The following is a 56483-nucleotide window of genomic DNA, read 5'->3' as shown; positions in this document are numbered from 1 at the left end:
CTCGATGCCCATGCCGTTGATCATGCCGATGATGTCTTCGATCTGCTCCGCATCGACGAGGTCGTCGGGCAGGTGATCGTTGACTTCGGCGTAGGTCAGGTAGCCCTGTTCCAGGCCCTTGCTGATGAGCTGCTTGATGTCGGACTGAGGCGCCGGACGTTCGTTGGCCATGGAGTGGACACCGGGAGGGGTACTAAGGGAACCAAGCATTATACCAGCGGAAGCGGGTACTGCCCGGTCAGAAACGCCTGGTCCCTGCAAGTCGCCGCGCGCCGCCCGGCTCGCAGCATCAGGAGTCGGCGGCGCCTCGGACCCATCGGCTTCGGCTTACGCCTTGAGCAGGAAAGTCACGGGGCCGTCGTTGACCAGGCTGATCACCATATGGGCGCCGAACCGCCCGGTTTCCACCCCGGGTGCGTGCTTTTGCCGACACGTTGACAGCAGCCGGTTGAACACGGGTTCAGCCAGCCCGGGCTCCGCCGCGGTGGAGAAGCCCGGACGCATGCCGCTCGCGGTATCGGCGGCGAGGGTGAACTGGCTGACCAGCAGCAGGCCGCCACCGGTCTCGGCCAGGCCGAGGTTCATCCGCCCCTGGGCGTCGGCGAAGACGCGGTAGCCGAGCAGGCGGTCGGCCATGCGCGCGACCTGCGCATCGCCGTCGCCAGGCTCGACCCCCACCAGGGCCAGCAGGCCGGGACCAATGGCGCCGACGATTTCACCGTCGACGGTGACACGGGCTTCGGTGACGCGCTGGATCAGGGCAAGCATGGGCGGAGATCGCGAATGGGATCCGGGAATCGTACGGGCTAAGCGCGGGCTTCCCGATCGCGCTCCCCAAAATCGCGCTCCCCAAATACGGCACGGGTGGATCGCCGCGAGTGGATCGCCACGGGTTGATCGCGCGGAGCGGCGGCTACACTGAATGCGATGGCCGACTTCCTCGCCCGCTTCCTCTACTTCTGCGCCGCGCTCCTCGCCCGCCTGCCCTGGCCCTGGCTGATGCGCCTGGGCGACGGCGTCGCGACGCTCATGCTGCGCCGGGATTCGCGCGAGGCGCGGGTGGCACGCCGCAACCTCGAACTCATCGAGCCGGGCCTGCTTCCGGCGCAACGCGAGGAACTGCAGCAACGCATCGTGCGCACCACCGCACGCCAGGCGATCGAGACGCTGCGGTTCTGGACGCGGCCGCACACCGAGAATCTCGGGCTGATCCGGGAGCACCACGGCGTTGAATTGTTCGATGCGGCGATCAGTGCCGGCCGCGGCGTGATCGTCGCCGCGCCGCATTACGGCAACTGGGAACTGCTGAACCAGTGGCTCGCCTCCCACACGCCGCTCGCGATCCTGTACGCCCCGCCGGAATCGGAGATCGGCGACGCCTTCCTGCGCCGCGTCCGCGCCGACGACGCCAACGCGCACCGCGTGACGCAGGTGCGCGCGGAAGGTCCGGGCGTGCGCCAGCTGTTCAAGATCCTCAAGGACGGCGGCGTGGTCGGCATCCTGCCCGACCAGCAGCCCAAGCAGGGCGACGGCGAGTTCGCCCCGTTCTTCGGCGTGCCCGCGCTGACGATGACGCTGCTGGGACGCCTGGCAAACCGTACTGGCGCCGCGGTGATGTTCGCCTACTGCGAGCGCATCGACGGCGGCCGCGAGGGTCGCCCCGCGTTTGCCCTGCATATCGATGCCGCGCCGGAAGCCGTTGCCGACGCCGACCCTGTGATCGCGGTGACCGCGCTCAACAGCGCACTCGAACGCATTGCGCGGCGCGATCCGAGCCAGTACCAATGGACCTACAAGCGCTACACGCTGCGGCCGTCCGGGCGCGGTGAGGACAATCCGTACCGCGGAATCCGATGACTATGGAAGCAGCTCCGATGGAGATCGACACTGCCACCTTGGACAACTCGGATTGGCAGCCACTGCCCGCGCGCGCGCGCCTGCTGTTTGCCGTTTCGCGCACCGGCGTGGCGCTGCCGGTGGCGGTGGCCGGATTCGTCGTGTTCCGCCTGGTGGGGCTGCCGGCCATCGTGGGTGGGATCGCCGCCGCGGTAATGGCGGGCGCACTCGCGCTGTGGCTGGGCGTCCGCCAGTTCCGCCACGTCGCATGGCGGCTCGATTCGACGGGCCTTGCGATACGGCGCGGCCGCCTGTTCCAGCGCGAGACCCGCGTGCCGGCCACCCGCGTGCAGCACCTCGACCTCAAGCGCGGGCCGTGGCAGCGCAGGCGCCGGCTCGCCACGCTGGTGGTGCACACCGCGGGCACGCGGCACAGCGCGGTGACGCTGGCGTACCTGGACGAAGCCGATGCCGAACGCCTGCGCGACACCCTCGGCCGGCAGATCGACCGCGATGACGACGACGGCCCGCAGGGCGCCTGAACTCCGCCAACGCGGCCCATGACCGTGCCCATGACCGACGTCGCCCACGCCAGCCATCGCCTTCACCCGATGTCCTGGCTGTTCGCGTTGCTGCAGCAGCTCAGGCAATTCGTCGTGCCCTTGGTCGCGGCATTCTTCTTCGGCGGGGACCGCAATGAGCTGTGGCCGCTGATCGGCGTCGGCGTGCTCGCCCTGGTATCGGTATGGCGCTATTTCACGTATCGCTATGGCTTCAGCGACGAGGCGCTGATCGTGCGCAGCGGTGTGCTCGAACGCAGCGTGCGGGTCATTCCGTTCGCGCGCATCCACAACGTCGCCCTGCAGCAGTCGCTGCTGCACCGCATGTTCGGTGTCGCCGAGGTGCGGCTGGAATCCGCGGGTGGGCAGAAGCCGGAAGCGGAAATGCGCGTGCTCAAGCTGGCCGATGCACTGGCGCTGGAGACCCTCGTGCGCCGGCGCGGTGTCCATGCCGGACCGGGCATCCAGGCGCCTGCGACGGCCGCGCCGCTGCTCACGCTGCCCCCTGGCGAAGTCATCCGCCTCGGCATGATCTCGAACCGCGGCCTGATCGTCGTCGGCGCCGCGATCGGCGGCCTCTCGCAATACAGCCCGCGGATGCTGCCCAACCTGCTGGAGCGCTGGGGCCAATGGCTCCTGGGCTGGGCTTCGCAAAATGGCATGCAGGGATCCGTGCACGTCGCCGTGGCCGGCATCAGCCTCGCCCTGGTCGCGATCGTGCTGCTGCGCCTGTTCTCGATCCTGCTCGCGCTGCTGCAATACCACGGCTTCATCCTGAGCGAGAGCGGCCGCCGCCTCACGGTGGAACGCGGCCTGCTTGCACGCTGGCGCACCAGCGCTTCGCGCCGGCGCATCCAGGCATGGACGTTGCGCGAGAACGTCATGCACCGCCTGCTCGGTCGACGCAGCCTCGACATCGACACGGCCGTGGCCGAACAGCACAACCAGCAGCGCGCGCTGCGAGAGCTCGCGCCGGTGGCGACGCCGGCCGCATGCGACTCGCTCATCGAACACCTGCTGCCGCATTCGGCGTGGGCGCGGCTCGAATGGCGGCCGCAGCCGCGTAACGCATGGTGGCGGCTCGCGCTTCCCGGCCTGCCCATCGCGTTGCTGCTGATGGCGCTGGCCGCCTGGGGCCTGGGATGGTGGGGATTGCTGGCCCTGCTGTGGCTGCCCTGGTCCGGGTATGTCGCCCGCCGACATGTCCGCGCCGCCGGCTACGCCGTCAACGACGAGCTGGTTGCCGTGCGCGAAGGCTGGTGGAGCCGCCACTGGCGCTTCGCCGAACTCGACAAACTGCAGGCACTGCAGCTCACGCGCAATCCCCTCGACCGGCGCTGCGGGACGGCCACGCTGTGGCTGGACACGGCCGGCGCGGGCACGACGTCTCCGCCGCTGCGCATCCGGTTCCTGCCGGACGCCGAAGCGCGCGCACTGTGCGAGCAGCTGTCACGCACCCTGGCGCAACGTCCGCTGCGCTGGTAGCGACGGTTCAGCGCCCCCAGTACCCCAGCTCGCGACGGATCTGCAGGCGGCGCCACAGCGACGAGAGCGGCTTGTTTCGCAGCGTGCCCAGTTGTCCGGCCAGCAGCGCGTCGGTCGCGGCGATGACCCGTTCCGACGAACGACCATCGCGCCAGGGGTGGATCGCATCGGCGTAGTCGGCCAATGCCCCCTGCAGGCGCGCATCCGGGGCGAAGGCCTGCGCGAGCATCTCCGGCAACCGCGAAGGCTCGGCGAAGTCGAGCATGTGCGGCTTCGGTGCGCGGTTGCGGAAGGTCAACACGGGTTTGCGTTGCACGACGAACTCCGAGACCACCGACGTCGTGTCCGCCAGCAGCACGTCGGCGGCGCGCTCCGCGGCGACCAGCTGCTCGGTTTCGATGAAGGCCGCGTTCGCGCCGGCGAGAGCGCGATAGCGCGCGAACAGTTCCGGCGGGCACTTCGGGTGCAGGGTCAGCAGCCAATAGCGATCGCCGCGTGCGACCTCGGCCGCGATCGCGTCGAGCAGGTGCGGCGCGGCGCTGAGCCGTTCGGTGAACGTGGAGGCGAACATCACCAGCGGACGCCCACCCGCCGGCGCGCGCAGGGCCGCCGCACTGCCGTCATCGTCGCGGAACAGTGGATCGAGCTTGGGCCAGCCGGTTTCGACGACCGCGAAATGCCGTTCGCGCGCCGCCAGCGCGCGGAATGGCTCCGTCGTCGCCGGTCCCTGCGTGCAGTACAGATCGAACAGGCCGCGCACGCGGAAGTGGCCACGCTCGTTGGAACGCTTCTCCACATTGAAACCATGGAAAAGCTGGACCTTGGCGCCATCCACGAACGTCGGCACCCAGTTGGCGGCGCTGAACACCGCCCGCGGCCTGAGCGCGACGGCTTCCCGCATTCCCACCATCCGCACCGGTGCCGGCAGCGTCGATCCCGCGGCGCCGTCCACGAACCACGCGTGCACGCCGTGCCCCAAGGCTTGCAGCGCATCCGCCAGCGGCTGCAGGATGGGCAGCGCATAGCGCTCGGTCGCGAACAACAGGTAATCCGCCATCACTACTTCCCAGACCCGTTCGGCGCGCGTGCCGATTTCCGCGTGCATTATCACGTTCAACGAGGCCGACCGCATTGGCGACTGCCTCGCCTCGCTCGCGTTCTGCGACGAGATCGTGGTGGTCGACTCGCATTCGACCGATGCCACGCGCGCGATCGCCGAGTCGCTGGGTGCACGCGTGATTGCGCGGCCGTTCGACGGTTTCCGCAGCCAGAAACAGTTCGCGATCGAACAGGCCACCCACGACTGGGTCCTGTGCCTGGACGCCGACGAGCGCGTCAGCGCGGAGTTGCGTGCGGCGATCGAGGCGGAGCGCGCGGGCGGCTTCACCACCGCGGCCGGTTACCGTTTCGCCCGGCTGAGCGAGTATTTCGGCAAGTTCCTGCGCCACGGCAACGCCTATCCGGACCGCGTCCTGCGCCTGTTCGACCGCCGCCGCGGCGGCTGGCGCGGCACGCGCGAAGTGCATGAGGCGGCGAGCGTGGAAGGCGAAGTCCGCACGATCAGGGGCGACCTGATCCACTACCCCTATCGCTCACTCGAGCAGCAACTGGCGAAGACGCAGCGCTACGCAAGGATGATGGCCGAGCACGACTTCGCCCGCGGCAAGCGCGCCACGCTGGGCAAGCTGGTACTCGCGCCGGCGTGGCGGTTCTGGCGCGGCTACGTGCTGCGCGGCGGCTTCCTCGACGGCTGGCATGGGCTGGTCTATGCCTATGTACGCGCCAACTATGTGCGGCAGAAGACCGTCATGCTGTGGCTGCTGCAGAACGGCCGGCCGCTGTAGCGCACCGCCTGCTGCGCGGCGGCGCGGTCGCCCGACAACGTCCCGTTCAATCCCCGTCGGTGTCCTGCAGGTCGTTGTCCGTGATCACGCAACCGGGCACCACGGCCGTGGCCGGCACCAGCCACCAGATCCGGCGGTTGGAGCGACCGCCGAGCATGACCTTGCTGCGGTCGATGCATTTCGACATCGCCGGTTCCTGCACCAGCAGCCAGCGCTGCCGAGGGGCCTGCCGCTGCCAGGCCACGCCGCGCCGGAGCTGCTCGCCGATCGGCACCTTGAAGCCGAACGTCATCGCTGGCCGCCGCGACATCAGCAGGATCTGCTCCTTCCAGGCAACGAGGCCAAGCTGCGCATCCGGGGCGAGGCGACCGTCGATCTCGGCCATCAGGCCAGTCGCGGAGCTGGACGGATTCAGCAGCGGATAGGCGACCAGGCCATACAGCACCCAGATGAAGGTGAGCGTCGACAGCAGCACCGCGATCGGGCGGCGCAGGCCGAACCACAGCAGGCTGCCCAACCCGCCCGCCCCCATCGCCAGCAGCATCCAGCCAAACGGCGCCGCATCGCGCTGCAGGCCGCGCTCGCCGATCAGTTTGTCCACGAAACCGGTATGACCCAGCAGCATGGCCAGCCCGACACCCGTCATCGCCAGGGTGAACGCAAGTGCGAATCCGAGTGCCAGTCGTCGCGCCCACAACTTGCGCACGATGCCCGGCAGCAACGGCGCGAGCGCGAGGCAGGCCATCGGCAGCGTCGGCATGATGTAGACGTCGCGCTTGCCGTGGGGAAACGAGAAGAACAGGACGACCAATACCCACCACGCCAATGGCAGCAGGTAGCGCGCATCGCGTCGCTGCAGGCGCCGCTTCCATGCCGGCAGCGCCCACGGCAATGCCAGCAGGGGAGGCAGCCACATCGTCAGCATCACGCCGATGAAGTACCAGGGCGGATGCGGATGGTCCCAGGATCGCGTGTAACGCCCCGCGGTCTGGCGGAACAGGATGTCTTCCAGGTAGGCGCGGTAGGCCGGGTCCGGATGGTGCAACGCCGTGGTCACCATGGGCACCAGCCATAGCGACATCGCGACCACCAGCGCCAACGGGCCGAGCAGCAGGCGCCAGTCGCGCCGATGCACGCGGGCCCCTGCCCAGCCGCGGGTCGCCGCGAAAATCGCCGGCGCCAGCATCAGCAGCGCGAGCACCCCGACGCCCTTCGTGATGGTGCCCACGCCCGCCGCGAACCAGGCCAGCGTCCACATGCGCCAGTCCGGCCCGCGCAGGAAGTGGCGGATCAGGCCGTAGTTGGCGAGGGTGATCCAGAACATCACCGTCGGATCGATCTGCGCCTTCTTCGCCTGGTAGGTGAACTGCAATGCGAACAGCAGCGCATAGCCGGCATACAGGCCGACGCGGCGCGTCCACAGCCGCTTGCCCAGGTCGACCACGCACCACAGGGTGCCCAGCGCGGCGAGCAGGGAGGGCAGCAGGAACGCCACGCGCCAGTTGCCGAACAGCGAGTAGGCCAGCGCCTGCAGCCACATGAACGTCGGCGGCTTGTCCGAATACAGCTCGGCACCGCGGTGCGGGAACAACCACTCGCCGCTCTCGATCATGTGCTTGGCAACGAGCGCGAAGCGCGGTTCGTCGGCGGGCCACGGATCGCGCAGGCCAAGGCCGGCACCGAGCACCAGCACGGCGAGGATCCAGAACATCCAGGTTTCGCGGGATCGGTTCGTTTTCAGCATGCGCGGATCATAGTCGGGCGATGTCGGGTTCTTGTCGGTTGCGCCTGTGCAGGTCCGTCCTGCGCAGACCCGGGAGCGTCAAGCTGCCTTGCGCAGGCGGGCGTAGTAGAAGCCATCACCGCCCCGCTCGCCGGGCAGGCGCTGCCGGCCCGCGCCGCCCCGTTCGAATGGGCTGGCGTGGTCGCCGAACTCCTCGTCCAGCGCATCGGCGGTGGCATCCGGCGTGCGCGCCAGGAACGCCGCGACCTGCTGTTCGTTCTCCGCCTTGAGTACCGAACAGGTGGCATACACCAGCACTCCACCCGGCGCGAGCGTCGTCCACAACGCATCCAGCAGCCGCGCCTGGGTGGCGAGCAATGGCGCCAGGTCGGTTTCGCGCCGATGTAGCAGCACGTCGGGTTGGCGCCGCACGATGCCCGTCGCCGAGCACGGCGCGTCGATCAGCACGGCGTCGAGTGGCGTGCCATCCCACCAGCTTTCCAGGCGGGTCGCGTCGGCAGCGAGCAGGCGCGCGCCGGCGCCGACCCGTACCCGCGCGAAGGTGCCGCGCACCCGCTCCAGTCGGGAGGCATCCACATCCAGCGCGATCAGGCGCAGCGCGGGATCCCGCTCCAGCAGATGCGCCGACTTTCCGCCCGGCGCGGCGCAGGCGTCGAGCACGCGCGCACCGGGCACCAGCGGCAACGCATCGGCGACGCGCTGCGCGGACAGGTCCTGCACCGACACCGCGCCCTCGGCGAAGCCCGGCAACTGGGCGACGGCGAGACTGGCATCGAGGCGCAGCGCATCGGCGGCGGTGTCATCGACGTGCGATGCAATGCCGGCGTCGAGCAGGCACTGGCGGTAGGCATCGCGCGACTGCTGCAGCCGGTTCACGCGCAACCACAAGGGCGGCATCTGCGCGCTGGCTTCGAGGATGCGCGCGTGCTCCTGCGGCCAGTCCTGTTGCAGGCGCTTTCGCAGCCACTGCGGCCAATGCGCGGCGGGATCGCCGGACGGCAGGCCATCGCGTTGCGCGCGGCGCAGCAGCGCGTTGACCATGCCTGCCTGGTGGGCGCGGCCCAGCGATCGCGCGGCTTCCACCGTCGAGGCGACCGCGGCGTGCGCAGGCAAGGCCAGCGGATCGAGCTGGGCGAAGCCGACGTACAGCAGCGCGCGCAGTTCGTCGTCGCGCCGGCCCAGCGGACGCGGAATCCATGCCTTCAATGCGCCCTCGAAACGCGATGGATGGCGCAGCACCGCGAAGCAGATCGCCTCGACCAGGGCGCGATCACGCGTGTCGCCCAGCGTCGACAAGTGCGCGGACAGCTCGGCCTTGAGCGAACGGCCGCGATGCAGCACGGCGTCGAGCACACGCGCCGCCACGACCCGCGACGCGGCACCGCTGCTCACGCGCCCCTCAGGTCAGGACGGCCGTTGAGGTAGTCGGCGGCGCTGATAGCCTTGCCGCCTTCCCGCTGCAGCACGCGGATGCGCAGGACGCCTTCGCCGCAGGCGACATCGAGTCCGTCGCGGCCCGCGCGCAGCAGGGTGCCGGGCGCGGCGTCGTGGCGTTCCGGCAGCGCCACCGCGCCGTGCAGGCGCAGGCGCTCGCCGGCGACGATCGCCTCGGCCATCGGCCAGGGATTGAACGCACGCACTTTATTGGCGAGCACGCCCGCCGCTTGCGACCAGTCGAACCGGGCTTCGGCCTTGTCGAGCTTGTGCGCGTAGGTGACGCCCACGTCGGGCTGCGGCCGCGGGTGCGGACGGACGCCGGCGCGCAGCAGTCCCAGGCCATCGGCGAGGACCTGCGCGCCCAGCGCGGCGAGGCGATCATGCAACTGGCCGCCGCCCTCGTCCGCGCCGATCTCCAGCGCCTGCGACAGCAGCACCGGCCCGGTGTCGAGGCCCTTCTCCATCTGCATCAGGCACACGCCCGATTCGCGGTCGCCCGCTTCGATCGCGCGCTGGATCGGCGCGGCGCCGCGCCAGCGCGGCAGCAGCGAGGCGTGCACGTTCCAGCAACCGTAGGTCGGAATGTCGAGCACCGACTGCGGCAGGATCAGGCCGTAGGCAACAACGATCATGAGGTCCGGCTTCAATGCCCGCAGCGCGTCCTTCGACACGACCGGTTTGAAGTTCTCCGGCTGCACCACCTCGATGCCGCGCAGCAGCGCCTCGCGCTTGACCGGCGAGGGCGTCAGTTCGCGGCCGCGGCCCGCGGGGCGGTCGGGCTGGGTGTAGACCGCGACCACTTCATTGCGTTGCGCGGCGGCGCGCAGGCTGGGCACGGCGAAATCCGGCGTGCCGGCGAAGACGATTCTCAGAGTCATGGGTAACCCGTAGGGTGCGATAAGCGAAGCGCCTTGCACCTTCGCCCGACAACACGAACTTCATCTGCGGTGTGCCGCAGCGGCAATTCCGGCCGCACGCCCCGCGGGACGTGCGCCATTATCCGGGTCCGGCGTTCCACCGGCCCCTTTACAGTCAGGCGGCCGCCTGGCGGCGAGCCTTGGCCAGCTTCTTGCGCACCATCTCGCGCTTGAGCGGCGAGAGGTAGTCGACGAACAGCTTGCCGATCAGATGGTCCATCTCATGCTGGATGCACACCGCGAGCAGGCCATCGACGTGCATCTCGAACGGCTGGCCTTCGCGGTCCAGGGCCTGCACCGTGATCTCGTTGGCGCGGGTGACATCGGCAAAGATGCCCGGTACCGACAGGCAGCCTTCCTGGTAGACCTGGTCGCCGGCGCGCGCGGTGATCACCGGGTTGATGAAGACCAGCGGCCGGGTTTTATCGTCGCTCACGTCTATGACCATGAAGGTCTGGTGGACGTCGACCTGGCTCGCCGCCAGCCCGATGCCGGGGGCTTCGTACATGGTTTCGAACATGTCGTCGAGCAGGCGCTGGAAGGCGTCGTCGCCGATCCTGACGGGGTCGACCGGACCGGCCTTGGTACGCAGCCGCGGGTCGGGGAATTCAAGGATGGGGAGCAGGGCCATGGTACGAAGTCTCTGGACCCTTCGCGTCGAAGGGATGCCGGGTTGTCGCGGGACAACGCGGCGGTTGGGGAAACATGCAGCCGGTCACTGAAGCGCTGTGAGGTGCGGCAGATGGCATCCCGGAAAAATGGGGGCCACGGTCACATCGTCAATGACAGGTCGAATTGTAACCCTGCGAAGGCCGTGGAAAGCTTGCAAAGGCGCGCATCTTCTGGGCTATAGTGCCCGGGCCCGTGGGGAAACTGGCAAGGGGAATCAGATACATGGCCGCCATGCTTAAACCAATCCGCACGGTTCTTACCGCTGCGCTCCTGACCATCGCTACCGTCGGCGTCGCCGCCGAGATGAACGGTGATCATCCTGATACCTACACCGTGCGCCGAGGCGACACGCTGTGGGACATTGCGGGCAAGTTCCTCAAGCGACCGTGGCTGTGGCCGGAGATCTGGCAGGCCAACCCGCAGATCAAGAATCCGCACCTGATCTACCCCGGCGACGTCATCTCGCTGGCCTACCTCGACCGCGTCGCGGTGACTCCCGGCCCGCGCGAGGAAGCGCCGGCCACCGGCGTCCCGCTCTCGCAGGTGGAGCCGTTCCTGAAGAACCTGCGCGTGGTCGACGAGTTCGAGGACCTGCCCTACGTGGTCGGCCTGGAAGAAGACCGCCTGCGCGCTTCGCTGGACCAGGTCGCCTACGTGCGCGGCCTGTCCGGCGCCGAAGCCGGCCAGCGCTACGCGATCGTGCGCCCGACCCAGCGCTACACCGGCATCAATCCGAAGCGCTGCTGCGATGTCACCGTGCAGAAGGCGGACGATCTCGATTTCCGCGGCGACATGACCAAGGGCACCGAGCAGCTGTGGAATCACCAGATGCCGGCGACGCGCGGCGAATTCCTCGGCTATGAACTGATGCAGATCACCACTGCCACGGTCAGCCGCGGCGAAGTCGGCCAGGCCGAGGCCAGCACGCTGGTGGTGGACCAGAGCGGTCGCGAAGTGCGCGTCGGCGACCGCCTGATCCCGGTCGAAGCGCAGCCTTACGACCTGCAGTTCTTCCCGCATGCTCCGAAGCAGGAATTCGCCTACGGCAAGGCCAAGGTGCTTGCCGTCGCCGACATGCTCCGCACGGGCGGCCCGCGTGATGTGGTGGCGCTGTCGGTCGGCTCGCGCGATGGCGTCGACAACGGCACCGTGTTCTCCAGCTGGCGCGTCGGCACCGACAAGGTCGATCGCGTGGCAGTGGGCGATGACCGCAGCTATGACACCGTCGGCCATGGCAACACCGTGCGCCTGCCGGACGAATACGCCGGCCACATGGTGGTGTTCCGCACCTTCGACAAGGTCAGCTACGCGCTGGTGATGGACAGTGTCCGCCCGACCCGCGTGGGCTACGAACTGAAGCATCCCGACGCGCCGTACTGATCGGGCGCTCGCTCCGCGACATGCAACGGCGCCGAATGGCGCCGTTGTTTTTTTCCTGGCGCACTTCGTCGCCGTTGCCGCACAGGTTCAGGCAATTCCTACTGCGGATTGCGGCCCCGGCCGGATTCGCCGGCGTCGCGTGCCACGTAGCCTGCAGCGATGCACAACGATGACATCGACGCGTTATTGCGCCTGGTCGTGGCCGGTGGCGCTGCGGCGCCGCGCAAGAGCCTGCTCGACCACGCCGGCGCCGCCGGAGCGCTCACGGCAGGAGTCTCGTTCTGGCGCGCCTGCGGGCTCTCGGATGCGCAGACGAGTGCGCTGCGGAATCCGGACCACGCGGCGCTCGAACGCGCCAGGCAATGGCTCGCGCATTCCAACCACCATCTGCTTGGCTGGAACGACCCCGACTATCCCTCCCTGCTCCGCCGCACTGCGAACGCACCGCTTGCCCTGTTCGTCGCCGGCGAGCCGTCGCTGCTGTGGCATCCCTCCCTCGCCATCGTCGGCAGCCGCGCCGCCACGCCGGGCGGTCGTGACAATGCCGCCACGTTCGCCCGCGCCCTCGCGGTGGCCGGCTTCGGGGTTGCCAGCGGGCTCGCGGCCGGAATCGATGCCGCCGCGCATGAAGCGGTCCTCGATGCCGGCGGCCTCACCCTCGCCGTCCTCGGTACCGGCCCCGACGTGCCCTATCCCCGCAGCCATGCCGGCTTGCACGCGCGCATCGCCGCGACCGGCACCATCGTCAGCGAGCATCTGCCCGGCACCGGCGCGCGCGCCGAGCACTTCCCCAGCCGCAACCGCATCCTGGCTGGGCTCTCGCTCGGCACGCTGGTGGTGGAAGCCGCCGACCGTTCGGGCGCATTGATCACCGCCCGGCAGGCCGTCGACGCCGGGCGTGAGGTGTTCGCGGTTCCCGGCTCGATCCACAACCCGCTCGCGCGCGGCTGCCACCGCCTGATCCGGGAAGGCGCCACCCTGGTCGAGACCGCCACCGAGGTGATCGCGGCCCTGGCGCCTGTCGCGCACGAGTTGGCCACCGACTTGCGGCTGCGCCTTGGCGGCCCCACATCTGCCGCGGATCCCAGCGACCACGACGCGGTCACGCGCCCCGCCTTCACGGGTGCCGGCGCGACTTCCGGCGGTCCACCAAGCCATAACGCCGACTACCAGAAGTTGTGGAAGGCGCTCGGCCATGACCCAACAGGTATGGAGCAACTGGTTCAACGAACCGGATTGACGCCCGCCGAACTGTCCTCCATGCTCCTGATCATGGAGCTTGACGGCCAGGTAGCAACGCAACACGGCCGGTACCACCGGAGTCGATGAATCCGCCTGTGAGGCATGGTTCTTGCGGCACCCCTAAGTAAGCCCCAACCCGCCCATCGCGCCGCTTGCGGCGCAGGCCGAGGGAAATGAAAGAGAGCATCCTGGACGTCCTGCTGTACCTGTTCGAGCACTACTTCACCGAGGACGCCGATCTCGTCCGCGACCACGATTCGCTTCGCAGCGGCCCCCTCTTCGAGGAACTCGGCCAGGCCGGTTTCAGTCCCGCCGAAATCAACAAGGCCTTCGAATGGCTGGACGCGCTCGCCTCGCAGCGCCCCAGCACGTCCACACCCCGCGCAGGCGGTCCTACCCGTGTCTATTTCGGACCCGAACTGGACAAACTGGACGTGGAGTGCCGCGGCTTCCTGCTGTTCCTGGAGCAGCACGGCATCCTCGACGCCGACCAGCGCGAACTCGTGCTCGACCGCGCGATGGCGCTGGACCAGGACGAACTCGACCTCGACGACCTCAAGTGGGTCGTGCTGATGGTGCTGTTCAACCAGCCCGGCAGCGAGGCCGCGTACGCCTGGATGGAAACGCAGATGTTCGCTGACGAACCCGAGCCGGTACATTAGCCGCATCGCTGCCGGCGCACCTGCGACCGGCAGACGCAACGTGGACTCCGGCTGCAGGGATGGCCTCGGGGGGAGGCGATGATCGACTGCTATTACCACGACCCGGACGAGGGCCGCGCAGTGTCGCGGCTTGCACGGAATCCGTGGCCATGACCCACTGGCATTACATCGACGGAGCCCGCAACCGCGTCGGGCCACTGACCGCGGACGAGTTGCGCGAACACTATCGCCAGCGCCGTCTGGGCCGAGACAGCCTGGTATGGTGCGACGGGATGGTGCAGTGGGTAGCGCTCGAACGCGTGGCCATCGAACTCGACATCGACTCGATCACGCCTGTCGCCGCGATGCCACCGCCCCTGCCTGCACGCGTCACGGCGCATGCATCGCATCCGCCCACGCGATCGCAGCAGAAAGGCATGTCCGGCTGCCTCATCGCACTGATCGTCTGCGCCGCCGCCGCGGTGCCCCTGGCAGGCATCCTCGCGGCCATCGCGATCCCGGCGTACCGCGACTACGTCGAACGCGCTCGCCATGCATCCACTGCGGCGCCCGCCTACGACATGGACGCGATGGCCCAATCCGATGCGCAGGTGCGCACCCTGGTCGCACGGGCCATGACGACCTACTACCCGCAGCGGCGCGAGTGCCCCGACACCTTCGAATTCGAGAGCCTGCAGGTCCGCGATCCCGGTCTCGCCGGCAATTTCACTGTCGACCTGGACAGCAATGCCGGACAGCACTGCGGATACCGGGTCACCTTCCTGCACCAGGGTCCCATGATCGAGGGCAAGGCATTGCGTTATGACGCGATTCCGTCGGAGGGAAGCATTGAAGTGCGCTGCTCGACTACGGAAATCGCGGCTGAATTCCGGCCACCGAACTGTGGCTAAGCCACGCCTACTCCACCAGGGTTTCATTACATGAGCGATTGGTATTACAGCGACTACGAACGCAACCGCCACGGACCCGTTGCCGCGCGCGATCTGGCCGACCTGCACCACGCCGGCCAACTGCAGCCCGAAACGTTGGTCTGGCGCGAAGGCATGCCGCAATGGCGCGCGTGGCGCGAGATGATGACGCAGGCGCTGGATGAAGCCGCCGGCCGTGCCTCGCCAGCTGCCGATGCCGTGCCGCTGTCGGCGGGCGTGAATCCGTATGCAATGGCCGAGCCGATGGCGGCAGCGGCGCCCCAGCACGATGCCCAGGCCTCGTTCCCGGCTTCGCTGGGCACCCTGGCGGCAGCGGGTGCGCTGTCATCGGGCGCGAATCCCTACGCCGTCGCCGAACCGCAATCCCCCTATGCACCGCCACGCGCGCACGTCGGGAACCCCGGGCTCGTCAGCGATGGCCACGTGGTCTACGCCGGTTTCTGGAAACGCACTGCCGCCTACTTCATCGATTCGCTGGTGCTGGCCGTGCTTGGAATGATGCTCGGTGCGGTTTCCGGCGGCATTCTCGGAGCCGGCGGAGCCAGCATGGTCGTCATCCAGGCGGTTTCGCAGACTCTCGGGCTGCTGCTTGGCGCCACCTACTTCGGCGTGATGCACGCGTCGGCCAGCCAGGCGTCGCTCGGCAAGATGGCCATCGGCATCAAAGTCGTGAACGAGCAGGGTGGTCACATCAGCTTCTGGCGCGGCTTCGGCCGCTACTTCGGGCTGCTGCTCAGTTGCATGATCCTGCTCGCCGGCGTGGTGATGGCCGCATTCACGGATCGCAAGCGAGCGCTGCACGACATGATCTGCAGCACCCTGGTGGTCGACAAGTGGGCATTCACCAACAAGCCCGAGCAGCAGCGGGAGGAGTTGGGCACCGTCACGACCGTGATTCTCGTGATCGGTGGCATTCTGATGGCGGCGGGCCTGATGGCCATGATTGCCGCGATCGGCATGATCGCGGCGGCCGCTGCCGGCCGCTGAACCGCCGTAGGGGCCGCCAGCGGGCCTCGCGGACGGTGCCGTGCCCCGATTTTGGCGGCCTCGGCTTGACAGCGCTGGCCGCCTCGTGATTCCACTAAAAAAGAAAAACACTTCCAACGCCCGTGGCTCCCGCCCCGGGCGTTGCCTTCTCTGCTGTCGTTTGGCGTTCTCCCCGTTGCCCCCGGGGAACGCCCGGAACCGGACTCCCCCATGGCCAAGAACCTCCTCATCGTCGAGTCGCCCGCCAAGGCCAAGACGATCAACAAGTACCTGGGCAAGGACTTCACCGTCCTGGCCTCGTACGGCCATGTGCGCGACCTGGTGCCCAAGGAGGGGGCGGTGGACCCGGACAACGGCTTCGCCATGCGCTACGACCTGATCGAGAAGAACGAGAAGCACGTCGATGCCATCGCCAAGGCCGCCAAGGGCGCCGACGCCCTGTACCTCGCGACCGACCCGGATCGCGAAGGCGAGGCGATCAGTTGGCACATCGCCGAGATCCTCAAGGAGCGTGGGCTGCTCAAGGGCAAGACGCTGCAGCGCGTGGTGTTCACCGAAATCACGCCGCGCGCGATCAAGGAAGCGATGACCCAGCCGCGCGACATCGCCAGCGACCTGGTCGATGCGCAGCAGGCGCGACGCGCGCTGGACTACCTGGTCGGCTTCAACCTCTCGCCGGTGCTGTGGCGCAAGGTGCAGCGCGGCCTCTCCGCCGGCCGCGTGCAGTCGCCGGCGCTGCGCATGATCGTCGAGCGCGAAGAGGAGATCGAAGCCTTCATCGCCCGCGAGTACTGGTCGATCGAGGCCGAGTGCACGCATCCGTCGCAGGCGTTCACCGCCAAGCTCACCAAGCTCGACGGCAAGAAGTTCGAGCAGTTCACCGTAACCGATGGCGACACCGCCGAAGCCGCGCGCCAGCGCATCGTGAAGGCCGCCGCCGGCGCGCTGCACGTCACCGACGTCACCAGCAAGGAACGCAAGCGCCGCCCCGCACCGCCGTTCACCACCTCGACGCTGCAGCAGGAAGCCGCGCGCAAGCTCGGCTTCACGACGCGCAAGACCATGCAGGTGGCGCAGAAACTGTACGAAGGCGTGGCGATCGGCGAGGAAGGCACGGTCGGCCTGATCAGCTACATGCGTACCGACTCTGTCGCCCTGTCGCAGGACGCGCTGGGCGAGATCCGCGACGTGATCGCCCGCGACTACGGCACCCGCGCGCTGCCGGACAAGCCGAACGTCTATACGACCAAGTCGAAGAACGCGCAGGAAGCGCACGAAGCGGTGCGCCCGACCTCCGCGCTGCGCACGCCGCAACAGGTGTCGCGCCACCTCAGCGACGACGAGCGCAAGCTCTACGACCTGATCTGGAAGCGCGCCGTTGCCTCGCAGATGGTTCCGGCCACGCTCAACACCGTCAGCGTCGATCTCGCCGCCGGCAACGAGCACAGCTTCCGCGCGTCCGGCACCACGATCGTGGATCCGGGCTTCCTCGCCGTGTACGAGGAAGGCAAGGACACCAAGTCCTCGGAGGACGAGGACGAAGGCCGCAAGCTGCCGGCGATGAAGACCGGCGACCGCGTGCCGCTCGAGCGCATCCACGCGGACCAGCATTTCACGCAGCCGCCGCCGCGCTTCACCGAAGCGGCGCTGGTCAAGGCGCTCGAGGAATACGGCATCGGCCGGCCCTCGACCTACGCCTCGATCATCCAGACCCTGCTGTTCCGCAAGTACGCCGAAATGGAAGGCCGCAGCTTCCGCCCGTCCGACGTCGGCCGCGCGGTGTCGAACTTCCTCAGCAGCCACTTCACCCAGTACGTCGATTACGACTTCACCGCCAAGCTCGAGGACGAACTCGATGCCGTCTCGCGCGGCGAGGAGGAATGGATTCCGCTGATGGAGAAGTTCTGGGGTCCGTTCAAGGAGCTGGTCACCGAGAAGACCGAGTCGGTGGATCGCAGCGAAGCCACCGGTGCGCGCGAGCTCGGCACCGATCCCAAGTCGGGCAAGCCGGTGAGTGTGCGCCTGGGCCGATACGGGCCCTATGCGCAGATCGGCAACAAGGACACCGACGAGAAGCTGGAGTTCGCCTCGCTGCGTCCGGGCCAGTCGATGCACACCATTGAACTCGCCGACGCGCTGGAGCTGTTCAAGCTGCCGCGCAAGCTCGGCGAGAGCGGCGGCCATGAGGTCAGCGTCGGCGTCGGCCGCTTCGGCCCGTTCGCCAAGCGTGGCAGCGTGTATGCCTCGCTGAAGAAAGAGGACGATCCGTACACGATCGACCTCGCCCGCGCCGTTTTCCTGATCGATGAGAAGGAAGAGATCGCGCGCAACCGCATCATCAAGGAATTCGAGGGCAGCGACATCCAGGTGCTCAACGGCCGCTTCGGTCCGTACCTGTCCGATGGCAAGCTCAACGGCCGCATCCCCAAGGACCGCGAGCCGGCGTCGCTGACGCTGGCCGAAGCGCAGGAACTCATGGAGACGACCGGCAAGCCGATGCGCGGCCGCTTCGGCAAGAAAGCCGCGGCCAAGAAGGAACCGGCAGCGAAGAAGGCGGCGGCGGCAAAGGCCCCCGCGAAGAAGGCGCCAGCGAAGAAGGCCGCAAAGAAAGCGGCCAAGAAGGCGGCCAAGAAAGCGGTGAAGAAGACCACCAAGGTAGCGACGAAGAAAGCGGCCAAGAAGGTCACGAAGAAAGCCGTCAAGAAGACGGCAGCCGACAAGCCGCCGTTCTGAAACGTGTTCGGGCAAGGATGAGCACGGCCGCACTTTCGATCAGGCAATCCGTCGCCGCGTTGCAACGCGGCGGCGTCCTCGCCTATCCGACCGAGGCGGTGTGGGGACTGGGCTGCGATCCCTTCAACGAAGCCGCGGTGATGCGCCTGCTCGCCATCAAGCAGCGCGAAGTCGGCAAGGGTCTGATCCTCGTTGCCGGCGACCGTGCCCACTTCGACGGCCTGCTGGACTGGGACGCGCTGCCAGCCGATCGCATCGCTGCCGTCGAGGCGAGCTGGCCGGGTCCGCACACCTGGATCGTGCCAGCCACGGCGCGCGTGCCGCGCTGGATCACCGGTGCGCATGCCGGTGTCGCCGTACGTGTCAGCGCCCATCCGATCGTGGCCGCATTGTGTGGAAAGTTTGGCGCCGCGCTGGTATCCACCAGCGCCAACCGCGCCGGCGAAGCGCCCGCGTTCCATCGCGACGCGCTCGATCCCGTCCTTCTCGCGCTGCTCGATGGCACCAGTGAAGGCGAGACCGGCGGCCTGGCCGCGCCCACTGCGATCCGCGATGCGCGCACGGGTGACGTGCTGCGCCTCTGAAACCGGGCGCACAGCCCACGCCGCGTTAACGGAGCCGCGCGTAGGGTGCGCCCGCTGGCCGCGGCCGCGGCCCTTCCAATGGAGAGGATCAATGAAAATTCGCCACCTGGCCGCGCTGTCGCTCGGCCTCCTCATCGCCATGCCGGCTTTCGCCCAGGACAAGGCGACTGCCCCGCCCCAGATGAGCGCCGAACAGAAGGCGATGATGGACGCCTGGCAGAAGGCGGCGACGCCCGGCGAGCGGCACAAGCAGCTGATCTCAGAGTTCGAAGGCACCTGGAACACCAAGATGTCGTCGTGGATGGATCCGTCCGCGCCACCCTCGATGGAAACCGGCAAGTCGGTCAACACCGCCGTGCTCGGCGGTCGCCAGCTGCGCATGGATTACAGCGGCCAGTACATGGGCCAGCCGTTCCAGGGCTTGGGCTACCTCGGTTTCGACAATGTCACCGGCAAGTACTTCAGCACCTGGTCGGACAACATGTCGACCGGCCTGTTCGTGTCCGAAGGCGACTACGACCCGGCCAGCAAGAGCTACAGCTACCGCGCGCAGATGCCCGACCCGATGAAGCCGGGCACCATCGTTCCGGTACGCCAGACGATGCGCATCGTGGACAAGGACCACGCCGTGTTCGAGATGTACGAGACGCGCGATGGCAAGGAAAACAAGTCCATGCAGATCGAGTACACGCGGGCAAAGTAGCCGCGCCACAGCTTTACGCGTTGGAAAAGGCCGGCCTTGCCGGCCTTTTCCATTGCCGCCGCGATGCCTGCGTCGTACCGGCATCCTGCTGGCCTGAATCCGCACCAACACCGGCGGCGTCCGCCTTCCCTGCACCCGCGGCGGGGCGCAAGATGCCGCCATGATCCGGCCGTGCCGCCTGCTGCTGTCCGCCCTGCTGGCCCTGCTGGCCGGCGCGTCCGCGCACGCCGCCGGAGTCACCATCTACCGCTGCACCGATGCGAAGGGCCAGCTCGCCCTGCGCGACACGCCCTGCCGCGCCGGCGAGAAACAGGAAGCGCGCACCATGGTGCGACCGACGGACCCGCCGCCGCGCGCCACCCCGGCACCGGCCCCGGCGGCGAAGGAGTCCTACGGGCCCACGCCGCGTTACGTCGTGGTCACGCCACCGCAACCGCTGTACGAATGCATCACTCCCGACGGCGAGCGCTATACCAGCGACACCAGCGAGGGCCATGTCCGCTGGGAGGAATCGTGGATGTTCGGCTATCCCGCGCTGCCACGTCGCGGCGGTGGCGGCGTCAGCGCCACCATGGACGCGCGCAGCGGCAAGGTCAGCGGCAGCGTGCGCATCGGCGATTCCAACCAGTTCCGCCGACCGGTCCTGGTGCCTGCCATTCCCTATGGGCAATACCTGTATGACGAATGCAATCGCTTGCCGCAGGCCGAGGTGTGCGGCCGTCTGCGCGATGAGCGCCACGAATTGAACCGGCGCTGGAACATCGCCCAACCCAGCGAGCGCGCGGACATCGATCGCGAGACCCGCGGCATCGATGCGCGCCTCGCCAATGACTGTGGAGAGAGTTGATGCCCGTTGCCCATCGCGTTTCCCTGCGCTCGCAGCGTGGCATCGCAACGAGACTCTGGAAGCCGGCCATCGTGCTGCTCGCGTTCGCCCTGTCCGCACAGCAGGCAACGCTCGCGCAGGGCGTCGTCATCTACCGCTGCACGGACGCAAACGGCGCCCTCACCATCCAGAACGACGTGCCCTGCCCGAAAGGCAGCAAGCAGGTGCGCAGGGTGATGACCGCGACGCCTGCCGTGTCCGCGCCGGCCTCCGCCCCGTCGACACCAACGCGGGCGCCGGTCGCACCACCCGTGGCAGCGCGACCTGCACGCCCGGCCCCTGCCGAGCCGCCCGCCGAGACGGAACCCGTCATCGCCGACTCCGATCGCCTGCCGCCGCCGTGGTTGTTCGAGTGCCGCACCTACAACGACGACACCTACCTGAGTGAGAACGGGGCCCCGGCGCCGCGCTGCGTGACGCTCAACCCCACCGGACTCAGCGGCTACATCGAGAGCACCAATGTGTCCGCCTGCGAGATGAAAACCGACCAGTGCCAGCGCGTCCCCGACGGCGCCCTGTGCGAGGGCTGGCGCCAACGCCTGCGCGAGGCCCAATCGGCGCTCAAGTTCGGTGTGACCGACGACCGCGAGCGCGTCCAGGCCGAGGTGCAACGCCTCGCGCGCATCGTGCGGGAAAGCACCTGCGGGAAGCAGTAGCCACATACGGACACCTACATCGGCCGTGCTAGCGTGACGCGCTGCACGCCACGGGAGCATGGGATGCGCAAGGTCAACACGGCTACGGTGGTGTCCACCGACACGCATTACCTGCATCGCATCCATGTCGGCCATTTCGACCTGGACGCCGATGAAGGCCGCGCGCTGGGCGGGCAGGGGCAAGCACCCGCACCCTTCGACTACTACCTCGCCTCGTTGTCGGCCTGCACCGCGATCACGTTGCGCATGTATGCCGAGCGCAAGGGCTGGAACCTGGGCGAATTCCGCGCCGAACTCGCCTTGAGCTTCGACGACGACGGCAAGCCGCACGTGCATCGCACGCTGCATTCCGACCAGCCACTCAGCAACGAGCAATGGAACCGGCTGCTGGAAATCGTGGCCAACACCCCCGTCACCAAGGCCATGCGCGACGGCGCCGTCATTACCAGCGAGCGCGGGGCCTGAACATGCAGAGGCACCCTTCATGACTACATCCACCGTCCACGCCCGCAGCGGCGCGGTTCCCTTCACCGTCACGCTCAGCGACGACCTGGCGCACACCTGGCTGGGCGACGAGCCGGCGGACCGGGGCGGCGCCAACCAGGGGCCAGATCCGACCCGCCTGCTGCTGTCCAGCCTGGGCGCCTGCACCGTGATCACGTTGCAGATGTACGCGGCCCGCAAGCAGTGGCCACTGACGGGCGTCGAGGCCGAACTGCAGTTCAATCCGGCCGGCAAGCCGAAGAGCGGCACCGACATCACCCGCCGCATCACACTGCGGGGCGAGCTGAGCGAAGAACAACGCGCGCGCCTGCTGCAGATCGCCAATGCCTGCCCGATCCACAACGTGCTGGTGGGCGAAGTGCGCATCGATACCAGCCTCACCGTCTGATCCAGATCCAGCGCGTCCAGATCCAGCGCGTCCAGATCAGCGCATTCAGATCCGGCGCGTCCAACTCCAGCGAGGAACCACCATGGCCAGGATTCTCGGCATTTCCGGCAGTCTGCGTGCCCGTTCCTTCAACACGGCGCTGCTGCGCGCGGCGCAATCGCTTGCCGGCCCCGATGTGCAGTTCGACGCCGCCACCCTGCACGGCATCCCGCTCTACGACGGCGACGTCGAGCAGCGCGACGGTCTGCCCGCCGCGGTGCTCGCACTCAAGGACCGCGTCGTCGCCAGCGACGGTGTGCTGCTGTGCACGCCCGAGTACAACAACGGCATTCCCGGCGTGTTCAAGAACGCGATCGACTGGCTGTCGCGTCCGGCCGACGACATTCCCCGCGTGTTCGGTGATCGTCCCTTCGCCGTCATCGGCGCCTCTCCCGGCGGCTTCGGCACCATCCTCGCGCAGAACGCGTGGTTGCCGGTGCTGCGCACGCTGCGCGTGCGCTACTGGGCGGGCGGCCGCCTGCAGGTATCGCGCGCGGCCACGCTGATGGATGCCGATGGCGAACTCGCCGACGAAGCCACGCGCAAGCTGCTGGGCGAGTTCGTGCAGGGGTTCGCACGTTTCGCCGCATCGTGACGCATCGTGCCCGGCGCAGCGCGCCGGGCGTTCGGATGGCCTGCGGCGTTCGGATGGCCTGCGCGGCATGCCGCGCAAGCAGGCCATCCTCCACTGCGTGGGCCGGCCCGGCGCAGCGCGCCGTGCGTTCGGATGGCCTGCGCGGCATGCCGCGCAAGCAAGCCATCCTCCACTGCGTGGGCCGGCCCGGCGCAGCGCGCCGTGCGTTCGGATGGCCTGCGCGGCATGCCGCGCAAGCAAGCCATCCTCACCCCAGTTCGCGCAAGGTCACGCTGGGCGGTGCGTCCAGCACGCGCCGTGTCGCGAACAGGCCCGCGGCGAGCGCGGCGAGCATGCCCAGGCCGCCTCCGGCGACGGCGAGCATCCAGTCCGGCTCCCACGGCAGGTCGAACACGCGCTCCGCGATGACGCCGGACAGCACCGACGCCGCTATCGCCGCGACCAGCCCCGCGAGCAGGCCGATCGCCGCGAATTCGGACGCCTGCGCCAGGCGCAGTTGCAAGCGGCTGCCGCCCAGCACGCGCATCACGCCGCCCTCGAGCAGGCGCTCGTCCTGGCTGGCGCTGATCGCCGCCATCAGCACCAGCACGCCGGCCGCGAGCGAAAGCCAGAACACCACCTGCACCACCCGCGAGACCTGGTCACCGGTGGCGCGTACCTGCGCGAGCACGGCCGCGACATCGATCACCGATACGTTGGGAAAGCGCGCCACCAGGTCGGCAGTGAAGCGGGTCTTCGCCTCCGGCACGCTGACCGCGGTGATGTGGCTCGCGGGGAAGCCGTCGAGCGTGCCCGGCGCGGCGATGACGAAGAAGTTGGGTCGGAAGCTTTCCCATTCCACGCTGCGCACGCTGGTGATCGGCGCTTCCAGGCGTTGTCCGGCGATGTCGAAGGCGATGCGGTCACCGACCTTCCAGCCCAGTGACGCGGCGAAATCCTCCTCGACCGAGAACTGCGGCGCGAGGCGCGCACCCGCCTTCCAGAACGTGCCTGCGACCACTTTGTTGTCGTCGCGCAGGACGTTCGTCGTGGAGAGGTTGAATTCGCGCTCGCTGCGGCGTCGCGCGCGCACTTCATCGGCATCCGTGTCGCCGCCGGCGGCTTTCGCCTGGGTTGCGGCATTCGCGACCGGCGCGCCGTTATGCGCGACCAGGCGTGCGCGCACCATCGGGAACAGTGTCGGCGTGGCCAGGCCCTGGGCGGCGATGAAGTCGCGCACAGGCTGCACCTGGTCGTCCTGCACGTTGATGATGAAACGGTTGGGTGCGTCCTGCGCGAGCGAGAGCTGCCAGCGATCGAGCAGATCGGTGCGCACGAACGTGAGCAGCAGCAGCGCCATCAGCCCGAGTCCCAGCGCGGTCACCTGCGCGACGCTCGTGGCCGCGCGGCGGCTGACGTTGGCCAGCCCGTAGCGCAGGCTGCCGCGCAGGCGCGGACGCAAGCGGCGCACGACGACGATCAGCAGCCATGCCAGCAAGGCGAGCACCGCGAAGGTGACGCCGATGCCGACCAGCATCGCGCCGCCCAGCGTCGCCGAGCCCGCCTTCCACCACAGCAGCGCGGCCAGCCCGGTGATGCCGGCGAGCGCGACGAACCATGCGCTGGGCTCGGTCGCGTCGAGGTCGTGGCGCAGCACGCGCAGCGCCGACACGCGCCGCAGCGCCAGCACCGGCGGTGCGCCGAAGGCGAGCAGCACTACCAGGCCGACGCCAAAGCCCTGCATCGCCGGCAGCCAGCCGCTGGGAGGAATCGACAGCGAGAGCACGCGTCCCAGCCAGTCGCTAAGCGCCCATTGCGTGGCGAATGCGAACGCCACGCCGAGCACGCTCGCCATCACGCCAAGCAGGAGCAGCTCGCCGACATGGATGCCCACCAGGGTGCGTTGGCTCGCACCGAGGCACCGCATCACCGCGGCGCCGGACAGGTGGCGCGCACTGTGCCGGCGTGCGGCCATCGCCACCGCGATCGCGGCAAGCACCACCGACACCAGCGCGGCCAGGCCAAGGAAACGCGAGGCGCGTTCGAGCGCGGAGCGGATTTCCGGACGCACCTGGCCGATTGTTTCCAGGCGTTGGCCCCGGCCGAGCGAAGCGCGCGCGGTGGCGACGAAGCGCTCGACCGCACCGGCATCGCCGGCGACGACGAGCCGATAGCCGACCCGGCTGCCTTCCTGCACCAGCCCGGTTGCCGGCAGGTCGGCCAGGTTGAGGAACACCTTGGGCGCGACGTTGAAGTAATCCAGCGCGGCATCGGGCTCCTGCGCCACCAGCGCGGCCAGGCGCAGCGACGCATCACCCAGGCGCACCGTGTCGCCGATCGCGGCGCCGAGCGTGTCGGCGCCCGCGCGGCTCATCCACACCGTGCCGCGTGCGGGAATGTCGTCGGCATTGCGCTCCACGCCGCGTCCGTCGAGCACGCGGAACGTTCCGCGCAGCGGGAAGCCGGGAGCGAGGGCGCGCAGGTCGCCCAGACGCAGGCTGTCCGCATCGGCGTGCGCATCGTGCCCGGCACGGGCAACGCGGATCATCGAATTGAGTTCGACGGTCTCGGTCGAACGCAGGCCAGGCATGGTCGCCGCCTTGCGCACCTCGCCGGCGATCGGCGCATCGCCGCGGACTACGGCATCGCCGCCCATCAGGCGGTTGGCTTCGATCGCAAGCGCACGTTCGGCGCGATCGGTGACGAAGCCGACCGCGGTCACCGCGAATACGGCGAGCGCCAGCGCTGCCAGCAGGATGCGGATGTCGCCGGACTTCAGGTCGCGCCGCAGCTGGCGCCAGGCAAGCGCGAACGCGGAGCCCTTCACGCCGGCACCAGCCGGCCACAGTCCAGCCGCAGCATGCGGTTGCAGCGCTGCGCCAGGTGTTCGTCATGCGTCACCAGCACCAGCGTGGTGCCGGCCGCGGCATTGAGGTCGAACAACAGTTCGATGATCGCCTGCCCGGTGCGCGTGTCGAGATTGCCGGTGGGTTCATCCGCGAACAGCAGCGCGGGCCGCGTCACGAACGCGCGCGCCAGCGCCACGCGCTGCTGCTCGCCACCGGAGAGCTGGCGCGGGTAATGGCCCAGCCGCTCGCCCAGCCCGACCTGCGCGAGGATCGCGCGCGCCGGCGTTTCCACGTCGGCATCGCCGCGCAGTTCCAGCGGCAGCATCACGTTCTCCAGTGCGGTCAGCGAGGGCAGCAGCTGGAAGCTCTGGAACACGAAGCCGACCTTCTCGCCGCGCACGCGCGCGCGGCCATCCTCGTCGAGCGTGGACATCGGCTCGCCCTCGAGCACGACGCGACCGCTGCTGGGCACGTCGAGTCCCGCCATCAGGGCCAGCAGCGTGCTCTTGCCGGAGCCGGAGGCTCCCACTATCGCGACCGCATCGCCGCGCTCGATGGTGAAGCCGACGCCCTCGAGGATGGTCAGTTCGCCGGCAGGCAGCGGCACGCGCTTGCCCAGCCCGTTCACTTCCAGCGCGTGTCCAGCGTGCGCGGCGATCGCCGAGGCAGCATCGGCTTGAACGGACAGCGGATCGGCTCTATTCATCGCGGGTGTCCATCATGGCGGGCGACCCCGGTGTGGGGATCGCGCCACCGCGGGTTCGACGGGAGAAGTGGATGAAATCAAGAGATAAGGCGCCGCTGCGCTGGCTTCAATGGCCGAAAGTACGGGTGCACCTCGTCCTGCTGGCCTTGGCCCTCTCGCTGTTCGCCACCGCGCAGGCCGCGGCTGCGCACAAGCTGGAGCCGCTGCCGCCGCCCACGGTGATGGTGTTCGGCGATTCACTGTCGGCCGCGTACGGGCTGGACGCCAGCGAGGGCTGGGTCGCGCTGACTGGACAGCGCCTGGCCCGGGCGAAACCGGGATGGCGCATGGTCAACGCCAGCATCAGTGGCGAGACCAGCGCGGGTGGCGCCGCCCGCGTAGTGAACGAAGTGGCGCGCGTGCGGCCGACGGTCGTGGTGATCGCGCTGGGTGCCAACGACGGATTGCGCGGATTGCCGCCACGGGAAACGCGCCGCAACCTCGCGCGCATGATCGGTGCGGCACAGGGTGTCGGGGCGAAGGTGCTGCTGGTGGGCATGCGCCTGCCGCCGAACTACGGCAGCGAGTACACCCACGCCTTCGAGCAGAACTACCGCGACCTGGCGAAACTGTTCGACACCGCCCTGCTGCCCTTCCTGCTCGAACCGATCGCGCGCGATCGCAGCTACTTCCAGGCCGACAACATGCACCCGGTGGCGGCAGCGCAGCCGCTGCTGCGCGACCATGTCTGGCGCGCGCTCGATCCGCTGCTGAAGTAAGCGCCGCAGCGCCGCGGGCACCGCGCGGCTAGAAGCCGTAACGCAGGAAACCGCCGTCCACGGCGATGCATTCGCCGGTGACATAGCTCGACGCGGGCAGGCACAGGAAGGCAACGGCCCCCGCGACTTCCTCGGGTTCGCCGATGCGGCCCAGCGGCGTGCGCAGCAACACCTCGTCGAGGTAATCCGGATCGGCGAGCTTGTCGGAGGTACGGCGCGTGCGGATGTACCACGGCGCCACGCAGTTCACGCGCACGCCATCCTCCGCCCATTCCACCGCGAGGTTGCGCGTCATCTGGTGCATCGCCGCCTTGCTCATGCCATAGGGCGCACCGCTGCGTACGTGGGTCACGCCGGACACGCTGCCGACGTTGACGATGCTCGACGCAGCATGGCGGGCAAGCAGCGGATGGGCGTAGCGCGAGAGTTCAAAGGCGGAGAACAGGTTGATCTCGAAGATCTGCCGCCATTCGTCCTCGGTGTAGTCGGTCGCCGGCTTGGTGACGTTGCCGCCGGCGTTGTTGACGAGGATGTGCAGGCCTTCGCCGAAGTCCTCGACCCAGTCGAGCAGTTCGCGCCGCTGTTCGTCGTCGGCGACGTCGGCAACGAAGGTGCTGACGTCGCGTTCGGGGAAGTCTTCCAGCAGCTCCGCGCGCGCGGTTTCCAGGCCGGTCGCATCGCGCGCGGCCAGCAGCACGTCGGCACCGAAACCGAGCAGTTCGCGTGCGATCGCGCGGCCGATGCCCGCGCTGCCACCGGTGACCAGGGCCAGCTGCCCGTCCAGCCGCCAACGCTTGGGATCCATGAGCTCTCCATTCTTGTCTTGGACGGCGCGGGCTGCCCGGCCTGCGCGACCGGCGTAGCATAGCCGCAGCCCCGACCGGAGAAGTGCCAATGGTTCGACCGCTGCTGTGTTGCGTGTTGCTGATGCTGGCTGCGTGCTCCAGGCCGGAGCCACCGGAAAAGGAGCGTCCACCCAAGCCGCGGGCCGAGGCTCCGCAGAGCGACCTGGGCAAGTCGATCCAGGCGCCGCTCGACAAGGCCAAGGGCGTCGAGGACGAGATGCAGAAAGCGGCGGACGAGCAGCGCAAGGCGATCGACGAAGCCACTGGCGGTTGAGCCGCGGGCGGCCCTGCCAGCCGTAAACAAGAACGCCCGGCAATGCCGGGCGTTTTGCTTGGTGCAATGCGCGCCTACAGGCCGGCGCCTACAGGCCGCAGAAGCAGTACGCGAGCGACTTCACCGGCACGCCGCGGGTCGGCTCGATCGCGCTTTCGAGGAAGCGCAGGTCCTTGGCCGTCTGTGGCAGGGCACGCGGCAGCAGCGTCTGCGCCATGCCCTGCGCGAACGACGAGTGCTGCAACCACTGCGCGCCCAGGCGGCTGCCGACGAAGCTGGAGAACAGCTGCGCGAACGGCGGCACTTCCTTCTCGAGATAGCGGACGCGGTAGCTGTCCGCCTTGCCGAGCTTTGCGCGCCGGGCGACATCGTCGATCGCGACCTGCAGGCCGCCGAAATCGTCGACCAGGCCGCGCTCCTTCGCCTGCGCGCCGCTCCACACGCGGCCGCGCGCGACTTCGTCGATCTGTTCGACGCTGCGCTTGCGCGCACTGGCGACGCGACCGGTGAAGTCCCGGTAGCCCTTGTCGATCACGGTCTGGATGACCTGGCCGACTTCCGGCTGCAGCGACCGGGTAATGTCGAACGCACCGGCGAACTTCGTGGTGCCCACGCCGTCGCTGTGCACGCCGATCTTGTCGAGCGAGCGCTGGAAGGTCGGAATCAGGCCGAAGATGCCGATCGAGCCGGTGATGGTCGATTCGTCGGCGTAGATCTTGTCGGCATTCATCGAAATCCAGTAACCGCCCGACGCGGCGAGGTCGCCCATCGACACCACCACCGGCTTGCCCGCCTTCTTGAGGCCGGCGATCTCGCGGCGGATCTGCTCGCTGGCGAAGACTTCGCCACCGGGCGAATTCACCCGCAGCACCAGTGCCTTGACGTGGTCGTCGTCGCGCGCGTCGCGCAGCAGTTCCGCGGTGGACACGCCACCGATGCGGCCGGGCGGCTGCTCGCCGCTGCTGATCTCGCCCTCGGCCACCACCACGGCCACCTGCGGACGCTCGTCGATCGGATTGATGCGCGCGTTGAGGTGGCCGAGGTAGTCGTCGAGCGAGACCTGGCGGTACCCGTCCTCGGCATCGGCGTCGCTCGCGCCGCGCTCGGCCAGCAGGTCGCCGACTTCCTCGGCCGTCTTCAGCCCGTCGACGAACTTCTGCTGCATCGCGTACCTGGCGATGTCGCCCTGTACCGCGGTGATGCCGGCCGGCAGCTGGTCGATGCCCTCGGCGAGCTTGCCAGCGTCGAGCTTGCGCGCCTTGGCGATGTCGGCGAGGTAGCGCTGCCACACGTCGTTCATCCAGTACAGGTCCGCTTCCTTCGCCTGTGGCGAAGCGGCATCGAGCACGTAGGGTTCGGCCGCGGACTTGTATTCGCCGACCTTGAACAGGTGCACATCGACGCCGAGCTTGTCCTGCAGGCCCTGGCGGTAGTACTGGCGATAACGGCCCAGGCCCTCGAGCAGCATGCCACCCATCGGATCCAGGTAGATCTCGTTCGCCTGCGCGGCGAGCAGGTACTGCTTCTGGTCCATCATCTCGCTGTAGGCGACGACTTCCTTGCCGCTGGCCTTGACCTTGGCGATGGCGGCGGCGACTTCGCGCAGCGAGGCCATGCCGCCGCCCTGGAGGCGATCGAGCTTGAGCACGACGCGGTCGATGCGCTTGTCGTCCTTGGCCGCGTCCAGCGCGCGCAGCACGTCGCGCAACTGGATCTCGTCGCCGTCGCGATCACCTACGGCGCGCTTGAACGCGCGCTCGGCCGGATCGGATGTGAACTGCTCCACCAGCGGGCCGGTAGGTTCGATCACCAGCGCGGTTTCGTCGAGCAGCGGCTTGGCACCGCCGGCGCCCGCAATGATCAGCACGATGGCAAGCAACAGCAGCAGCAAGCCGAAGAAGAGGATGTTGAGGACCAGCTTGCGGGTGAAGTTCATCACGTTCCACAGGCCGACGAAGAATTCGGCGATGGGGCCGCGACGGGCACTGGGTCCTGTTTGGGTATTCATGCACTTGACTCCGGAACGATGGGAGCAGGTTACCCGCCTGCTGCCGGGGTTTCACCCGCCACAGGTCACGGCGTTTCCCGGGCTTGCGCCGGGAAACCCCAAAGTTTGCTGCGCAAACTTCGGGCCCCGCCAGGCGCTGCCACACCCCCATTCGCGCCTTGCGGCGCGAATCGCCCCCTGACTCAGGGGGCTGTGTCGCGCTCGACGCGGGCTTGGGGCGAACGCAAAGCATTCATGTGAGCCTCTGGCTCGAGCGCCAGAATCGCGCCGCCAGCAGCACCGCGGCCACGGTCAGGCCGCAGATCAGCCCCACCCACATGCCGCGCGGGCCCCACCCCACGCCCAGCCCCAGCCCCGCGCCCACCGGCATGCCGATGCCCCAGTACGCCAGGGCGGCCAGCACCATCGGCACGCGCGTGTCCTTCAGTCCGCGCAGCGCGCCCGCCGAAAGCACCTGCACGCCGTCGGGGAACTGGAACGCCGCCGCGTACAGCAGCAGCGACGCCGCCAACGCCGCCACCGTGCCGTCGGCGGTGTAGAAGCCGACCACGTATTCATTGCCGGTGAGCAGCAGCAGCGCCGACATCGCCTGCGTGGCCAGGACGATGACGTAGCCCGCCAGCGCCGCGCGGCGCAGGCCGAAGGCATCGTCGCGACCCAGCGCATGGCCGATGCGCACGGTCGTGGCTTCGGCGATACCCATCGGCACCATGAAACACAATGCGGACACGTTGATCGCGATCTGGTGGGCGGCGGCGGGGATCTCGCCCAGTCGGCCGATCAGCAGGGCGGTGGCGATGAACAGGCCGCCCTCCATCGTCACCGTCACGCCGATCGGCAGGCCCGTGCGCAGCAGCGTGCGCAGCGTGGGACCGTGCGGAGGATCGAAGTGATCGAACAGCTCGAGGTCGGCAAAGCGTTTCGCCCGCCACAGGTACAGCGCGAAGGTCAGCGCCTGCGCCCACATCATCAGCGCGGACGCGATGCCCAGGCCGCCCGCGCCAAGCTCTGGAAACGGGCCGATACCGTAGGTCAGCGCGTATCCCAGCGGCACCAGCACCAGCAGGCCACCGAAGCCCAGCAACATCGTCGGCAGCGTAAAGTGCAGGCCATCGCTGAGGTAGCGCATGGTCAGGTACAGCGTGAGACCCGGCACGCCCCAGCGGATGCCGTGCAGGAACGCGATCGCGCCCGGACGGATCTCCGCCGCGATCCCCATCGGCTCCAGCGCGTGCACGCTGAAGGTGAGGAAGCCGAACAGCGGCACGCCGAGCATCGCCGCCAGCCACAGTCCCTGGCGGAACAGCGCGCCGATTTCGGGTCGCCGTGCCGCGCCATCGAGTTGCGACACCGCCGGTGGCAACGACATCAACGTGCCCATCGCAATCATCATTGGCAGCCAGAACAACGCGGTGCCGACCGCGACCGACGCCAGCGTCGCAGTGCCGTGGTGGCCGGCGATGACACTGTCGACGAAGCCGATCAGGCCGGTGGAGACGTGCCCGCCCACCAGCGGCGCGGCAAGCACGGCCGTGGTGCGCACTTCGCTGGCGAAGCGCGGCGCTGCCGGCAGGGTGGATTCAATGGACATCGATCAGCGCAAGCTCCCATACAACGACGTGCCATCCCGGCGTCGCGGGAACCGGCCGTTCCCAGCCAGCCAACACGCTCGCGGCTTTTCGGTTATCAGCCGCGGGCGCGGCACCAGTAACCCGGTGTGCGGGTTGAACCGCGGGCCGCTGGCGCCGGGTCACGAGGGATCGCTATCTTAGCCGCCTGATGACGATGCCATATGACGGCACGGGGACACGGGGCATGGCTGGTACGGACGCGCAACATACGCCAACACATTGCGAGAACTGCGGCACGCTGTTGCAGGGCCACTATTGCCACGAGTGCGGGCAATCGGTGCACAGCCCGACGCGACACTTCGGCCATGCGCTGGAAGAGATACTCGAATCCTTCTGGCACCTCGATGGCCGCGTATTCCGCACGCTGCGCGACCTGCTCGTCCCCGGCCGCATCGCCCTGAACTACCTCGCCGGGCAGCGCATGCGCTACATCGCGCCCTTGCGGCTGTTCGTGATCGTCAGTCTGCTGACGTTCTTCGTGGGCAAGCTCGTCGTGCACATGGACGAGCCCGCGATCCAGTTCGGCGGCGAGGGCGGGGCCGCCATGGCCCAGGCGCAGACCGCCGAGGAAGTCCGCCAGGTCGAGGACCGGTTGCTCAAGAAGCTCGCGGTCGAGGAAGCCAAGGCCGCGAAGGTGCCGGGCGTCAACGCCGCCCTGATCGCAACGCGCGCGCGCATCCAGGGCGAAGCGGCCTCGCGCATCGCCGAACTCGAAGCCAAGGCGGCCAAAAGCGGGAACACCGGCAAGAACACCGGCGGCGCGCCAACGGCGGCAGCAAGTACGCCGGCCCCGGCAAAGGCGGCCGCCAGTGGCCCGCCCGCCGCGACTACCGCCGCTACAACCACCACCGCGGCAAAACCGGCGCGAGCCAAGGCTGATCGCGACGACCAGTGGAGCTTCAACAACCCATGGGACGAGAAGACCAATCCGGTCAACGTGCCGCTGATGCCGGCCTTCGTGGACCGCTGGGTCAACCACAAGATCGCGCGTGCCCAGGAAAACCTGGAACACATGGACGAGAACCCGGACCAGTTCGTGCAGGCCGCGCTCGGCGCCGTCCCCACGGCGCTGTTTCTCCTGATGCCGGTGTTCGCGCTGCTGCTCAAACTGGCCTATCTCGGATCAGGACGGCACTACCTCGAGCACTTCGTGGTCGCGCTCTACAGCCATGCGTGGCTGCTGCTGGTGGGGCTGGCGATGTTCGTGATGAACGCCATCGACGATGCCTTCGCCGCCCCCTGGGTCGCGGTCGTCACCGCCCTGGTCGATGCCGCGCTGTGGATCTGGATTCCGGTCTACCTGTTCCTCATGCAGTACCGGGTATACGGCGACCACTGGGCAGTGACTGCCATCCGTTACCTGGTGATCGGTTCCATCTACATGGTCCTGGTGCTGTTCGTGGTCATGTTCGCGGTGCTGGCGGGGATCGTGGCGTGAGCCCCGCAGCCGGCGTGATCTACGAGGTGAACCTGGACATCGATGCCGCGATCCGCGCGGAATACCTGGACTGGCTCGCCGCCCACGTCGCGGAGATCGGCGCGCTGCCGGGCTTCCTTGGCGCGCAGGTGCTGGAGATCGCCGATCCCCCCGCCGCGCCGGGCCGGATTGGCCTGTGCGTGCAGTACCGGCTGAGCGGCCAGCCCGCGCTCGACGCCTATCTGGCCGAACACGCCCCGCGCCTGCGCGCCGACGGCATGGCCCGGTTCGGCGGGCGTTTCACAGCGTCACGGCGGGTGCTCGCGGCGCTGTCCTGACCGTCGCCAAAGGTGTCCGCGAAGGCGTCCTGTCGTCACCGCGCTGACTCGGGGAAATCGAGGCTTGACAGCGCGCGATTTCGTGCTCCTCCAAGCGTGGCGCGGGCTGCGGGCAAATCAGTTGTGCACAGCAGTAACAATCTCGTCACCCGCCGCCGAGGGCCCACTTGCCAGGCGTCGACTGCAACCGTGTTTCACGAGCAAGCTATTGATTTTAAAGAACATAGCGGCATTGGCACTTTTTTAGCCAACCCACATGGGGGGCCTACGTTTCCTGCATTCCGTGCGCGTGAAGGGATTCACTCCACAGACTTATCCACAACTGGTGTGGATAAGCCCGAATCCCCTTTCATATCCGTCAGTTACGTGATGTACGTCATGTTTGAGGGAAGAATGGCGCGCAACTGACATGCCTTTTGGCCGGGGTTCCGCCCGCGTTTCCTGAATCCGCTTCCGGGCGGGTAATTTTCACCAACATGACTCGGCGCGAGGCGCCGCGCACACTGTCCCTGATGACAGCACCGCCCACCGCTCCCGCCTTGGTCTGGCACGTGGCTCTGCCCGTGCCGGTGCCGCGCCTGTTCGACTACCGGCCCGCCGATGGTGGGGTGACGGCGGCCGACGTGGGGTGTCGGGTGCGGGTCCCGTTCGGTCCGCGCGAGCTGGTGGGGGTCGTGGCCGGCATCGGCGCGCCCGATGCCGATGCTCCCGCCGCCAAGGCCGGCCATCGCCTGGACGACGCGCCGCTGTTCCACGGCGAGCTGCTCGAGTCCCTGCGCTGGCTGGCCCGCTACACCCACGCGCCCCTCGGCGAGGTCTTCGCCACCGCGATGCCGGCGCCGCTGCGCCAGGGCGAGCCGCTGGCCGATACCCACGCCTGGGGCTGGCGCCTCACCGAAGCCGGCCAGACCGCACTGCCGCGCCTGCGCGGCAAGCCGCGACGGCTGGCCGAACTGCTTGAGGAAGCCGCGCGCGACGAAGACGCGCTGGCCGACCTGCTCGACGACTGGCGCGCAGCCGCCCGCGCTCTGGCCGGGCGCGGACTGCTGGAACGCTTCGCGCTGCCGCGCCGCGCCGGTGAGCCCGCCATGCGCAGCGCGCCGGTACTCAACCCCGAACAGCAATCCGCCGTCGACGCGCTGCTCGCCGCGCGCGGCGGCTTCGCGCCGTTCCTGCTCGACGGCGTCACCGGCAGCGGCAAGACCGAGGTGTACCTGCAGGCGATCAGCGACTGCATCGCGCGCGGGCGACAGGCGCTGGTGCTGGTGCCCGAGATCGGCCTGACCCCGCAGACGCTCAAGCGCTTCCGCGAACGCCTGGGCGTGCCGGTGCACGCGCTGCACTCCGGCCTCGGCGACGGCGAGCGCGCGCGTACCTGGGCTGCGTGCCTGCGCGGCGAAGCGCGGGTCGTGGTCGGCACGCGCTCGGCGGTGTTCCTGCCGCTGCCCGATGCGGGCCTGATCGTCATCGACGAGGAACACGACGGCAGCTTCAAGCAGCTCGACGGCATCCGCTACCACGCCCGCGATTTCGCCCTGGTGCGGGCGAAGGCGCTGGACGTGCCGATCGTGCTCGGCAGCGCGACGCCGTCGCTGGAGTCGTTACGCAATGCACAAACGGGTCGCTACGCGCACCTGCGCCTGCGCACGCGCGCCGGCGTCGCGCAGCCGCCGCGCGTCCGCGTGTGCGACGTGCGCAAGCGCCCGCTCGATGCGGGCATGTCGCCGGAGCTGTTCGAGGCGATCGCGGCCACGCTGCGCAACGGCTCGCAGGCGCTGGTGTTCAAGAACCGCCGCGGCTACGCGCCGGTGCTGCTGTGCCACGACTGCGGCTGGAGCGCGCAGTGCTCTCGCTGTGATGCCCCAATGACCGTGCACGCGGGCGGCCGCCGCCTGCAGTGCCACCACTGCGGCGCGCGTCGCCCCGCGCCCGATGCCTGCCCGGATTGCGGTGGCCTCGCGCTGCAGTCGCAGGGCGCGGGCACCGAACGCATCGAGGAAGCGCTGGCGAAGCGTTTTCCCGACGTGCCCGTGCTGCGCATCGATCGCGGCAGCACCCAGCGCCGCGACGCGCTGGAGAAATTGCTGCATGATTTCGGCGAGGCCCCTGGCATCCTCGTCGGCACGCAGATGCTGGCCAAGGGCCACGATCTGCCCAACCTCACCCTGGTGGCCGTGGTCGGCGTCGACGAAGGCCTGTTCAGTGCCGACTTCCGCGCGCCGGAAAAACTCGCGCAACTGCTGATCCAGGTCGCCGGCCGCGCAGGCCGCGCAGCGCGCGCGGGCGAGGTGCTGCTGCAGACGCACCATCCACAGCATCCGCTGCTGGAGACGCTGCTCAATGGCGGCTACCACGCCTTCGCCGATGCAGAACTCGCACAGCGCGAGGCCGCCGCCTTTCCGCCCTTCGCGCATCTCGCGTTGATGCGCGCCGAAGCCAAGCAGCTCGAGGTCACCCACGCCTTCCTGCAGGCGGCGAAGGTGGCGCTGCGCGATGCTGGCGGATCGCTGGAACTTCACGGTCCCTTGCCCGCACCGATGCCGCGCCGCGCGGGCTACCAGCGCGCGCAACTGCTGTTGTCCGCCACGGAGCGACGAACGCTGCATGCCGCGCTCGATGCGGCGCTGCCGGCGATTAACGCGTCGCCTGAGGCGCGGCGGGTGCGGTGGTCATTGGATGTGGATCCGGTGGATCTGTATTAGCGGTCGCTTGCTTACAAAGCGCGGCCTATTCGTTGCCGTCAGCCGCGCGCGCGGCCCTTGGTCTGTCGATTTGGAAGGTTTACGGCGGGCGGGCGGGCCATTCCCACGCCGCTAGCAGGTACAACCCCAGCGCGATCAGCAGCGTCGCGCGCAGTCCGCACGCCATCGCCAGCAGCACCGCGACGATCGCCGCGATCACCGAGGCACAGCCGTTGAGTCCCCACGCCCAGGGCACGAATTCCGGCGCGGTGCGCGCGAGCCGCGACAGGCCCAGCGCGAACGGCATGCCCATGGCGAAGGCGAGCGGCGCGATGCCGGCCACGCCCAGCGCCGCGCGCATCCCGGCCGGCCATGCGGCGCCATGACTGTAGGCAACGGAGAACAGCGCGAACTGCCACGCCAACCCGAGCGCGATGGCGCCCACGGCCCGGCGGATGCGCGCGATCAGCACCGCCTCGTCCACTACGGCGCGCTGCGACAGCCAGCGCTGCGTGTACACGCTGCCCGCGCCCGCGCACAACAGGAACGCCGCCAGTCCCACGCCTGCGGCCAGCAACGGATGCCCGACCAGCAAGGTCAGGCGCGACAGCGTGGCGATTTCGATCAGCAGGAACGCCAGTCCCAGCGCCAGGAAATAGCCACTCGCACGCAGGCGCGACAACGACCCCGCTTGCGCGTCCTGCGAACGCGGCAGGAAGCGCAGCGGCAGCAGGACCAGCAGCAGCGCCAGCGGCACTGCCTGCACCAGCGCGGCGACCAGCAGCAGGTAACCCGCGTCCAGCAGCACGGCACTGCCCTGCCCACGCAGTCGCCACAGCTCCGGCAAGCTGCGCCAGCGGAAATAGTCACCGAAGTAGGGGCGGTCATCGCGCGCGGGCGTGATCGCGAAGCGATAGTCGCGCACGTAATCGCGCGCCCGCGGCGACAGCAGCGCCCGCGTGCCGTCGAACAGGTACGGCGGTTCGAGCACGTGGAAACGCTGCGTCGAATCGAACGGCATTCCCGCCGCGTAGACCGGATCGAAGCCATGCGCCGAGGCGAAGTCGCGCAATGCCGCAAGCTGCGTTGCCGTGAACGGCCGACGCGCGATCAGCCACGTGCTGGCATCCCAGTTGCGGATCGCCGCAAGTTGCGACGCCGGATCGTCCACGCCGCGCTCACGCAACGCCGCGATCGCGGTGGCGAAGAGCTTGAGCTCGTCGCGTGGCGGCTGCTTGCTCCAGCGTGTGACGGCGAGCATGCCGCCTGGCGACAGGCGCGCCAGGTAATCGCGCATCGCCTCGACCGTCAGCGCGTACTGCTCCGACGCCGCCTGCACGCCGGCGCCGCTGCTGGCGAAAGAATCGCCACCGGCCAGCACGATCAGGTCGTAGCGCGCGGCGCTGGCGCGCACGAAGGCGCGCGGCTCGGTGGCCGTGACGTGCACGCGCGGATTGCGATACAGGCCGCCGTCGTAGCGGGCGAAATCCTGCCGCACCCAGCGCAGGCGCTGCGGATCGAGTTCCACCGCGTCCACCCGCCGAGCGCCGAGCGCCAGTGCCTGCAATACCTCGAGGCCGCCACCGGCGCCGAGCACCAGCACGGATCGCGGCGCGACCAGGCGATAAGGCAGCGCCGATGTCATCGCACCCATCCATGCACGCGAATGCCGCGAGCCGTCGTCGTGCACGATCACCGACAGCGCGTCGCCGTCGGTGTAGAGGCCCAACTGCGGTGGCGGTTCGTCGGCGAACTGCAGGCTCAGGCCCGGTGCCTGGCGCAGCGGCACGCGCGGACTGTCGAGCACCGCCAACCAGCCATAAGGACCCGAGCGCTGCACCAGGATCCGCGCGCCGGGCAGCAGCAGGGTCCTGCTCAGGCCCTTGAATTCGTTCGGTCGCGGCGTCAGCGCGTGGCTCGGCAACAAGGCGAGCAGCAGCGCCGCGCCGACCACCGCCGCAGCCACCGCTGCCACGAAGGCAGCGCCGCGAGGCCTCATCACCAGCACCGCCGCAGCCGGCCCACACAACGCGGCCAGCACCAAGCCGCGTTCGACCGGCAGGCATGCCAGCGCCAGCGCCGCCAGCGCTCCCACCCCGGCTCCGAGGAGGTCGGCGCCGTACAACAACGGGATGCGCTGGCCATGCCGGGCGAACGCCAGGCCGAAACAGCTGGCGGCAAAGAAGAACGGCACCGCCAACAGCAGGTACAGCGCGCTCAGCCACAGCAACTGGCGTGGATTCCACACCAGTTCCAGGCCGTTGAAGGGAATGCGGGCGGCGAGCGCCAGGGCCAGCGCCGCAGCCAGCGCATACAACAGCGCGCAGCCGGCAAACGTCGCCTCGAACCGCGCGGCCAACCACGCATGCGGACGCCCCCGCAGCCATATGCTCAGCCAGGTGCCGCTGGCTCCGTGCCCGAGCAGGGCGAGACTGATGATCATCGCGGCGAACGGATACCAGTGCGCGATGGCGAGCCAGCGCATCAGCAACAACTGGTAGGCCAGCGCCGCGGCGGAAATCAGCGCGACGGCCAGCGCCAGTCGCCACGGCGTGCGTGCATCGCCGGCGGGGTCGATCAACTCGCTTTCGCGCGCGGCAGGCATCGCAAGGGGTCGCGGCTCAATGCTCGCCGGTCAGCGGCACGAAGCGCACGGGCAGGACCTGGCGCGTGCGCMCGCGCCCGCCGGTGTCCTTCTGCACCAGCAACAGCGTCTGGGTGAAGAAACTGCTGCCGACCGGAATCACCATGCGTCCGCCCGGCTTGAGCTGCGCCAACAGCGGCGGCGGAATCGACGATGCCGCCGCCGTCACCACGATCGCATCGAACGGCGCCTGCTCCTTCCAGCCGTAATAGCCGTCGCCGGTGCGCGTGGTGATGTTGCGCTGGCCACTCAGCCGTTGCCGCGCCTGCGCCGCAAGCGGCGCCACGATCTCGATCGTGTAGACCTGCACGCCGAACTCGGCCAGCACCGCCGCCTGGTAGCCGGAGCCGGTACCGACTTCCAGGACCTTCTGCCCGGCGCGCGGCTGCGCCAACGTGGTCATCAGCGCGACGACGTACGGCTGCGAGATGGTCTGGCCATAACCGATGCCCAGCGGCCGGTTTTCGTAGGCGTCGGCGCGTTCGGCCACCGGCACGTAGGCATGCCGCGGCAGGCGCCCCATCACCGCCAGCACGTCGCGATCGATCCGGGTGAAGCTGCCCGGTTCCGTATCGCCTTGCGCGCGCAGCTCGGCAATGAGTGCACTACGCGGCGCGGCATAGGGATCCTGCGCGTGCGCGCCCGGGCTGCACACCAGCCATGCCAGCAGCAGGCCGATGCCGGCGATGGAAGATCCGCCTCGCATGGCGCGACTGTAGGCGCCCATCCGTTAGCGTTCCGGCAACGGCGCATGTCCGATGACGTCATCCCGCGCTTCACGCACAATCCGCGCATGACCACCCAACTCGAACAACTGCGCGCCCTGTCGGCGGTAGTCGCCGACACTGGCGACATCGACGCCATTGCCCGCTTCCGACCGCTCGACGCCACCACCAATCCCTCGCTGCTGTTGAAGGCCGCGCCGTTGCCGGCGTACGCCCCGCTGATCGATGCCGCGCTCGCCAGCGCCCAGGGCGCCGACGTCACCGCGCGCCTTGCCGATGCCGGCGATCGTCTTGCCGTCGCCATCGGCGCGGAAATCCTCAGGTTTATTCCCGGACGCGTCTCCACCGAATGCGATGCACGCCACAGCTTCGATGCCGATGCCACGCTCGCGCAGGCGCGCAAGCTCGTCGCGCTCTACCAGGCCCGGGGCATCGGCCGCGAACGCCTGCTGATCAAGATCGCGGCGACGTGGGAAGGCATCCACGCCGCGCGGCAACTCGAACGCGAAGGCATCCACTGCAATCTCACCCTGCTGTTCTCGTTCGCGCAGGCGGTCGCGTGCGCGGAAGCGGGCGTGTTCCTGATCTCGCCCTTCGTCGGCCGCATCCTCGACTGGCACCTGGCCCAGGGCCTGCCAGCGCCGGCCACGCCGCAGGACGATCCGGGCGTCGCGTCGGTCACGCGCATCTGGCGCTACTACAGGCGCCACCGCTACGACACCGTGGTGATGGGCGCGAGCTTCCGCAACACCGGCCAGGTGCTGGCGCTCTCCGGCTGCGACCGGCTGACGATTGCGCCGGAGTTGCTGGCGCAGCTCGAAGCCAGCGACTCCGCGGTGCCGCGCGCGCTCAGCGACGACGGCGCCCGCGGCGACGCGCCACGACAACTCGATGAAGCCGGCTTCCGCTGGCGGCACAACGAGGACGCGATGGCCACGGAAAAGCTCGCCGACGGCATCCGTCGCTTTGCGGCCGACCAGGTGAAGCTCGAACAGTTGCTCGCGCAGCGGCAGTGATGCGCGTGGCGACCACCCACGATTCGACTTCCGGCGATACGCCGCTCAGCCCCGCGCGCCGGCTGCGCAGCATCTTCTCCGGCTCTGTCGGCAACCTGGTCGAGTGGTACGACTGGTACGTCTACAGCGCGTTCTCGCTGTATTTCGCGCAGGCGTTCTTCCCCAAGGGCGACCGCACCTCGCAGCTGCTCAACACTGCCGCGATCTTCGCCGTCGGCTTCCTGATGCGGCCGCTGGGCGGCTGGCTGTTGGGGCGCTATGCCGACCGCCACGGCCGCCGCCGTGCGCTGATGCTGTCGGTGCTGATGATGTGCGCCGGTTCCCTGCTCATCACCTTCACCCCCGGCTACGCCTCGATCGGCATCGCCGCCCCGGTGCTGCTGGTGGTCGCACGATTGCTGCAGGGGCTCAGCGTCGGCGGTGAATACGGCACCTCGGCGACGTACCTGAGCGAGATGGCCACGCGCGAGCACCGCGGCTTCTGGTCCAGCTTCCAGTACGTGACGCTGGTGATGGGCCAGCTGCTGGCCCTGATGGTGCTGATCGCGCTGCAACAGCTGTTCCTCAGCGAGGACCAGCTGCATGCGTGGGGCTGGCGCATCCCCTTCGCCATCGGCGCGCTGGCGGCGGTCACCGCACTGTGGTTGCGGCGCGCCATGCAGGAAACGGCCATCTTCGACCGCGGCGAACAGGATGGCGCCGCCACCCGGCAACGCCAGGGCTCCGTGCGCACGCTGATGCAGCATCCGCGTGCCGTCGCCACCGTGATCGGCCTGACCATGGGCGGCACGCTCGCGTTCTATACGTACACGACCTACATGCAGAAGTTCCTCGTCAACAGCGCCGGGCTCGACACGCGTTCCGCCTCGTCGCTCAACGCGGCGACGCTGTTCGTTTTCATGCTCATGCAGCCCGTGGTCGGCGCGCTGTCCGATCGCATCGGCCGGCGTCCGCTGCTGATCGCATTCGGCGTGCTGGGCACGGCACTGACCGTGCCGATCCTGAGCGCGCTGCAGGATGTGCGGATCACGACACAGGCGTTCTGGCTGATCCTGGCCGCGCTCGCCATTGTCAGCTTCTACACCGCGATCAACGCAGTGGTGAAGGCGGAGCTGTTCCCGGTCGAGGTGCGCGCACTCGGTGTCGGCCTGCCGTACGCGCTGACCGTCGCCGTGTTCGGCGGCACCGCCGAATACGTGGCGCTGTGGTTCAAGAACGCCGGCGTCGAAAGCGGCTTCTACTGGTACGTCACCGCCTGCATCGGCGTGTCGTTGCTGGTCTACCTGTGGATGCCGGAGACGCAGCGCACTTCGCGCATCGATCGCGAGGTGCCCTGACAGGCGTCCTGTCGCCCGGGCATGGCATCGCCGTGCTGCGCAGACGCCGGTGGTTTTGAAACAATGCCCCCATGGACAAAACGCCCGGCAAGCCAACTCCCCATGTCGTGATCGTCGGCGGCGGCTTCGCCGGCTGTGGACCACGCGCGCGCTGGCGCGCGACCAGGTTCGCATCACCCTGGTCGACCGCCGCAACCACCACCTGTTCCAGCCATTGCTGTACCAGGTCGCGACCGCGGGGCTGTCGGCACCGGACATTGCCGCGCCGCTGCGCCATATCCTGCGCGCGCAGCGCAACGTGGAAGTGCGCCTGGGTGAAGTCGTCGGCATCGATGCCGTCGCGAAGTCGGTGACGCTCGCCGACGGCGACGTCCTCACCTGCGACTACCTGGTGCTGGCGAGCGGCGCCACCCATGCCTACTTCGGCCATGCGGACTGGGCCGCGCATGCGCCGGGGCTGAAGACGCTCGACGATGCGCTCGCGATCCGCCGGCGCCTGCTGCTCGCGTTCGAGCGCGCCGAAGCCGCGCAGTCCGCCGAGGAACGCACCGCCTGGCTCAACTTCGCCGTGGTCGGCGGCGGCCCCACCGGCGTGGAACTGGCCGGCACGCTGGCGGAGATCGCGCGCCACACCCTGCGCAATGAATTCCGCCGCATCGACCCGGCCGAAGCGAAGGTGCGCCTGCTCGAAGCCGGACCACGCGTGCTGTCGTCGTTCCCCGAGTCGTTGTCGGCGAAGGCACGCGCGCAACTCGATCGTCTCGGAGTCGAGGTCGTGACCGGCTTGCCGGTGGAGGCGATCGACGCGGACGGGTACGCATTGGGCGGACGACGCGTGCCTGCACGCACCGTGCTGTGGGCGGCGGGCGTGGCGGCCTCACCGCTGGGCGCACTGCTCGACGCACCGCGCGACCGCGCCGGCCGCGTGCAGGTCGACGCCGACCTCGGCGTGCCGAATCATCCGTGGATCTTCGTCGCCGGCGACCTCGCCAGCGTGCAGCAGGACGGCAAGCCGGTGCCCGGCGTCGCGCCCGCGGCCAAGCAGATGGGCGCGCATGTCGCGCGCGTCATCCGTGCGCGCCTGCGCAATGAGGCCGCGCTGCCCTTCCGCTACCGCGACTTCGGCAACCTCGCCACCATCGGCCGCATGGCGGCGGTCGTGCACTTCGGCAGGCTCAGGCTCTCCGGCCTGCTGGCATGGTGGTTCTGGCTCTTCATCCACATCTTCTTCCTGATCGGCTTCCGCAACCGCGTGATCGTGCTGGTCAACTGGGCGTGGGCGTACTGGAGCTACCAGCGGCACGCGCGGATCATCCTGGGCGGTACTACTGACGCATCGGCGGATTGACACCCGTGCTAAGGTCGCGCGGCGCGGCCGCAGGGGAGGCCTCGCGCGACAACATGCCCCCGCGCGTAGCGGGTTTTCTTTTGAATGGATTTTTGGGGATTTAAGGATGCATAGACTCTTTGCTGTCGTTCTTTCGTTCGCGACTCTTTCCGGTTTTGCCACCCCCGCGATGGCGCAGACCGCCACCGCGTCGCCCTGCACGCAATGGATCACCGCCGTGCCGGTCACCATCACCAGCCCTGGCTACTACTGCCTCAAGCAGAACATCACCACCAACCTCGTCGGCGGCGCCATCGGCATCGAGTCCAGTGACGTCACGCTGGACTGCCGTGGTCGCAGCATCACGCACAGCGATCCGGCCAATGATGCCTTCGGCATCACCGGCAGCGGCTTCGGTCCGGTGCATGACGTTACCGTGCGCTCGTGCAAGCTCGTCGACTTCGGCACCGGCATCCTGTTCGGTCCGGGCAGCGATCGGATCGAGATCGCCAACAACGACGTGGTGAAGCCGAAGCTCGACGGCATCGTGCTGTGGGGCAGCAACTCGCGCATCGTTGGCAACAGCGTGTTGAGCACGCACAACACCTTCTACGACTACTCCCGCAACATCACCGTAACCGCTTTCGAACCGGGCGTGCGTTCGACCGGCAACGTGATCTCCAACAACACGGTCGCCGGCGCATTCGGCAACGGCACGATCTGGGGCATTCGCGTCGACATGTCGGACAACGCGCTGATCAACAACAACCAGGTCATCGACCTGCAGCCCAATGAGGGCGGTTTCGCCGCGGCGATCGTCACCGACAGCGCCACTTCACGCATCCTCAACAACGTGATGATGGCGCGCACCGGCACCAACTACGGCAACATGGGTAGCGCCGCACTGTGCTCGCGCAACCTCGCCGTCGGCCTGGCTGTCGATGGCTTCGATTGGTGCACGCAGTCGGTCAACAACACGACGCAGCCGTAACCGCGGCATCCCGGCGGCAAAAGAAAAGGCCCGGGGAACCGGGCCTTTTCCTGTCTGCTTTCGCGCGACGCTTATGCAGCGAACAACGCCTTCATCTTCTTCAGTGCGTTGGCTTCGATCTGGCGGATGCGTTCGGCGGACACGCCGTATTCGTCGGCCAGTTCCTGCAGCGTGATCTTGCTGTCGGCATCGAGCCAGCGACGCTTGACGATGTCGCGCGAGCGGGCGTCGAGGCCGGCCAGGCCCTCGCGCAGCAACTCGAGCTGGTTGTCCTCGCTGTCCGCGCGCTCGTAGGCCTGCGACGGATCCTCGGCATCGGTGCGAAGGTAGGCGGCCGGCGACGGCGGGGCGTGGTCGTCGTCCTCGTCGGTGGGCGCGTCGAAGCCGATGTCGCGGCCGGACAGGCGCGATTCCATCTCCAGCACTTCGCGTTCGGACACGTTGAGGTCGGCGGCCACGGCGCGCACTTCCTCGGCATTCATCCAGCCCAGGCGGGTCTTGGACTTGCGCAGGTTGAAGAACAGCTTGCGCTGCGCCTTGGTCGTGGCGACCTTGACGATGCGCCAGTTCTTGAGGATGAACTCGTGCATCTCGGCGCGGATCCAGTGCACCGCGAAGGAAACCAGGCGCACGCCCTGCTCCGGGTCGAAGCGCTTGACCGCCTTCATCAGGCCGATGTTGCCTTCCTGGATCAGGTCGCCCATCTGCAGGCCGTAGCCGTTGTAGCCACGGGCGACATGGACCACGAAGCGCAGGTGCGAGTGCACCAGGTCGCGCGCGGCGTCGAGGTCCTCTCCGTCGCGGAAGCGGCGCGCAAGCGCCTGCTCGTCTTCGGCGGTGAGCACCGGGATCTGGTGCACCGCGCCGATGTAGGCATCCAGCGAACCGATTGCGGTCAGGCCATTGAAGGCCGGAACCGGGAGGTTATTGGCGATAAGGGCGGTGTTTTGGGTCATGGCAGGCATCTTAGCAGTCGGGGTTTGGGACTGCTAAACCCCGCGGAAGTTCCGGTGCGTTGCATTCATGGAACGCGGTTTGACCCTGCCAAGGCCCCGGCAGCGGCCAATTTCGGGCCCGCGGGGTGGCCCCAGGATCTCATCCACCGCCGGAACGGCCCGCGCTACCGCTTTCCGGCGCTCCCGGCGCCGGGGAGGCCGGCGGCACCCATTCCGGGGCCGTGGCCATCGGCCGGACATCATGCTGGACCGGCTTGCGGCCATTGAACAGATAGCCCAGCACGGCATAGCGGCGGACCAGGAAATGGTGGAGTGTCAGCGACACCATCGATGCGACTGCCAGGACGATCAGGAACTTGATCCCGGCCGCCAGCGGCAGCGACAGCAGCGCCGTCGCCATGGCGATGACCGTCACGTGGTGGAACAGATAGATCGAGTAGCTGGCGGAAGACAGGTAGGCGAAGGTGCGCGACGGCCGGTCCGCCCATTCGCGGAACAGCGAGAACAGCACCCGCACCACCATCCACCGCAACAGCCCTTCGCCCAGGAAGTGTGCGGTACGGAAGGCGTAATCCGAACGCCCCTCGGTCAGCAGCATCACCACCCCTCCGCTCACGGCAAGGGCAATCACCAGCCGATCGCGCCGGGCGAACCGGTCGAGCAGCTCCGGACTGGCGCACAGCAACATCCCCACCAGGAAGCCGGGAAGGTAGAGCAGCAGCTCCGCCGGACTGGCGCTCCCCAGCAGGGGCTCATCCCAACCGGGACCGGCAAGCCGGCCCACCGCCACCACGCCCAGCGGCGTTGCGACCAGCGCGAGCAGCACGAAGGGCAAGGCCCACCGTCCCCGCAACCAGGAGGCGACGGCGCCATCGGGGTCGGCCAGGCGGCGCAGGTACGGCGCGAACATGGCGGCAAGGGCGAAATAGACAGCCAGGGAGAACAGGAACCACAGGTGGGAAACCCATTGCCCATCCACCCACGCAGGCAGTAGCGCACCCTGCAGGAAACCGGCATCGCCCCCGGCGCCGATCACCAGCCGCACCTGGAGCAGGTTGAAGGTCAGCAGCGTCGCCAGCAGCGGGACCAGCACCCGGCGCATGCGGTCGCGCAGGAAGTCCCGTACCGGCCACCGCACCAGCAGGTACATCGCGAAGTAGCCAGCGACGACGAAGAACGCCGGCATCCGGAACAGATGGATGCCCGCCACCAGCCAATCCAGCGCTGGCAGGTGGGCCTGGTCCTTGACCTGCCAGGCGTCCGAGTCGTACGGCCGCGCCGAATGCAGCACCACCCCCAGCAGCATCAAAACGCTGCGCAGCGCATCCATGTAATGAAGCCGTGAGGCCCCATTGCTCATTCGCGTGCCTTTTTGCTACCGGGGGATATCCAAGCAAACGCGATGCCTTGGCGCATGCGGCCTGATGCGGCCTGAATAGGGATGCCCGCCGCAGCGACCCGCTTAAACGCCTGGGGACGCCCGTGCATCTGTATGGCTCTGCTCGCCGCCGTGATGCCCATCGAAACCGACCACCCCGACACCGGGGCCGACGACGACCGCGCCCTGGTCGGCGCGGCCGCCCGGGGCGAAGTGGCGGCCTTCGAGGCGCTCTACCGGCGCCACGCCGGCCGCATCCATGGCGTGATCGCCCGGCTGGTCGGCGGTCATGGCGCCCGCGCCGAAGACCTGACCCAGGACGCATTCGTCCGCGCCTGGCAGGCGCTGCCGGCCTTCCGTTTCGAGTCGGCCTTCGCGACCTGGCTGCACCGGCTCGCGGTCAACACGGCGCTGATGGACCTGCGCAGCCGCAAGAGCCGTCCGCAGGACGACGGCAGCGAGGACGCCTTCGACGGACTGGGCGTCCCTGATTCCGCCGGCTACGGCACCGCGCTGTCGATGGACCTGGAGCGCGCCGTCGCCAGCCTGCCGCCGCGCGCCCGCGCGGTACTCGTGCTGTACGACGTGGAAGGCTGGCACCACGAGGAAATCGCCGCCGAACTCGGCATGGCGGTCGGCAGCTCGAAAGCGCAATTGCACCGCGCCCGCCACCTGTTGCGGACGCGGTTGGAGGCACACGCATGAATACCGGTCACGACAACTCCCACGACAGCAACGACTTCCCCGAGGCTCTGCGCTGGCAACTGCGCGCCCTGCGCCAGGACGCCACTCCGTCGCACGACCTGTGGCCCGGCATCGCAGCGCGCCTGGCCACGCAGCGGGCGCCGGTGCGCCGGTCGCCCCGCTGGCTGGGGCCGGTCGCACTCGCCGCCAGCGTGGTTCTGGCCGTGGGCAGCGTGGGCTGGTTCGCCCGTACCGCCGGCGTGACCGCGCCGTCGCAGGCGCAGTCGCCGACCCTGGTGCAACGCGAAGCCGACGGCCTTTCGCGCCAGTACCAGGCCGCATTGCAGGAGGTGCAGGTACCCATGCCGCCGAGCCTGCAGCCCACGGCCGAGGCACTGGACCGCGATGTCGCCCTGATCCGCGCCGCGCTCACCCGCGACCCCGATTCGGTCCGCCTGCTCGAACAGCTGCGCCGCACCTACGCCCATCGCCTCGCGCTCGCCCAGCGCGTCGCCTACACCTGATCCTTTCGCCTACCTGCTGTTCCGGAGAAGTCCCATGTCCCGCGCCCTCGCCCTGATGACCGTCGGCCTGTTCGCTGTCCCCACGCTGTTCCACGACGCACTCGCCGCGACGCCCATCAACGAAACCCGCGCGTTTGATGCCCGCGGCCACCTCAGCATCGAGAACGTCAAGGGCAGCATCGAAGTGCGGGCCTGGGACCGCCGCGAGGTGAAGATCGAAGGCAGCCTCGGCCAGGGCGTGGAGAAGCTGGAGATCCTCGGCGACGCCCAGCACCTGTCGATAAAGGTGAAGTACCCCAAGAACGGCGGCCTTGGCTTCTTCTCCGGCAGCGACAAGAGCGAACCCTCGGAGCTGCGGCTGATGGTGCCGTTGCAGGCCGACCTCGACATCGACGCCGTATCGGCCGACGTCGACGTCAGCGGCATGGCCTCGGACGAACTTTCCATCGACAGCGTCAGCGGCGACATCAACGTCGTCGGCGCACCGCGCGAAGCGACGATCGACAGCGTCAGCGGCGACCTCAAGCTGATCCTCAACAGTCCGAAGGTCAGCACCGAGAGCGTGAGCGGCGACATCGACCTGCGCGGCCGCCTCAGCGACGAGGTGCACGTGGAAACCGTATCGGGCGACATCGACGTCTCCGGCCACCAGAGCAGCGTGCGCAAGTTCAGCGGCAACACGGTGTCCGGCGACATGCGTATCGACACCGCATTGACCGCCGGCGGTCGCATCGGCCTGGAAAGCGTGAGCGGCAACCTTACCCTGCGCATGCCCGCGAACCTTTCCGCGCAGGTGCGCGGGGATAGCTTCAGCGGCGAACTCTCTGCACCCGACGTGGAGATCAGCCGGCCCAAGCATGGCCCGGGTTCGAACTTCGAGCACCGCTACGGCAGCGGCGACGGCGAGATATCGCTGAAGTCGTTCTCCGGCGACGCGCGCCTGCAGTTCGACTGAAGTAGTTCGACTGAAGCAGCGCGACGATGTACCCGAAAATGCCGGGCCTCGCCCGGCATTTTCGTTGGCACCTCCGCTGCGGCTACGCAATCCGCTCGCGCGGCGGCAGCGACCAGTCGATCGGCGCCATGCCGTGCTGCGCGAGGTAGCGATTGGCGGTGGAGAAATGTCCGCAGCCGATGAACCCGCGATGCGCCGACAGCGGCGAAGGATGCGGCGCCTTCAACACCAGGTGCCGGCGCGGATCGATGACCTTGCCCTTGGCCTGCGCATAGCTGCCCCAGAGCATGAACACCAGGTGCTCGCGTTCGCGGTTGAGCGTTTCCACGATGCGGTCGGTGAAGCCTTCCCAACCCTTTCCCTGGTGCGCGCCGGCGCGCCCCTCCTCGACGGTGAGTACGGCGTTGAGCAGGAGCACGCCCTGCTCCGCCCAGTGCGCGAGGCACCCGTGGCCGGGCCGCGCGATGCCCAGGTCGCGCTGGATTTCCTTGTAGATGTTGTCCAGCGACGGCGGTACCGCGACGCCGGGCTGCACCGAAAAGCACAGACCATGCGCCTGGCCGAAGCCGTGGTACGGATCCTGGCCGAGGATCACCACTTTCACCGCGTCAAAAGGCGTCGCGTCCAGCGCGGCGAAGATCTGCGGTCCCGGCGGGAAGATGCGCGCGCCGCTCGCCCTGCGCTCGCGCAGGAACGTCGACAACGCCTGCATGTCGTCGCGCTGCAGGTAGTCGCCCATGCGCGATTTCCAGGAAGGGTCGAGCCGGATGCGTTCGCCGATGTCGTTCATGCGCACAGGATACCGCTGCGCCGCGCGCCGATTACGCGTCGAGCGTGCGCTGCTCCGGCATCTTCGCCACGCGCAACTGGAACAGCGTCTTGGTCACCAGCAGGCGCTCCTCGATCGGCTTGAGCACGAGATCGTTCGCACCCATGCGCAGCAGCTCGCTCTGGTTGTCCGGATTGGCGTCGCCGGTCATCACCAGCACCGGCAGGCGGCGCTTGCCGTAGCCGAAGTCGTTGCGGATCCGGTCGAGCAGGTCGCTGCCTTCGAGTTCGCCCTTGAGGTAGACGTCGGTGAGGACCAGGTCGGCGCCCGGATCGTCGTTGCCGCGATGCTGCTCGAGGTACTCCAGCGCTTCTTCGACGCCGACGAAGTGCACGACGACCAGGCCGTTGCGTTCCAGCATGCGCTTGGTCGCGAGTGCGACCACCTTGCTGTCTTCCACGTACAGCACCCGGGCGCCCGGGATCGATTCGGGCTGCACGTAGCCGCGGATGAAGGCCGCGAGCGCGCTGTAGCCCAGGCCCTTGTCGAAGTAATCGGTGACGTCCTCGGTAAAACGTCGCGCTTCCAGTGCGTCCTGGGCATTGCCGGAGATGACGATGATCGGCACGTACGCCTGGCCCGACGCTTCACGCACCGTGCGCGCGAGTGCGATGCCATCGCCATCGGGCAGCACCAGCGAAGTGGTGACCAGATTGACCGCGCCCCGCGCCAGCGCGTCGCGCGCTTCCCCGATGCTGCCGCATGCGACGAGTTCGGCGTCGGCGACTTCGCGCACCAGCACATCGCCAATCATCTTGCGCACCAGCTTGCTGCCGTCCACCACCATCACGCGTGGCGCGGCCTTGTCGAGGTGGCGCAGATCCTGCGAAGACATGAGATTGCGGGGACGGCGGAGTGGGCGAGTCGCGAGTGTACGCGCTGCCTGCTGCGATTACGCGGCGATGTTGCGACGCCGGTCGGCTTTTGGCTCAAGGAATCGCTGAACGAAGTTCGGCGATTCCTGCGGCACAGGGATGTGCCGCACGCGGGCAAGCACGCAAGTGCTTGATCCGCGTAAGCCGGGGTCGAGCTTGGCTCGAGCCCGGCGTGTCTGAAAGATGTCCCGGAGGGACTCTTTCAGACTACTCAAATGTCCGTCGGACGGGTCTGGCGCAGGTAATGACCGGTCACGAAACCGGCGCCGAGCCAGCCCAGGAGACCGGCCACGAACACGATCGCGCCCGCCTCAGACGGGTCGAACCCGCGCAGGGCGAAGCCGCTGCCGTAGCTGCGCGCGAGTTCGGCGAGCGGCGCGCGCAGGGCGATATCGGTGGCGGTGAGCAGGGCGAGCGCGAACGCGCCCGCCAGCAGCCCGTAGCACGCGCCCAGGTACAGGAAGGGCCGGCGGATGAATCCATCGCTCGCGCCCAGCAGTTGCAGCACGCCGATCTCGTCGCGACGCGACTGGATGTCGAGCCGCACCGTGTTGCCCACGACCAGCAGCGCGCCCAGGCCCAGCAGGCCGGCGAGCACCCACGCCAGGCGTGCGCCGAAACGCAGCCACTGGTCGAGGCGATGGCGCCAGCCAGCGTCGTGTCGGACGACGTCGGCTTCGGGCAGTGCCTGCAGCGATTCCGCGAGCGCGCCTTCATCGGCCGCACCGCCTTGATCACCAACCTTGGGCGTCACGATCAACAGGCTTGGCAACGGATTGCCTTCGAGCGCGGCGAGCGCATCGCCGAGGCCGCGCTGGCGCAGCTCTTCGAGGCCCTGCTCCGGCGTGCGCACTTCGACCTGGGCGACGTCGCCGCGCGCCTTCAATTCCCCGGCCAGCGCCCTGGCGCGGTCCACGGTGACATCCGTCTTGAGAAACAGGCTGACCTGGCGCGACTGCTGCACGTCACCGGCAAAACGTTCGACGTTCCGCAGCGTGGCCCACAGCCCCAACGGCAGGGCCAGCGCCACCGCCATCACGCCGATGGTGAGTGCGGTCGCCCATGGCTTGCGCAACATGCGACCGAGGCTCGCAACCAGGCTGTAGACGTGGTGGTCAAACCACATGCCGATGCGCGACTGCGCCTTCATGGCGTCGACTTCGATGTTCATTCGGCCAGGTCCTGCGGCGAGATATCGTCGACGAGGCGACCCTGGTTGAGCACCAGCACGCGCTTCTTCATGCGCTTGAGCAGGTTGAGGTCGTGGCTGGCGATGAGCACGCTGGTGCCGCGCTCGGGCAGCGAGGCGAACAAGTCGAGGATCTCCGCGGACAGGGTCGGATCCAGGTTGCCGGTGGGCTCGTCGGCCACCAGCAGCTTCGGCTCGCCGATGATCGCGCGGGCGATGCCCACGCGCTGCTGCTCGCCGGCGGAGAGCTGGCCCGGCAGGGCATTCGCCCGCGCGCTGAGCCCGACCTTTTCGAGCACGCTGCGCACGCGCTTGGCGATGTCGCCACGCCGCATGCCGCGCAGCACCAGCGGCAGGCCGACATTGTCGGCAACGCTGCGGTCGGTGAGCAGGCGGTGGTCCTGGTAGACAACGCCGACATCGCGCCGGTGCAGGGCAATACGGCCGCCGCGCACCTTGGCCAGGTTGCGCTCGCCAAAGAGCACCGCACCACGGCTGGCGCGTTCACTGAGGTGGATGAGCTTGAGCAGCGTGCTCTTGCCGGCGCCGGAATGGCCGGTGATGAAGAGCATCTCGCCCGTGGCGACTTCGAAACTCACGTCGGTCAACGCGTGGTGACCGCTGTCGTAGCGTTTGCTGACGTTGTCGAAGCGCAGGACGGCCATTCGGTCCGGAAGTGCAGCCAGTTCAGCGGCAAGTATCGGGGCCGGACGCGGCGATGGCTAGTCGTTGGCGGCGATGGCCGCCGCCACATCCCGGCGTGGCCGGGATGCGTGCCTGAGAGGTGGCGCGGATCGCGTGCGACCCGCGGCCCCTCAATGCTGCGAACTGGGCGCGCGCGTGACCAGCTTCTTCAGGCCGTGGCCGATGCGGGCAATCAGGCCCGGCTTCGCCCCCGCGGCGGCGGCAGCCGGCTTGGCCGGGACGTTCGCCGGTGACTTCGCCACCTGCACGGCACCCTCGGCGCCTTCGATCTTGCGTCCGCCACGACGGCGACGGCGCTTGCGCGGCGCATGCCCGGCCTCGTTCACGGCGACATTGGCCGCAACCGGTGCGGCGTGCGGCGCGGCGGGCGCTTCGGCACGCGGAGGACGCGGCGCGTGGGCTTCGCCCGGCGCGCGCTCAGTGCGCGCACGCGGGGCACCGGCCCGGGAACCGCCTTCGCGGCGACCGCCGCTGCGGGCACCGTCCTTGCCACCGCGGCTACGGCCACCGCCACGACGTTCTTCATCGGCGGCGCGCTGTTCGCGCGCTTCCTTGAAGATCGCGCCGATGCTTTCGCCGGCCTCGTCGCCCTCGCCACCCGCCGGGATCTCGCGCGGCGCGCGCGGCACCGCGACCAGCAGGTCGGCCTCGACCGCCGCGACCGGCAACTTCTGCTCGATATAGGCCTCGATGTCCGGCAGCGACATCGCATAGCGCTCGCAGGCGAAGCTGATCGCGTCGCCTTCCGCACCCAGCCGCGCCGTGCGGCCGATGCGGTGCACGTAGTCCTCGGCATCGAACGGCAGGTCGTAGTTGTAGACGTGGGAAACGCCATCGATGTGCAGGCCGCGTGCGGCCACGTCGGTGGCGACCAGGATCTCCAGCTGCCCGGCCTGGAACCTTTTCAGCAGCGACTCGCGCTTCTTCTGCGGCACGTCGCCGCTGAGCACGCCGACGCGGTAGCCGGCCCTTTCCAGCGCGCGCGCCACGCGCTCGACGAACGCCTTGGTGTTGACGAACACCATCGTGCGCGCGCCCTCGGAGCGTGAGAGCAGGCCGATCAGCAGCGGCAGTTTTTCCTCGTCGGCCGGGAAGTAGATCTTCTGGCGAACCTTGGCCGCGGTGATGAATTCGGTTTCGACCACGAGCTTTTCCGGCTCGTTCATGTGCTCGTAGGCGAGTTCCAGCACGCGGTGCGACAGCGTCGCCGAGAACAGCAGGGTCTGGCGCGTGGTGCGCTCGGGCATGCGCCGCAGCAGGAAGCGGATGTCCTTGATGAAGCCGAGGTCGAACATGCGGTCGGCCTCGTCGAGCACGCACATCTCGCAGGCGTGCAGGGAGACGACGCGATGCTGCTTGACGTAGTCGATCAGGCGCCCGGGCGTGGCGATGATGATGTCGGCGCCCTTCTGCAGGATCTCGCGCTGCTTGTCGTAGTCGACGCCGCCGTAGACCAGGGCGAACTTGAGGCCCAGGTCGCTGCCGAACTTGACCGCGTCCTTGTGGATCTGGATCGCCAGTTCCCGGGTCGGGGCCAGGATCAGCGCGCGCGGGTCTTCCGGCTTGCGCTCGGCGAGGGCGGGACGGGTCAGCAGGCGGTTCATCACCGCCACCAGGAAGGCGAGGGTCTTGCCGGTGCCGGTCTGGGCCTGGCCGGCGACGTCGCGGCCATTCAGGGCCAGCGGCAGGGTCAGCGCCTGGATCGGGGTGCAGCGGGTGAAGCCAGCGGCTTCCAGGCCGGCCAGCAGGGACGGGTGCAGTTCGAACGAGTCGAACGTGATGTCGGTTAGCGGTTTGTCGCTCATGGATTTCTGTGTTTCATCGCGAAGGCCGCGCTGCCGTGGGCAGCGCTTGCATGGGGGCGGCCTGCCATCGCAGACTGCCGGGGCCGGGCTCGCCGGCTCGGTTTGACGTAGGCGCCAGGACTTGAAGCCGGCGCGAAACGCCCCAGTTTAACCCAGCCTGCGGTCCCACCGGTCCGGTCATCCGGTCCGTGGTCCCCTTTACTTACCCGCCCCGCGCTCCTGCTGGGGCCCCAAGCTCCAGGAGATGCGCGTGAGCGACAAAGTGATGCATGTCGGCGATGCCGATTTCGATGCCGTCGTGCTGGGCTCGTCGGAGCCGGTGCTCGTCGATTTCTGGGCTGAATGGTGCGGCCCCTGCAAGATGATCGCTCCGGCCCTCGACGAGCTGGCCGACACCTACGCCGGCAAGGCCAGGATCGTGAAGGTCAACGTCGACCACAACCGCGCCAGCGCGATGAAGTACCACGTGCGCTCGATCCCCATGCTGCTGCTGTTCAAGAACGGCCAGATCCACTCCCAGCAGATCGGCGCGGTGGGCAAGGCCCAGCTGAGCCAGATGCTCGACAAGGCGCTGTAAGGGCCTGCGCAGCTGAACCGGTCCGTGGCAGCCTTGCCGCGGACCCGCTGGAACGACCCGTGACGGCCTTGCCGCGGGCCCGCTGGGAACGACCCGTGGCAGCCTTGCCGCGGACCCGCTGAAACGACCCGTGGCAGCCTTGCCGCGGACCCGCTGAAACGACCCGTGGCCGACTTTTACCCCTCGCTGCGGCTCGTTCATCATTATCGGGACTGAACTTGTGTCGCGGCGCGCTTGCCGCCACGCGGCCGCGGTGCTAGTTTCGCCCTGCAGGCAAGCCGATATGTACTCGGCGCCGCGCCCCTCTTCTCAATGACCCACGTCCCTGACGTCCCGCTCGCAGACCGCGAGCGCTCGCCGCTTAGCGAGGATTCCCTGCTTGTCCGATAACACCCCCGACTCCGGCGAAATCGTCGAGAAGCGCGTGCGCAAGGCACGCGTCGTGAAGGCCGATGCGCCGGCCGCCGCCGAACAATCCGCCCCACCGCCCGCACCGCGCGAATCCGCGCCGCCGCCGGCCCCGTCCGCAGGCGAAGCCGCCCCGGCGGCCGCTGCCAACGACGCCGCGTCTGCCCAGGGCGGCGGTGGCGACCACGGCCAGCAAGGCCGCGACTTCGACAAGGGCGGTGGTGGCAACCGCCGCGACCGCTTCCGCAACCGCCGCGACCGCCAGCGCGACCGCTACCGCGACGGCGGCATGCAGGACGACGGCGGCGGCAACGAGACCTTCGTCCCGCGCCCGCACCCGCAGGTGCCCGAGGGCTTCCCGGTCTACTCGCTGGGCGACCTCAAGCGCATGCCCGCGAACCGCCTGCTGGACATCGCCGAACAGCTGCAGATCCAGGAAGGCGTGGCCCGCGCCCGCAAGCAGGACGTCATCTTCGCCGTCCTCAAGGTCCTGACCCGTCACGCTGAAGGCGTCGCCGCCGACGGCGTGCTGGAAATCCTGCCGGACGGCTTCGGCTTCCTGCGCTCGCACGAGGCCAGCTATCTCGCCGGACCGGACGACACCTACATCTCGCCCAGCCAGATCCGCCGCTTCAACCTGCGCACCGGCGACCACCTGTCCGGCCGCATCCGCTGGCCGAAGGACGGCGAGCGCTATTTCGCCCTGGCCGTGGTCGACACGATCAACGGCGAGCCGCTGGAAGCGTCGAAGAACAAGGTCCTCTTCGAGAACCTCACCCCGCTGTTCCCGCGCCGCAAGTTCAAGCTCGAGCGCGCCGACGGTTCGACCGAGGACATCACCGGCCGCATCCTCGACCTGATGGCACCGCAGGGCAAAGGCCAGCGCGCCCTGATCGTCTCGCCGCCCAAGGCCGGCAAGACGATGATGATGCAGCAGGTGGCCACGGCCATCACGCACAACCACCCGGACGTGCACCTGATCGTGCTGCTGGTGGACGAGCGTCCGGAAGAAGTGACCGAAATGCAGCGCACCGTGCGCGGCGAAGTGGTCTCCTCGACGTTCGACGAGCCCGCCGCCCGCCACGTGCAGGTCGCCGAAATGGTGATCGAGCGCGCCAAGCGCCTGGTCGAGCACAAGAAGGACGTCGTGATCCTGCTCGACTCGATCACCCGCCTAGCCCGCGCCTACAACAACGTCGTGCCCTCCTCGGGCAAGGTCCTGTCCGGCGGCGTCGACGCCAACGCCCTGCACCGCCCGAAGCGCTTCTTCGGCGCAGCGCGCAACGTCG

The 56483-nt window shown here is 68.6% G+C and carries 51 protein-coding genes and 1 pseudogene (2 of these 52 running past the window's edge); 31 read left to right on the top strand and 21 right to left on the bottom strand.

Going from position 1 to position 56483, the window contains the following annotated elements; translation table 11 throughout:
- Together rpoD and dtd are read right to left on the bottom strand one after the other, a co-directional pair.
- Positions 1 to 171: the 5' portion of an RNA polymerase sigma factor RpoD gene (rpoD, locus tag ACXJJ9_RS05895; RefSeq protein ID WP_457096293.1), read on the bottom strand. The gene continues 1689 nt to the left of window position 1, outside the view; the window shows 171 of its 1860 coding nt (coding positions 1-171); the start codon lies at positions 169 to 171; its stop codon lies beyond the left edge, outside the window.
- A gap of 156 nt (positions 172 to 327) precedes the next feature.
- Positions 328 to 768 (bottom strand): D-aminoacyl-tRNA deacylase, encoded by a 441-nt coding sequence (gene dtd / locus ACXJJ9_RS05890; protein WP_457096292.1) that lies wholly within the window; start codon positions 766 to 768, stop codon positions 328 to 330.
- A 159-nt stretch (positions 769 to 927) separates the two neighbouring features.
- Here dtd and ACXJJ9_RS05885 point away from each other — a divergent pair, with 159 nt between their 5' ends.
- The 3 genes from ACXJJ9_RS05885 to ACXJJ9_RS05875 are packed head-to-tail and all read left to right on the top strand — an operon-like array spanning position 928 to position 3881.
- Positions 928 to 1857 carry a lauroyl acyltransferase gene (locus tag ACXJJ9_RS05885; protein ID WP_457096291.1) on the top strand — a complete coding sequence of 310 codons (930 nt, stop codon included), beginning with the start codon at positions 928 to 930 and terminating at the stop codon, positions 1855 to 1857.
- Positions 1854 to 2378, top strand: coding sequence for a PH domain-containing protein (locus ACXJJ9_RS05880; RefSeq protein ID WP_457096290.1), 525 nt, complete (start codon positions 1854 to 1856; stop codon positions 2376 to 2378). Before ACXJJ9_RS05885 ends, ACXJJ9_RS05880 begins: the two co-directional genes overlap by 4 nt.
- Before the next feature lie 30 nt (positions 2379 to 2408).
- The gene (locus tag ACXJJ9_RS05875) at positions 2409 to 3881 is read left to right on the top strand and encodes a PH domain-containing protein (RefSeq protein WP_457096589.1); all 1473 of its coding nucleotides are present in this window, start codon (positions 2409 to 2411) and stop codon (positions 3879 to 3881) included.
- A 7-nt stretch (positions 3882 to 3888) separates the two neighbouring features.
- Here the strand turns inward: ACXJJ9_RS05875 and ACXJJ9_RS05870 are convergent, their stop codons facing one another.
- Positions 3889 to 4941 carry a CDP-glycerol glycerophosphotransferase family protein gene (locus ACXJJ9_RS05870; RefSeq protein ID WP_457096588.1) on the bottom strand — a complete coding sequence of 351 codons (1053 nt, stop codon included), beginning with the start codon at positions 4939 to 4941 and terminating at the stop codon, positions 3889 to 3891.
- A 25-nt stretch (positions 4942 to 4966) separates the two neighbouring features.
- On the opposite strand from ACXJJ9_RS05870, the gene ACXJJ9_RS05865 reads away from it, so the two are divergent.
- Positions 4967 to 5725: a glycosyltransferase family 2 protein gene (locus ACXJJ9_RS05865; protein ID WP_457096289.1), complete on the top strand. Its 759-nt coding sequence runs from the start codon at positions 4967 to 4969 to the stop codon at positions 5723 to 5725.
- Positions 5726 to 5771: 46 nt separating this feature from the next.
- Here the strand turns inward: ACXJJ9_RS05865 and ACXJJ9_RS05860 are convergent, their stop codons facing one another.
- From ACXJJ9_RS05860 to def, 4 genes are all read right to left on the bottom strand, one after another.
- Positions 5772 to 7469 carry an ArnT family glycosyltransferase gene (locus tag ACXJJ9_RS05860; RefSeq protein WP_457096288.1) on the bottom strand — a complete coding sequence of 566 codons (1698 nt, stop codon included), beginning with the start codon at positions 7467 to 7469 and terminating at the stop codon, positions 5772 to 5774.
- A gap of 78 nt (positions 7470 to 7547) precedes the next feature.
- Positions 7548 to 8861 carry a 16S rRNA (cytosine(967)-C(5))-methyltransferase RsmB gene (gene rsmB / locus ACXJJ9_RS05855; RefSeq protein WP_457096287.1) on the bottom strand — a complete coding sequence of 438 codons (1314 nt, stop codon included), beginning with the start codon at positions 8859 to 8861 and terminating at the stop codon, positions 7548 to 7550.
- Positions 8858 to 9778: a methionyl-tRNA formyltransferase gene (gene fmt / locus ACXJJ9_RS05850; RefSeq protein ID WP_457096587.1), complete on the bottom strand. Its 921-nt coding sequence runs from the start codon at positions 9776 to 9778 to the stop codon at positions 8858 to 8860. The genes rsmB and fmt overlap by 4 nt, the downstream gene beginning before the upstream one ends.
- A gap of 160 nt (positions 9779 to 9938) precedes the next feature.
- Positions 9939 to 10454 carry a peptide deformylase gene (def, locus tag ACXJJ9_RS05845; RefSeq protein ID WP_457096286.1) on the bottom strand — a complete coding sequence of 172 codons (516 nt, stop codon included), beginning with the start codon at positions 10452 to 10454 and terminating at the stop codon, positions 9939 to 9941.
- Positions 10455 to 10726: 272 nt separating this feature from the next.
- On the opposite strand from def, the gene ACXJJ9_RS05840 reads away from it, so the two are divergent.
- The 13 genes from ACXJJ9_RS05840 to ACXJJ9_RS05780 all read left to right on the top strand — a co-directional run bounded on the left by ACXJJ9_RS05840 (position 10727) and on the right by ACXJJ9_RS05780 (position 22783).
- A complete protein-coding gene (locus ACXJJ9_RS05840; protein ID WP_310054405.1) occupies positions 10727 to 11875 on the top strand; it encodes a LysM peptidoglycan-binding domain-containing protein in 1149 nt (382 codons plus the stop codon).
- Between the two features lie 159 nt (positions 11876 to 12034).
- Positions 12035 to 13204 carry a DNA-processing protein DprA gene (dprA, locus tag ACXJJ9_RS05835; RefSeq protein ID WP_457096285.1) on the top strand — a complete coding sequence of 390 codons (1170 nt, stop codon included), beginning with the start codon at positions 12035 to 12037 and terminating at the stop codon, positions 13202 to 13204.
- A gap of 86 nt (positions 13205 to 13290) precedes the next feature.
- Complete coding sequence (locus tag ACXJJ9_RS05830) at positions 13291 to 13779, top strand: DUF494 family protein (RefSeq protein ID WP_457096284.1); 489 nt, start codon at positions 13291 to 13293, stop codon at positions 13777 to 13779.
- Between the two features lie 149 nt (positions 13780 to 13928).
- Complete coding sequence (locus tag ACXJJ9_RS05825) at positions 13929 to 14669, top strand: GYF domain-containing protein (protein ID WP_457096283.1); 741 nt, start codon at positions 13929 to 13931, stop codon at positions 14667 to 14669.
- 30 nt (positions 14670 to 14699) lie between these two features.
- Positions 14700 to 15695, top strand: a complete 996-nt coding sequence (locus ACXJJ9_RS05820) for an RDD family protein (RefSeq protein ID WP_457096282.1) — start codon at positions 14700 to 14702, stop codon at positions 15693 to 15695.
- Between the two features lie 210 nt (positions 15696 to 15905).
- Positions 15906 to 18428: a DNA topoisomerase I gene (locus tag ACXJJ9_RS05815; protein ID WP_457096281.1), complete on the top strand. Its 2523-nt coding sequence runs from the start codon at positions 15906 to 15908 to the stop codon at positions 18426 to 18428.
- A 17-nt stretch (positions 18429 to 18445) separates the two neighbouring features.
- Positions 18446 to 19012, top strand: a complete 567-nt coding sequence (locus ACXJJ9_RS05810; protein ID WP_457096280.1) for an L-threonylcarbamoyladenylate synthase — start codon at positions 18446 to 18448, stop codon at positions 19010 to 19012.
- A gap of 91 nt (positions 19013 to 19103) precedes the next feature.
- Positions 19104 to 19715 (top strand): DUF1579 domain-containing protein, encoded by a 612-nt coding sequence (locus tag ACXJJ9_RS05805; protein ID WP_457096279.1) that lies wholly within the window; start codon positions 19104 to 19106, stop codon positions 19713 to 19715.
- Between the two features lie 160 nt (positions 19716 to 19875).
- Positions 19876 to 20562, top strand: a complete 687-nt coding sequence (locus tag ACXJJ9_RS05800; RefSeq protein ID WP_457096278.1) for a DUF4124 domain-containing protein — start codon at positions 19876 to 19878, stop codon at positions 20560 to 20562.
- Positions 20562 to 21257, top strand: a complete 696-nt coding sequence (locus ACXJJ9_RS05795; protein ID WP_457096277.1) for a DUF4124 domain-containing protein — start codon at positions 20562 to 20564, stop codon at positions 21255 to 21257. Before ACXJJ9_RS05800 ends, ACXJJ9_RS05795 begins: the two co-directional genes overlap by 1 nt.
- 63 nt (positions 21258 to 21320) lie before the next feature.
- Positions 21321 to 21722, top strand: coding sequence for an OsmC family protein (locus ACXJJ9_RS05790; RefSeq protein WP_457096276.1), 402 nt, complete (start codon positions 21321 to 21323; stop codon positions 21720 to 21722).
- Positions 21723 to 21741: 19 nt separating this feature from the next.
- Positions 21742 to 22149 carry an OsmC family protein gene (locus ACXJJ9_RS05785; RefSeq protein ID WP_457096275.1) on the top strand — a complete coding sequence of 136 codons (408 nt, stop codon included), beginning with the start codon at positions 21742 to 21744 and terminating at the stop codon, positions 22147 to 22149.
- Positions 22150 to 22231: 82 nt separating this feature from the next.
- Positions 22232 to 22783, top strand: coding sequence for an NADPH-dependent FMN reductase (locus ACXJJ9_RS05780; RefSeq protein WP_310054426.1), 552 nt, complete (start codon positions 22232 to 22234; stop codon positions 22781 to 22783).
- 247 nt (positions 22784 to 23030) lie between these two features.
- Here the strand turns inward: ACXJJ9_RS05780 and ACXJJ9_RS05775 are convergent, their stop codons facing one another.
- Positions 23031 to 25589, bottom strand: a complete 2559-nt coding sequence (locus ACXJJ9_RS05775; RefSeq protein ID WP_457096274.1) for an ABC transporter permease — start codon at positions 25587 to 25589, stop codon at positions 23031 to 23033.
- Positions 25586 to 26317, bottom strand: coding sequence for an ABC transporter ATP-binding protein (locus ACXJJ9_RS05770; protein ID WP_457096273.1), 732 nt, complete (start codon positions 26315 to 26317; stop codon positions 25586 to 25588). Before ACXJJ9_RS05770 ends, ACXJJ9_RS05775 begins: the two co-directional genes overlap by 4 nt.
- A 71-nt stretch (positions 26318 to 26388) precedes the next feature.
- Between ACXJJ9_RS05770 and ACXJJ9_RS05765 the strand changes: the two genes are divergently transcribed.
- Complete coding sequence (locus ACXJJ9_RS05765; protein ID WP_457096272.1) at positions 26389 to 27075, top strand: arylesterase; 687 nt, start codon at positions 26389 to 26391, stop codon at positions 27073 to 27075.
- Positions 27076 to 27103: 28 nt separating this feature from the next.
- Here ACXJJ9_RS05765 and ACXJJ9_RS05760 read toward each other — a convergent pair whose 3' ends face one another.
- A complete protein-coding gene (locus ACXJJ9_RS05760) occupies positions 27104 to 27880 on the bottom strand; it encodes an SDR family oxidoreductase (protein WP_457096271.1) in 777 nt (258 codons plus the stop codon).
- 89 nt (positions 27881 to 27969) lie between these two features.
- Here ACXJJ9_RS05760 and ACXJJ9_RS05755 point away from each other — a divergent pair, with 89 nt between their 5' ends.
- Complete coding sequence (locus tag ACXJJ9_RS05755) at positions 27970 to 28194, top strand: hypothetical protein (protein ID WP_457096270.1); 225 nt, start codon at positions 27970 to 27972, stop codon at positions 28192 to 28194.
- Positions 28195 to 28282: 88 nt separating this feature from the next.
- On the opposite strand, the gene sppA is transcribed toward ACXJJ9_RS05755, so the two are convergent.
- On the bottom strand, positions 28283 to 30202 hold the full coding sequence (gene sppA, locus ACXJJ9_RS05750) for a signal peptide peptidase SppA (RefSeq protein ID WP_457096269.1): 1920 nt from the start codon (positions 30200 to 30202) through the stop codon (positions 28283 to 28285).
- 232 nt (positions 30203 to 30434) lie between these two features.
- Complete coding sequence (locus ACXJJ9_RS05745) at positions 30435 to 31793, bottom strand: MATE family efflux transporter (RefSeq protein WP_457096268.1); 1359 nt, start codon at positions 31791 to 31793, stop codon at positions 30435 to 30437.
- A gap of 224 nt (positions 31794 to 32017) precedes the next feature.
- On the opposite strand from ACXJJ9_RS05745, the gene ACXJJ9_RS05740 reads away from it, so the two are divergent.
- The 3 genes from ACXJJ9_RS05740 to ACXJJ9_RS05730 all read left to right on the top strand — a co-directional run bounded on the left by ACXJJ9_RS05740 (position 32018) and on the right by ACXJJ9_RS05730 (position 36290).
- Complete coding sequence (locus ACXJJ9_RS05740; RefSeq protein WP_457096267.1) at positions 32018 to 33271, top strand: DUF3667 domain-containing protein; 1254 nt, start codon at positions 32018 to 32020, stop codon at positions 33269 to 33271.
- Positions 33268 to 33588, top strand: coding sequence for a DUF4286 family protein (locus ACXJJ9_RS05735; protein WP_457096266.1), 321 nt, complete (start codon positions 33268 to 33270; stop codon positions 33586 to 33588). The genes ACXJJ9_RS05740 and ACXJJ9_RS05735 overlap by 4 nt, the downstream gene beginning before the upstream one ends.
- Before the next feature lie 512 nt (positions 33589 to 34100).
- On the top strand, positions 34101 to 36290 hold the full coding sequence (locus ACXJJ9_RS05730) for a primosomal protein N' (protein ID WP_457096265.1): 2190 nt from the start codon (positions 34101 to 34103) through the stop codon (positions 36288 to 36290).
- 79 nt (positions 36291 to 36369) lie between these two features.
- Here the strand turns inward: ACXJJ9_RS05730 and ACXJJ9_RS05725 are convergent, their stop codons facing one another.
- Together ACXJJ9_RS05725 and ACXJJ9_RS05720 are read right to left on the bottom strand one after the other, a co-directional pair.
- Entirely contained in the window at positions 36370 to 38874 is a 2505-nt protein-coding gene (locus ACXJJ9_RS05725; RefSeq protein WP_457096264.1) for a spermidine synthase, read from the bottom strand.
- Positions 38875 to 38890: 16 nt separating this feature from the next.
- On the bottom strand, positions 38891 to 39619 hold the full coding sequence (locus tag ACXJJ9_RS05720; RefSeq protein ID WP_457096263.1) for a protein-L-isoaspartate(D-aspartate) O-methyltransferase: 729 nt from the start codon (positions 39617 to 39619) through the stop codon (positions 38891 to 38893).
- A gap of 87 nt (positions 39620 to 39706) precedes the next feature.
- On the opposite strand from ACXJJ9_RS05720, the gene tal reads away from it, so the two are divergent.
- The 4 genes and pseudogenes from tal to ACXJJ9_RS05700 all read left to right on the top strand — a co-directional run bounded on the left by tal (position 39707) and on the right by ACXJJ9_RS05700 (position 44309).
- Positions 39707 to 40654: a transaldolase gene (gene tal / locus ACXJJ9_RS05715; protein WP_457096262.1), complete on the top strand. Its 948-nt coding sequence runs from the start codon at positions 39707 to 39709 to the stop codon at positions 40652 to 40654.
- A gap of 5 nt (positions 40655 to 40659) precedes the next feature.
- A complete protein-coding gene (locus tag ACXJJ9_RS05710) occupies positions 40660 to 41991 on the top strand; it encodes an MFS transporter (protein ID WP_457096261.1) in 1332 nt (443 codons plus the stop codon).
- A gap of 71 nt (positions 41992 to 42062) precedes the next feature.
- Positions 42063 to 43339: pseudogene (locus ACXJJ9_RS05705) on the top strand (NAD(P)/FAD-dependent oxidoreductase).
- Positions 43340 to 43445: 106 nt separating this feature from the next.
- A complete protein-coding gene (locus tag ACXJJ9_RS05700) occupies positions 43446 to 44309 on the top strand; it encodes a right-handed parallel beta-helix repeat-containing protein (protein WP_457096260.1) in 864 nt (287 codons plus the stop codon).
- Between the two features lie 71 nt (positions 44310 to 44380).
- Here the strand turns inward: ACXJJ9_RS05700 and rpoH are convergent, their stop codons facing one another.
- A complete protein-coding gene (gene rpoH / locus ACXJJ9_RS05695; protein WP_310054453.1) occupies positions 44381 to 45265 on the bottom strand; it encodes an RNA polymerase sigma factor RpoH in 885 nt (294 codons plus the stop codon).
- Positions 45266 to 45404: 139 nt separating this feature from the next.
- Entirely contained in the window at positions 45405 to 46595 is a 1191-nt protein-coding gene (locus tag ACXJJ9_RS05690; protein WP_457096259.1) for an acyltransferase family protein, read from the bottom strand.
- A 183-nt stretch (positions 46596 to 46778) separates the two neighbouring features.
- On the opposite strand from ACXJJ9_RS05690, the gene ACXJJ9_RS05685 reads away from it, so the two are divergent.
- Genes ACXJJ9_RS05685 through ACXJJ9_RS05675 form a run of 3 tightly spaced genes read left to right on the top strand, consistent with a single transcriptional unit; the run spans position 46779 to position 48806 of the window.
- Positions 46779 to 47348 (top strand): RNA polymerase sigma factor, encoded by a 570-nt coding sequence (locus ACXJJ9_RS05685; protein WP_457096586.1) that lies wholly within the window; start codon positions 46779 to 46781, stop codon positions 47346 to 47348.
- Positions 47345 to 47851 (top strand): hypothetical protein, encoded by a 507-nt coding sequence (locus tag ACXJJ9_RS05680; RefSeq protein ID WP_457096258.1) that lies wholly within the window; start codon positions 47345 to 47347, stop codon positions 47849 to 47851. The genes ACXJJ9_RS05685 and ACXJJ9_RS05680 overlap by 4 nt, the downstream gene beginning before the upstream one ends.
- Positions 47852 to 47885: 34 nt before the next feature.
- Entirely contained in the window at positions 47886 to 48806 is a 921-nt protein-coding gene (locus tag ACXJJ9_RS05675) for a DUF4097 family beta strand repeat-containing protein (protein WP_457096257.1), read from the top strand.
- An 82-nt stretch (positions 48807 to 48888) separates the two neighbouring features.
- Here ACXJJ9_RS05675 and ung read toward each other — a convergent pair whose 3' ends face one another.
- From ung to rhlB, 5 genes are all read right to left on the bottom strand, one after another.
- Complete coding sequence (gene ung / locus ACXJJ9_RS05670; RefSeq protein ID WP_457096256.1) at positions 48889 to 49596, bottom strand: uracil-DNA glycosylase; 708 nt, start codon at positions 49594 to 49596, stop codon at positions 48889 to 48891.
- 31 nt (positions 49597 to 49627) lie between these two features.
- The gene (locus tag ACXJJ9_RS05665; protein WP_457096255.1) at positions 49628 to 50470 is read right to left on the bottom strand and encodes a response regulator; all 843 of its coding nucleotides are present in this window, start codon (positions 50468 to 50470) and stop codon (positions 49628 to 49630) included.
- Positions 50471 to 50721: 251 nt separating this feature from the next.
- Positions 50722 to 51681, bottom strand: coding sequence for a permease-like cell division protein FtsX (ftsX, locus tag ACXJJ9_RS05660; RefSeq protein WP_457096254.1), 960 nt, complete (start codon positions 51679 to 51681; stop codon positions 50722 to 50724).
- Entirely contained in the window at positions 51678 to 52364 is a 687-nt protein-coding gene (gene ftsE / locus ACXJJ9_RS05655) for a cell division ATP-binding protein FtsE (protein ID WP_457096253.1), read from the bottom strand. Before ftsE ends, ftsX begins: the two co-directional genes overlap by 4 nt.
- A gap of 150 nt (positions 52365 to 52514) precedes the next feature.
- Positions 52515 to 54209 carry an ATP-dependent RNA helicase RhlB gene (rhlB, locus tag ACXJJ9_RS05650; RefSeq protein WP_457096252.1) on the bottom strand — a complete coding sequence of 565 codons (1695 nt, stop codon included), beginning with the start codon at positions 54207 to 54209 and terminating at the stop codon, positions 52515 to 52517.
- A gap of 250 nt (positions 54210 to 54459) precedes the next feature.
- Here rhlB and trxA point away from each other — a divergent pair, with 250 nt between their 5' ends.
- Both trxA and rho read left to right on the top strand, forming a co-directional pair.
- The gene (gene trxA / locus ACXJJ9_RS05645) at positions 54460 to 54786 is read left to right on the top strand and encodes a thioredoxin (protein ID WP_310054471.1); all 327 of its coding nucleotides are present in this window, start codon (positions 54460 to 54462) and stop codon (positions 54784 to 54786) included.
- A 379-nt stretch (positions 54787 to 55165) separates the two neighbouring features.
- Positions 55166 to 56483: the 5' portion of a transcription termination factor Rho gene (gene rho, locus ACXJJ9_RS05640; RefSeq protein WP_457096251.1), read on the top strand. It continues 335 nt past the right edge of the window; 1318 of the gene's 1653 nt are visible here — the first part of the coding sequence; the start codon lies at positions 55166 to 55168; its stop codon lies beyond the right edge, outside the window.

The organism is Lysobacter sp. P5_B9 (genome assembly GCF_054049835.1).
Note: the sequence above shows the minus strand (reverse complement) of the source record. Positions and strands in the feature narration are given on the sequence as shown.

Excerpts from the sequence above, each read along its gene's own strand:
- dtd (WP_457096292.1), bottom strand. The coding sequence starts at position 768 with ATGCTTGCCCTGATCCAGCGCGTCACCGAAGCCCGTGTCACCGTCGAC.
- ACXJJ9_RS05885 (WP_457096291.1), top strand. The coding sequence starts at position 928 with ATGGCCGACTTCCTCGCCCGCTTCCTCTACTTCTGCGCCGCGCTCCTC.
- ACXJJ9_RS05880 (WP_457096290.1), top strand. The coding sequence starts at position 1,854 with ATGACTATGGAAGCAGCTCCGATGGAGATCGACACTGCCACCTTGGAC.
- ACXJJ9_RS05875 (WP_457096589.1), top strand. The coding sequence starts at position 2,409 with ATGACCGACGTCGCCCACGCCAGCCATCGCCTTCACCCGATGTCCTGG.
- ACXJJ9_RS05860 (WP_457096288.1), bottom strand. The coding sequence starts at position 7,469 with ATGCTGAAAACGAACCGATCCCGCGAAACCTGGATGTTCTGGATCCTC.
- def (WP_457096286.1), bottom strand. The coding sequence starts at position 10,454 with ATGGCCCTGCTCCCCATCCTTGAATTCCCCGACCCGCGGCTGCGTACC.
- ACXJJ9_RS05840 (WP_310054405.1), top strand. The coding sequence starts at position 10,727 with ATGCTTAAACCAATCCGCACGGTTCTTACCGCTGCGCTCCTGACCATC.
- dprA (WP_457096285.1), top strand. The coding sequence starts at position 12,035 with ATGCACAACGATGACATCGACGCGTTATTGCGCCTGGTCGTGGCCGGT.
- ACXJJ9_RS05830 (WP_457096284.1), top strand. The coding sequence starts at position 13,291 with ATGAAAGAGAGCATCCTGGACGTCCTGCTGTACCTGTTCGAGCACTAC.
- ACXJJ9_RS05825 (WP_457096283.1), top strand. The coding sequence starts at position 13,929 with ATGACCCACTGGCATTACATCGACGGAGCCCGCAACCGCGTCGGGCCA.
- ACXJJ9_RS05820 (WP_457096282.1), top strand. The coding sequence starts at position 14,700 with ATGAGCGATTGGTATTACAGCGACTACGAACGCAACCGCCACGGACCC.
- ACXJJ9_RS05815 (WP_457096281.1), top strand. The coding sequence starts at position 15,906 with ATGGCCAAGAACCTCCTCATCGTCGAGTCGCCCGCCAAGGCCAAGACG.
- ACXJJ9_RS05810 (WP_457096280.1), top strand. The coding sequence starts at position 18,446 with ATGAGCACGGCCGCACTTTCGATCAGGCAATCCGTCGCCGCGTTGCAA.
- ACXJJ9_RS05805 (WP_457096279.1), top strand. The coding sequence starts at position 19,104 with ATGAAAATTCGCCACCTGGCCGCGCTGTCGCTCGGCCTCCTCATCGCC.
- ACXJJ9_RS05800 (WP_457096278.1), top strand. The coding sequence starts at position 19,876 with ATGATCCGGCCGTGCCGCCTGCTGCTGTCCGCCCTGCTGGCCCTGCTG.
- ACXJJ9_RS05795 (WP_457096277.1), top strand. The coding sequence starts at position 20,562 with ATGCCCGTTGCCCATCGCGTTTCCCTGCGCTCGCAGCGTGGCATCGCA.
- ACXJJ9_RS05790 (WP_457096276.1), top strand. The coding sequence starts at position 21,321 with ATGCGCAAGGTCAACACGGCTACGGTGGTGTCCACCGACACGCATTAC.
- ACXJJ9_RS05785 (WP_457096275.1), top strand. The coding sequence starts at position 21,742 with ATGACTACATCCACCGTCCACGCCCGCAGCGGCGCGGTTCCCTTCACC.
- ACXJJ9_RS05780 (WP_310054426.1), top strand. The coding sequence starts at position 22,232 with ATGGCCAGGATTCTCGGCATTTCCGGCAGTCTGCGTGCCCGTTCCTTC.
- ACXJJ9_RS05770 (WP_457096273.1), bottom strand. The coding sequence starts at position 26,317 with ATGAATAGAGCCGATCCGCTGTCCGTTCAAGCCGATGCTGCCTCGGCG.
- ACXJJ9_RS05765 (WP_457096272.1), top strand. The coding sequence starts at position 26,389 with ATGAAATCAAGAGATAAGGCGCCGCTGCGCTGGCTTCAATGGCCGAAA.
- ACXJJ9_RS05760 (WP_457096271.1), bottom strand. The coding sequence starts at position 27,880 with ATGGATCCCAAGCGTTGGCGGCTGGACGGGCAGCTGGCCCTGGTCACC.
- ACXJJ9_RS05755 (WP_457096270.1), top strand. The coding sequence starts at position 27,970 with ATGGTTCGACCGCTGCTGTGTTGCGTGTTGCTGATGCTGGCTGCGTGC.
- sppA (WP_457096269.1), bottom strand. The coding sequence starts at position 30,202 with ATGAATACCCAAACAGGACCCAGTGCCCGTCGCGGCCCCATCGCCGAA.
- ACXJJ9_RS05745 (WP_457096268.1), bottom strand. The coding sequence starts at position 31,793 with ATGTCCATTGAATCCACCCTGCCGGCAGCGCCGCGCTTCGCCAGCGAA.
- ACXJJ9_RS05740 (WP_457096267.1), top strand. The coding sequence starts at position 32,018 with ATGGCTGGTACGGACGCGCAACATACGCCAACACATTGCGAGAACTGC.
- ACXJJ9_RS05730 (WP_457096265.1), top strand. The coding sequence starts at position 34,101 with ATGACAGCACCGCCCACCGCTCCCGCCTTGGTCTGGCACGTGGCTCTG.
- ACXJJ9_RS05725 (WP_457096264.1), bottom strand. The coding sequence starts at position 38,874 with ATGCCTGCCGCGCGCGAAAGCGAGTTGATCGACCCCGCCGGCGATGCA.
- tal (WP_457096262.1), top strand. The coding sequence starts at position 39,707 with ATGACCACCCAACTCGAACAACTGCGCGCCCTGTCGGCGGTAGTCGCC.
- ACXJJ9_RS05700 (WP_457096260.1), top strand. The coding sequence starts at position 43,446 with ATGCATAGACTCTTTGCTGTCGTTCTTTCGTTCGCGACTCTTTCCGGT.
- rpoH (WP_310054453.1), bottom strand. The coding sequence starts at position 45,265 with ATGACCCAAAACACCGCCCTTATCGCCAATAACCTCCCGGTTCCGGCC.
- ACXJJ9_RS05690 (WP_457096259.1), bottom strand. The coding sequence starts at position 46,595 with ATGGATGCGCTGCGCAGCGTTTTGATGCTGCTGGGGGTGGTGCTGCAT.
- ACXJJ9_RS05685 (WP_457096586.1), top strand. The coding sequence starts at position 46,779 with ATGCCCATCGAAACCGACCACCCCGACACCGGGGCCGACGACGACCGC.
- ACXJJ9_RS05680 (WP_457096258.1), top strand. The coding sequence starts at position 47,345 with ATGAATACCGGTCACGACAACTCCCACGACAGCAACGACTTCCCCGAG.
- ACXJJ9_RS05675 (WP_457096257.1), top strand. The coding sequence starts at position 47,886 with ATGTCCCGCGCCCTCGCCCTGATGACCGTCGGCCTGTTCGCTGTCCCC.
- ung (WP_457096256.1), bottom strand. The coding sequence starts at position 49,596 with ATGAACGACATCGGCGAACGCATCCGGCTCGACCCTTCCTGGAAATCG.
- ACXJJ9_RS05665 (WP_457096255.1), bottom strand. The coding sequence starts at position 50,470 with ATGTCTTCGCAGGATCTGCGCCACCTCGACAAGGCCGCGCCACGCGTG.
- ftsX (WP_457096254.1), bottom strand. The coding sequence starts at position 51,681 with ATGAACATCGAAGTCGACGCCATGAAGGCGCAGTCGCGCATCGGCATG.
- ftsE (WP_457096253.1), bottom strand. The coding sequence starts at position 52,364 with ATGGCCGTCCTGCGCTTCGACAACGTCAGCAAACGCTACGACAGCGGT.
- rhlB (WP_457096252.1), bottom strand. The coding sequence starts at position 54,209 with ATGAGCGACAAACCGCTAACCGACATCACGTTCGACTCGTTCGAACTG.